Genomic DNA, 54693 nt, shown 5'->3' with positions numbered 1-54693 from the left:
ATGCCCTATGACAGCGAGGAAGCCGCGATCGCCGAGGCGAACAACACGGTGTACGGGCTGGCGGCCTATATCCAGTCCGAGGATCTGGCCAAGGCCAGGGCGGTGGCGAGCCGGATGCGCGCCGGGACGGTCTATATCAACGCCCCGCCGACGAAGATTTCCGCCCCCTTCGGCGGCTTCAAGCAGTCCGGCAATGGCCGCGAATGGTCGCATTGGGGGCTGGATGAGTTCCTGGAGATCAAGGGCGTGGTTGGGTACGGGGCCTGAGGGGAGGTATCGATGCCGCTCGACGCCACCACCATCGCCACGCTGGAGGGCATTTCCACCGCCACCCTGACCACGGTGCTGCTGAAGAAAGGGCTGCGCAATGTCTGGCTGCGCGGCACAAAGCCGCTGAAGGCGGGGCAGACGCGCCTGGTCGGCCCGGCCTTCACCCTGCGCTTCGTGCCGGCGCGTGAGGATCTGGCGACCCCGGCCTCCTGGTCCTCGCCGATCTCCACCCGTGCCGCCATCGAGGCGATGCCGGAGGGCTGCATCGCCGTCGTCGATGCGATGGGCGTCACCGATGCCGGGATTTTCGGTGACATACTCTGCCGGCGCATGCGCCTACGCGGTGTCGCCGCGCTGGTGACGGACGGGGTGGTGCGCGATGCCGCCGGGGTGCTGGCGAGCGAGCTGCCGGTCTGGTGCGCCGGCATCGCCGCCCCGCCTTCCGTCGCCGGGCTTACCTTCGTCGGCTGGCAGGAGCCGGTGGGCTGCGGCGGCGTCGCGGTGTTCCCGAACGACGTCATCGTCGTGGATGATGACGGCGCGGTGGTGATCCCGCAGGCGCTGCTGGCGGAGGTGGTCGCCATCGCCGTCGAGCAGGAGCGCCAGGAAAGCTGGATCTATGCTCAGGTCGAGGCCGGGATGGCGCTGCCCGGGCTCTACCCGCCGAATGAGGAGAACAAGGCGCGCTATGAGGCGTTCAAGGCGGCGCAGGGGACGTAAAGCCAGCCCAGCACTGCCGGCGAGGGCGCAGGACGCCGCGCCGGCAGCCCTACATGACAAGTAGGCCATCTGGCCTCCTCCCATATCGCCCGAAAACGCCAAGAAGCCGCCTGCGGTTTTCCACCCGCCGCGAAAATGTCCGAATTTTTTTCAGGCTCCCTGAAAAAAATCCCTCACCGCCCCTGGCGCGGCCAAAAAACATATCGTTTTCAAACAGATAAAATATGCCGGCCGGGGCGCTCCCGGTCCCGTTCCGGGCCTTATTTGTCCCGGGTCTTCACCGCCCCTCCACAGCCTTATCCACAATGTTATCCCGGACGCTGTGGATAAATCATTGCCATTCCTTAGGAAATTCCCGGTAGGGTTGATGTAGGCGGTCTCACTTTAAAAAATTAACTAAAAACTTAGACTTGCATGTCTATATTTTTTTGCATACCCGTAAAGCACGGATTTGCAGTTTCGATAAAGAACCCATATCGTTATCAAAACATAATGGCTGCTGGCAAAAGCTGCCAGACTATGAGCCGGACCGAGAAGGACAAGGAAAGATGGCACGCAGACCCAGCTATGAGCGGCGGCCGACTCAAAAGGAGCGCCGGGATATTGTCGAACAGGCCCCCACCGTTCGGGACGTGATCGAAGCGTTCGGCGGGGTGAAGGATGTGGCGGATACGGTGGGCATCGCCCATCCGTCGGTCTGCCAATGGGTGCGTGAAAACCGCATTCCGCCAGGCCGGGTGAGCGAGCTGGCGAAACATTACCGCGTCACCCGCACCGCCTTGTCGCGTTTCGTGGCGTTGCGCTGAGGGGTTAAGAGACCCGCCAAAAGCTGCTTTTTGGGGATTCGACCGCACCCTGCTGCCTTGCCAAAGCGGCTTAATCCTCGGTCACGCGCCGCCGGCCCGGCACGGTGATCTCGCCGCTGCCGGGTTTTGGCGGTTGCGGGCGCTCACCGCCGCGCGCCCGCCAGGCCTGCAGGCGCCAGACATAGGCCAGCACCTCGGCGCAGGCGCGGTAGAGGGCCACCGGCACATGCTCGTCCGGCTCCACATAGCGATAGACCGCGCGCGCCAGCGGCGGGGCCTGCACCAGCGGGATGCCGAAGGCGCGGGCCCGGGAGATGATCTCCTCCGCCTGCAGCCCCGCGCCTTTCGCCAGCAGCAAGGGCGCCCGGTCCGCGCCCTTCTGGTAGCGTATGGCGCAGGCATAATGGGTCGGGTTGGTGACGATGACGCTGGCCTCGGGGATGCGCTGCATCTGCCGGGCGCGGGCCATCTTGCGGGCGAGCCGGCGCTGCTGGGATTTCACATGCGGATTGCCGGCGACATCCTTCATCTCCTCGCGCATCTCGCTGTCGGACATGCGCAGGCTACGCCGGTGCAGCCAGATCTGTAAGGCCAGATCCCCCGCCCCCAGCGCCAGCACCGCCAGGCCCGAGGCGCCCAGCACCTGCAGCACCAGCAGCAGCACGGTCTCAGGGTCCGGCCGCAGCGGCCCGGCGAGGGCCGCGAACTCGTCGTGATGCAGCAGGATCATCAGCCCCCCTGCCCCGCCGATCACCGCGACTTTCAGCAGATTCTTGGCGTTCTCGATCAGGCCGGTGGTGGAGAAGATCTGCGAGAGTCCGCGATCGGGCATCAACGCCGCGAAATCCGGCATGAGCGGGTTGAGGGTGAAGACGAAGCCGCCGGAGGCGAAGCTGGCCGCCACCGCCAGCAAAGCCAGCAACAGCAGCAGCGGCGCGATATCGTGCAGCATCGCCGCTTCCCAGCCGCTGGCAGCCCCCAGCGAGGCGGTGCCGGCCTGGGCCAGGCAGCCCGCCATGTCCGCCGCCAGCCGCCCGCCCAAGCCGCCCGCGGCGGTGAGCCCGGCGATGATGATGGCGATGATGATGGCGGCGCGCGGAAAATCCTGCGAGCGGCGGACATTGCCCTTCTCCTGCGCCTGGGCGAGGCGGCGCGCGGTTGGGGCGTGTTTCTTGTCTTCCGAGCCGCCCTCAGCCATGGATCAGCCCGCCCAGCGTCTGCATCCCGGCCTGCAGCATGAAGCGCAGCGCGTGGCCGATATAAAACACCGATTCCGTCATCACCCAGAGCCCGCCCAGGATCAGCAGCGGAAAGCCGATGGAGAGCAGGTTGAGCTGCGGCGCGAAGACGGTGGTGAGGCCAATGGTGAGATTGATGCAGAGTGCCACGGCGATCACCGGCAGCGAGAGCGCCACCGCGCTACCGATCAGCATGTTGCCCAGCTGCGCATAACCGCCCCAGACGCCGAGATTGGGCAGGCCGACCCCGTGATCGAAGGAATGAAACAGCGCGCTGAACAGCCATTCCACCCCGCCCGCCGCCATGAAGCCGACCAGCCCGGCCCAGCTCATGATGTCATAGAGCACCGGCGTGTCGCCGCTGGCGCCCAGCATCTGCAATTCCGCGAAGCTGAGGCTCATCGACAGCCCGGCGATCTCGCCGACACTGGCGATGGCCTGGACGATCAGCTGCATCACCATGCCGATGGCGGCGCCGAAGGCAATCTGGGTGAGGCCGAGGCCGATCGCGGTGAACGGGTCCGCCGGGTAGGGCGGCAGATGCGGCAGCCAGCCGGCCATGGCCAGGGCAAAGGCGGCGGCGATGATCGCCTTCACCATCGCCGGCATCATCGCCGAGCTGAGCAGCGGGGCGGTAAGCATCAGCCCGGTCAGGCGCAGGAAGGGCCAGAGGAACTGGCCCAGCCACTGCATCACCAGCGCCTGGCTCAGCGCCATCTCAGCCCCAGCTCAGCCGCACCAGCTGCGGCGCATGCGCGATCCAGCCGGTGGCGAAGCGCTCCAGCAGCGGCAATATGCCGAAGGCGCCGGTGAGGCTGAGCCCAATCATCGCCAGCAGCTTGGGCATCAGCGAGAGGGTGGCATCCTCAAGCTGGGTCGCGGCCTGGAGGTAGCCGATGACAAAGCCCATCGCCAGGATGATGCCGATCACCGGCAGCAGCACCATCAGCTCGGTGGCCAGCGCCTGGTGCAACAGACGCAGATAAAGCGGCGCCATCAATGGCCCGGCACCGCGAAACTGTTGGCCAGCGTGCCGAGGATCAGCACCCAGCCATGGATGGAGACGAACATCAGCAGCTTCAGCGGCAGCGAGATCAGCGTCGGCGAGACCATGATCATGCCGAGCGACATCAGCACCGAGGCGACGGCGAGGTCGATCAGCACGAAGGGGATATAGATCAGAAAGCCGATCTGAAACGCCGTCTCCAGCTCCGAGGTGGCGAAGGCCGGGACCAGCACGGTGAAGGGCACGGATTGCGGGCTGGCATAATGGTTGCCGGAGAGATCGACGAAGAGATGCAGCGGCTCGGCGCGGGTCTGGCCGAGCATGAAGGCCTGCAAGGGCGGCTGCGCCGCCTGCACCGCCTGCTCGAAGGTGAGTTTGCCGTCCAGATAGGGCTGCAGGGCGTCCGTTTGTTCCTGCTGGATCACCCCGCGCATCACGAACACGGTGAGCGCCAGAGAGAGCGCGATCAGCACCATGTTCGGCGGCGTGGTCTGCAGCCCCAGCGCCTGGCGCAGGATGGAGAGCACGATGATGATGCGGGTGAAGGCCGTCATCAGCAGAATGATGCCGGGCAGGAAGGCGAGCGCTGTGATGACCAGCAGCGCCTGAATGTCGAGCGAGTAGGTGGCACCCTGCTTGCCATTGACCGACTGCACCAAGGCCAGGCCGGAGGCCGGGGTCGCGGCCGACGTGGCAGCATGGGCGAGGGCGACGCCGCCGATGGCCAGCAGCATGAGTCCGGCGAGGAGCGGCTTAAGCCTCATCATCGTCTCGATCATCTGGCCGATCCAGCCGGCCGATGCGCGTCACCCCGTCCCGGCCGATGCCGATGAGAAAACGCTGCCCCTCGATCTCCGCCACCGCCAGCATATTGCGCCCGCCCAGCGACCGCACATGGCTGAGATTGATCTTCTGCGCGGCACTTGCACGCTGGCCGAAGCGCCCGCGCTGCAACGCCCGCGCCACCCACCAGGCCAGGCCCAGCAGAGCGAAGATCACCAGCAGCGAGGTGAGCGAGGAGGCCCAGAGCGAGGCAGGCGGCATCAAAAACTAATCCTGCACCACGAGATTGGTGATGAAGGCGGCGGTGAAGGGGGCGGTTTGCGCGTAATGGCGGCTCTGCAGCGCGGCATTCACCACATCCAGGCTCTGCTGCTCGATCTGCTGGCGCACCGCCGGGTCGCTCAGCGTCTTCGCCGATTGGCGCATCAGGATGCCGATGAGCTGGGAACGGATGATCGGCTCGATGGTGGAGAAATTCGCCAGCTGGTCTTCCTTGCCGGTCTGGAATTGCAGCGTCACATCGACGAAATCCGCCGGCGGGTCGCCCGCCTGGTCGGGGATGCTGACGACGAGATCCGCCAGCTGCGCGAAGAAAATCGGGGAGGGTTTGGGCGGACTCGCGGCGTGCTTGCCGGGCTTGGCGGTCAGGGTCAGGTAGGCATAGGCGCCACCCCCGCCCAGCGCCAGCAGCACGACCGCGCCGAGCGCGATGAAGACCGCCTTTTTCATGCCCCCACCGCCGTCATCAGCGAGGAGAACATGCTGCGGGCGACGCTGATCACCTGCGCCGAGGCCTGGTAGGCCTGCTCGTAATTGCTCAGCAGCACCGCCTGCTGGTCGGAATTCACCCCGCTCTGCGTCTGCAGATTGGCGGTGGCGCTGGTGACGAGATCGGCATTGTCAGTGGCGCTGGTCTGTGCCGCCTGGGCGCCGACGCCGAGATTGGCGCTGAGATCGACCACGCTCTGCTCCAGCGTGCCGGAAGAGGTGGTGCCGGCGGCGGTGAAGAGGGCGGCCATGCGGGTGGCGTTGGAGCCGCTCTGGGCGCCGCCCGGGGTCAGGCTCAGCGTGTCGCCGGCGGCCGGGGTGCCGGTGATCGGCAATTGCCAGTAGCTGCCCGCGGCGGCGCTGCTGGACGGGTAGGCCACCGCAATGCTGCCGCCCGCCGCGCTGGAGAAGCTGCCCGAGGCGATCACGGTATTCGGCGCGCTGGCGGTGGCGATGCTGTAGGCGGTGGACGAGGTGAAGGTGACGATGAGGCTCTGCCCGTAATCCGCCGCCGGCACGAGGGCGGCGTTGCTGTTGGGCGTGGTCACCACCGTATCGGTGCCCGGGGTGATGCTGCCGGCATTGTTGTCGACGATGGCGCCGCTGGCTTGCAGCGTGCCCGCACTGGCCACGTATGGGTCGGCGGCGGCGATGTCCTGCGGGGTGGTGGCGGTTACCGCGATGGCGCTGGCGGCATCCGGGGCGGGGTTCAGCGTCCAGCTATCGCCGGTGGCGGGGGTGCCGGTGACGGCCAGCGTCATGCCCGCCACGCTGGGCGGGGTGCCGGTGACGCTGAGGCTCTGGCCGGTGGCCTGGTTCACAGCGCTCCAGCCGCTGCTGCTATAGGTGAGGGTGAAGGGGCCGCCATTGGTGGGCAAGGCGGCGGCATTCAGCGCGCTGACGCTCACCGTGGCGGCGCCGCTATTGCTTTGCGATGCGGTGGCGGTGGCGGCGGGCACGCTGAACAGCGCCCCGCCCTGGGCGCCGCTGCTGGTCAGCCCTTGCGCCTGGGCGGTGTTCATGGCGCTGGCGAACACGCTGGCCAGCGCGTTCAGCCCCTGTTGCGCCTGGGCACCGGCCTGGTAGCTGTAAAGCGCGCCGCCGATCGCGCCATCCTCCTCGCCGGCGGTGAGGGTGGTGCCGTCATTGCCGACCAGTACGGTCGGCCCGCCTTTCGCCGTGGTGCCAAGGCTCAAGGCTTTCGCCCCGGCCTGGGTGAGCAGCATGGTGCCGCCGGCACTCACCACCACCCCGCCATCCGCCTGCGCGGTGACGGTGACGCCGACCAGGCTGGAGAGCGAATTCAACGCCGCCTGCTGCTGGTCGAGCAGGCTGGACTCATTCGGCGCGCCCTGCAGGGATTTATTGATCGCGGCGAGCTGGGTGAGCAGCCCGTTGGCGCTGGTGACATCGGTGCTCAGCGTCGCGCTCGACTGCGCCATCACGCTCTGGATCGAGCCGCCGGCACTCTGGAAGGCGCTGGTGACACCGCCCGCGGCCGAGAGCACGGTGGCGGCCTGGGCATCGCTGGTCGGCTCCGAGGCCAAGGTGGAGAGATCGCCGAACAAGGTGCTCATCGCGCTCTGCACATTACCATTGCCGGTGAGCGCGTTGGAGAGCGCGGTGAGCTGGGTGGAGAGCAGGCTGGAGGCGCCGGCGCCAGTATTGGCGGTGCGCAGCTGCTGGGCGGCGAAGGCGCTGCTGGCGCGCGTCACGTTGGGGGCGAGCACGCCCGCCCCGGCCTGGCCGGCACCGGCCATGGCCTCGGCGGCGCTGACACTCTCCACCGCATAGCCGGCGGTGCTGGCATTGGTGAGGTTGTTGGAGACCGTCTCGATCCCGGCCTCGAACAAAGCCAGCCCGGAGGCGGCGGTGGACAAAGCGCTGCTGATGCCGCTCATGGGGAGGCTACCTTCTGCGTTGCGGTGACGCCCAGCGCATCAAGCACCTGCGCCATCATCGGGGATTGGGAAATGCTGACGATTTTCGCCGCGTAATGGCTGTCGGTCGCGTAGCCGCCCTGCTGCAGGGCGGTGGCGAAGCCATCCACACTGTCCTGCCCGGCCGCGCCGGGAAACACATCCTGCACGCGGCGGACATAATCCTGCACGCTGGCGCTGGGAGTGGCGTAATCCTTGAAGGCGGCGCTGGTTTGGGTCAGCACGCCATCCACCATCTCGCTGGTGGCGCGGGTGGTGGCGGCATCGCCCGGGGCGGCTTTCATGCCGAAGAGATTATGGCCGGGGGCAGCCGCGCCCCAGCCGGTTTCCAGCGCCGCCTGCGCGAGAATGCCGACCGGCGGCACCCCCAGAGTCTGCGCCGCCTGCTCCACCGCCGGCCAGATCTGCTTGGCGAAGCTCTTGGCCTGGCCGATGAGATCGGAGGCCGCGCCAGACTCGGCCTCCGCCTGCGGGGCCGCCAGCGGGCTTTCGCTGACCGGCGCCATGCTTGCCCCCGGCGCCGCGCTCAGCAGCGACTCCAGCGCGCCGGGGGGCAGCTGCGAGAGGGCCGGGGTGGCGCTCTGCGGCAGCGCGCTGGCCTCGCCATATTGGCGCAACGCCGCCTGCACCATCTGCCCGTCCAGCCCGCCGAAATCATTCTGCGCGATATTCCACAGGAACATGCTCTGAAATTCAGAACCGCCGGGGCCGAGGCTGGATGCATCCATGCCGGTCTCGTTCATCGAGGACAGCACCTGGTACCACAGCATGCCGGTCATTTTCTCGACCTGCTGGGTGATCGCCTGGCGCGAGGGCGGGGCATGGCCGGTGGGCGGGATCAGGCTCATCTCAGATCACCTTGATCCGGCCCTTGATCGCCCCGGCCTCTTTCAGCGCCTCGATGATGGCGATGAGATCCTGCGGGCTGGCCCCCACCGCATTCAGCGCCGCCGCCACCTGCTGCAAGGTTGCCGCATGCGGCAGCATGATCACCTGCGCCTTGGATTGCTTGGCGCTGACCGCGGTGTTGCGCACGCCAACCGTGGTGCCGTTGGAGAACGGCCCAGGCTGGCTCACGGCATTCTGCGTCTGGATGCTCACCGTGAGGTCGCCATGGCTGACCACGGCGGGGCCGAGAGTCACACCTTGATTCATCACGATGGTGCCGCTCTGCGCATCGACGATGATCAGCGGCTCGGGCTGCGGCGCGGTGATCGGCAGGGCGAGCAGATCCGCCATGAAGCCGACCGGGCTGGCGCCGGCGGCGGCGGTGACATCCACCTCGCCCGGCGAGACCGCATTGGCGGTGTTGGGGCCGAAGGCGCGGTTGATGGTATCGGCGATGCGCTGCGCGGTCTGGAAGCTGGGATCATCCACCAGCAGCGCGGACATGCCGTTGACGGCGAAGTTCGCGGGAATGCTGCTGGCCAGGATGGCCCCGCCCGGCAGCGTGCCGGTAGTGGGCACATTCACTTTCGTGCTGGTGCCGCCTGCACCCGCGGCAAAACCGGAGACCAGCAGCGGGCCCTGCGCCTGGGCGTAGATATTGCCGTTGCCGCCGCGCAGCGGGGTGGGCAGCAGCACGCCGCCGGCGAGCGAGGCGGCATTGCCGACGGCGGAGACAGTCACATCGATCTTCTGGCCCTGATGCGCGAAGGCCGGCACTTCGGCGGTGACCATCACCGAGGCGACATCCTGCGGCATCATCGTGCTGACATTGTTCATCGCCACACCCATGTTGCGCAGCATGTTGAGGATCGCCTGCTGGGTGTAGGGCACCTGGGTGGTCTGGTCGCCGGTGCCGGGCAAGCCGACGACGAGGCCATAGCCGAAGAGCTGGTTCGGCGGCGCGCCCTGCACGCTGACCAGCTCGCCGATCGTCGTCTGCGCCCACGCCACCGGAGCCAACGCCAAAAGCCCAAGCAGGAGCAAAAACTTTTTCAAAACGGCGAAACCTTGGAGAGGACGCGCTGCAGCCAGGGCACGGTATGCGCATCATTGATCGGCCCGTTGCCGACATATTGCACATTCATGTTGGCGATATTGTCCGAGGAGATGGTGGCGTTGGCGGCGATGTCGTCCGGGCTGGCATAGCCGGTGACGACGATGCTGGTGACGTTGCCGTTGATGTTGACATTGGTGCGGCCCTGGATGGCCAGCGTGCCGTTCGGGTCCACGCCGGTCACCACCGCCTCGACCGCGCCGGTGATGTCGTTGGCGGCAACATCCGAGCCGGTGCCGGTATATTGCTGATCCGAGCTGGCGCCGATGGAAGGCGAGAGGCTGCCGCCATTGATATGGCCGAAACTCATCGGGATGCCCATGAAATTGGTCATCGAATCATTGATGCTGCCCTTGCGGGTCAGCCCGGCATTGTCGCTGTTGCTGGCGGTGGAGCTGGTGACGATGTCGATGGTGATCAGATCGCCGATCTTCCAGTCCCGGCGCGGCGCGTAGAGCGAGCCGGCGGTGCCGCCGGAAAATACCGAGCCGTTCACCGATTCCGGCTGGGGCTGCACATCCACCGGAAACGGGGCGGGCTTGACCAGCTGCGTCTGCGTCGGCGGGTGGGTGGCGCAGCCGGCCAGCAGCGCCAGCAGCGCCAGAGGCAGCCTAGGATTCATGCGCCCTGCGCGGCGTTGGCCAGATAGCCAAGCTCGGAGCCGACGGAGGTGGCGACCTGGGTGCCGAGCTGGTAGGTGCGCTCGGCCGAGATCATGCTCACCATCTGCTGCACGACATCGACATTCGAGCTTTCCAGATAATCCTGGTTGATCGAGCCGAGCCCGTTGGTCTGCGGCGCGCCGACGGTGGGGGCTCCCGAAGAAGTGGTCTGGGCGTAGAGATTATTGCCCAGCGGCTGCAGCCCCTGGGCATTGATGAAGTTGGCGAGCTGGATCTGCCCGACCTGGGTGGAGGTGCTGGAATTCGCCTCCGTCACCGAGACCGTGCCATCCGTGCCGACGGTGACCGAGGTGGCGTTGGAGGGAATGGTGATCGCCGGGATCAGCTGGTCGCCATTGGCGGTGACCAGCTGGCCGCTCTGGTTGACCTGGAAGGAGCCATCGCGCGTGTAGGCGGTCTGGCCGGAGGGCAGCTGCACCTGGAAATAACCGGCGCCGTTGATCGCCATATCATACGGGTTGCTGGTGCTGGTCAGCGTGCCCTGGGTTTCGATCTGCTTGATCGAGGCCACCTTCACGCCAGTGCCCAGCTCCAGCCCGGAGGGGTATTGCGTCTGCCCGGTGGCATCGGCACCCGGCTGGGTCTGGTTCTGGTAGAGCAGCGTCTGGAATTCCGGCGTTTCGGATTTGTAGGCGGTGGTGTTCGCGTTCGCCAGATTATCGGCGATCGTGTCCATCATCGTCTGGCTGGCTTCGAGCCCGCTGGCGACAGTGTCGAGGGTCGGGTTCATGCTCTTATCCTTGCGCGAGGAGGGTGTTCAGATCGCTGCTCGCACTGCTCTGGCTTTTCGTCAGCTGTGCCTGCAACTCATAGGATTTGCTGTCATCGATCATCTGCATCATCGCCATCGTCGGATCGACATTGCTGCCGTTGAGATAGCCCTGATGCAAAGCGCCATCGGCGGAGGGCACCAGCGGGGCGCCGGGCTGCGCCTGGTAGAGGGAGTTGCCAAGCGGGGTGAGGCTGCCGCTCGGGCTCGCGACCATGGCGATCTGCCCGAAGGCCTGCGCCAGCGACCCGCCGGAGCCGGCGACGACACCGGAGATGGTGCCATCCGCGCCGATCTTGATGCTGGAGAGCTGCGGCAGGCTGATCGGCGTGCCGCCCAGGCCCAGCACCGGGTTGCCGGAACTGTCGGTGAGCAGGCCGGCATTGGAGATGGAAAGCGCGCCGTCGCGGGTCAGCGCTGTGCCGTTGGCGGTCTGCACCGTCAGCCAGCTATCGCCGGAGAGGCCGACATCGAGATCATCCCCGGTATGGGTCATGCTGCCCTGTTTGAGGTCGGGCCCCGGCAGGGTGGCGACCACCGCCCCGCCCGGCGGCGCGTTCGCCCCCGTGTAGGTCGCGGTTTCCGCCTGCGCCTGCACCGCCGCGTAGCCTGGCGTGTTGGCGTTGGCGATGTTGGCCGAGACCGCCTGCAGCTGCGCGTCGATATCCTCAAGCCCGGACATCGCGGTGAAGAGCGAACTGGTCTGCATCGCGGCCTCTCTAACCTACCGTCAGATCTGCACGAGGCGCTGGGCGTCCTGCTGCTCGGTCTGCAGCACGGAGGTATCGGCCTGGTAGGCCTGCTGATACTGGATCAGCGAGACCAGGAGCGAGGAGGTGGAGGCGTTGGAGGCTTCCAGATAGCCGCCCTCGACCGTGCCGGACTGGCCGTTGCCGGGCGCGTTCACCACCGCCACACCGGAGCTGTTGGTGCTGGCGTAGAGATTGCCTGAGACATCCTGCAGCCCTTCCGGATTGATGAAATTGGCCAGCGCCAGGGTGCCGTTGGTGATGGTCTGGCCGTTGGAATAGGTGGAGACCAGCTGGCCGGAGGAATTGACCGAGCTGCCGCTATAGGTGCCCGCGGCGTAGCCGTCATTGGTCAGCCCGGCCACGGCGAAATTCTGCGCCGCCAGGCTGGTGCCGGCGAAGTTGAAGCTCAGCGCGGAATTGGCGGCGCCATTGCCCCAGTTCACATTCAGCGTCGCCGGGCTGCCGCTGGCCAGGGTGCCATCGGTGTTGAAGTTCAGCGTGGTGAGCTGCTGCGCGCTGCCGACATTGGTGCCGGCCGAGGTCACCGGCTGGGCATAGACCGTCCAGCTCGGCGTGGCGCCGCCCGTGGCCTGGTTCTGCACCATATAGAGCTTCACCGTATTGGCGTTACCCAGCGAATCGTAGGCGACGGTGGAGGTGCTCTCGCTGTAGGTGGTGGCATCCGCCGCGTTGAAGGCGGTGGTGGCGGGGATCTGTGTGTCGCCGGAATTCAGGTCGAGATCAACACCGAGATTGGCGCTGGCGGTGGCCTTCATGGCGCCGGTGGAAACTGTCAGCGCGCTGAGCGTGCCGGAGGTGGCGGCCCCGGTATAGCCCATCACCGAAGACCCGGTGAGGGTTTGCAGCGTGCCGTCGCTGCTGAGCTTGAAGGCGCCATCGCGGGTATATTGCTGGGTGCCGTTATTGGAGACGACGAAATAGCCATTGCCCTGAATCGCCGCATCCAGCCCGTTGCCGGTGCTGGTCAGGCCGCCCTGGGAGATGTTGGTATCCATGCCCTCCGTCGCCGCACCATAGCCGGGAACGCCGGTTTCGCCGGTCGGGTAGACATCCTCGAACAAGGAGGTCTGGCTCTTGAACGCCGTGGTGCTGGCATTGGCGAGATCGTTGGAGACGGTGTTGAGCCCGGTCTGGGCGGCATCGAGGCCGGAAAGGGCGGTCTGCAAGGACATCAGGAAGCTCCGAGAACGGTGGAAACGGAGGACACAGCCAGCGGCGTGGTGCTGCCAGCGACATTCAGGGTCGGCGAGGAGGAAGAGAGATTCACACCCTCGACCGTGTAGACCGCGTAGGTTGTCGCCTGCACCGCATTGTTCGTGCTGTCATGCGCGGAAATGCTGTAGGTATATTGCTTGCCGGCACTCCCGCCGGTCCAGTGGAAGCTCTGCTGACCGGCCCCCAGCGCGCCCAGATCCATGGTGCCGGCGACCGAACCATTGGCGTTCAGGATGGTGGCGGTAACGTCGCTCGCGGCACTCGGCAAAGTGAAGGCGCCGGTGGCGCTGCCGGATGAATTGGCGGTGATGGTATCGCCCGGCACCGCCACCTGCTTGCCGACCAGATCCGCCGCCTGGCCCATCTGGCTGGCGGCGGTGGCGCTTTGCAGCGTGCTCACCTGAGTATTGAGCTTGTTCACCCCATCGACGGTGGCGATCTGCGCGAATTCCGAGGCCATCTGCGTCGGGTCGGCCGGGTTCATCGGGCTTTGATATTGCAATTGCGCTGTCAGCAGCTTGAGAAAATCATTCTGCGTCAGCGCGCCGGCGGCCGAGCCGGAGCCAGAGGAGGCGCTGGTGCTGGCGGTGGTCGAGGCTGCGACGGAGGCGGCGTTGACGCTGCCGGTGGCGCTGGTGGCGAGCGAGGTCATGGTCAGGACACCTGAAAGGATTGGATCATCTGCTGGTCGATCCGGCTGGCCTGCTCCAGCACCGCCACCGAGGCGGAATAGCTGTTGGAGCTGTCGATCATGTTGACCATCTCCTGGGCACGATCGACATTCGAGCCGGTGACATAGCCTTGCGCATTCGCGTAGGGGCTGGAGGGATCGTAGGTCTGGTGCGGGGCGGCGGCACTCTGGTCGACACCCAGAACGCTCACCCCCAGCGCGGCGCCGCTGCCCGCATCCACCACAGGTGCGGCCTCAAACACCGGCTCCTCGGCGCGGTAAGGCTGCGCGCCGGGCGCGGTGGCGGTATCGGCATTGGCGAGGTTGGAGGCCACCGCCGACATGCGCAGATTCTGGGCATCCAGCGCGGAGCCGACGATGCTGAAAATTCCGGTCATGCGCGCTCTCCTTTAAAGCTCAAGTGCCGTTGGGGTTGGGCCGCAACGCGGTGATCAGATCGGCCGTGGATTGGTGCAGGAAGGTCGAAGCGCCCTGCATCATCTCGCCATTCTGCGCATCCTCGACGCGCTCGGCATCGAGATCGACATCATTGCCGTTGAGGCCGACCGTGGCATCGGCGCGGTACTGCGCCTGCGGCGTGGCCCCGGGGCTCTCCAGCTGCTGCGCCAGCGAGGCGGTGAAATCCACGTCCGCCGCCTTGAATCCGGGCGTGTCCGCGTTCGCGATATTATTCGCGATCAAATTCTGGCGATCCTGCGCGACATTCAGGACGGCGCCGTAGAAGGAGAGAAATCCGGGCTGCATCTCGCCCGAAACCTTCACGAAATGTTAGAATTTAGCAAGACAAAAAGCGGTGACAAATGCCGTATTCCACAGAAATCTATTTGGTGTGTTCACAAAGCATTTTGGCCTACCTACACGAGACACAAAACATAATATCATTTATTCGACAAAACAGCCTCAAAAAACTAATAAATCTACAAACCAAATGTAGGCTGAATGATTTGTGTGGATATGGCCTACATTAATCTGTGAAGTCGGCAGATAATCCTTGCCCTGGGCACGCGGCTAAATTATCCAACAGACCGTTATCTAACGATTCAGTTAGTTTTGGGTAAGGATCGTTATCCATGAGCATCGGTGCCATTCTGCCTGTTACCGCCGGCCTCGCCACGGCCGGCGCCTCACAGCCCGCGACGGGGGCGGATGGCAGCTTTCTCGACCTCGCCAATGCGGCGCTGCAGGAGGTTTCGGGCGCGCAGGTGCAGGCCGGCACCGCTGAGGCCAGCTATGCCGCGGGGGTGCCCGGCGCCAGCCTGGCGCAGGCGCTGGTGGCCAGCGACAAGGCGGAGACCGCCTGGAGTGCCACCGTCGCGGTGCGCAACGAAGCCGTCTCGGCCTACCAATCGATCATGAATATGCAGTTCTGAGCCGATGGCCGATTGGCGCACGCAGCTCGTTCGGGTGCGTACCCAGGCCGCGCAGGCGCCGCGCCTGCTGCTGGCGGGCGGGGCTGTCATCGCCGCCTCGGCGGCGCTGGTCGGCTGGCTGGAATTCTCCTCGCCGCCCTACGCGGTGCTGGAAGAAGGCTTGAGCCCGGCCGAAGGCGGCAAGGTGATCGCGACGCTGCAGAAGCTCGGCATACCCTATCAATTGCGCGAGGCCGGGGATGTGATCCTGGTGCCGGCCCCGCAGCTGGCGCAGGCCCGGCTGCAGCTCGGCGCCGCCCAGGTGCCGGGCGATGATGTGAATAATGCCTGGACGCAGGTGGAAAACGCGCCGATGACCGCCTCCGACCAGGCGCAGCAGGCGATGGGCAATCAGGCGCTGGAACTCTCGCTGCAGCATTCCATCGAAGGGCTGCAGGGCGTGCGCGCGGCGCAGGTCTTTCTGGCGATCCCGGCGCAGACGCCGTTCCTGGCCGACCAGCCGAAACCCTCCGCCTCGGTGGTGATCGACGCCGCGCCCGCCGCCGCGCAGGCGCAGGGTGTGGCGATCGCCGGGCTGGTCGCCGGCGCGGTGCCGGGGATGACGCCGGAGCAGATCACGGTCGAGACCACCGCCGGCGCCACGGTGTTTCCGCAGACCGGGGCGGCCGGCAACGCCGCCCAGCTCGCCACCACTGGCGATATCGAGGCGCAGGCCGCGGCGCGCGTCGCGGATATTCTAACCCCGCTGGTCGGCGCTGGGAATTTTCGCACCGGCATCGGCGCGGATGTGGATTTCACCCAGGTCCGCACGCATCAGACGCTCTATGGTCCCGGCCATCTGGTGCAGCATGCGGTGCAGGACAGCTCCCAGCAGAGCGGCGCCACCCAGGCCGCCGCCATCGGCATTCCCGGCGCGCTCTCCAACCAGCCGCCGGCCGCCACCACCGCCAATCCGGCGCCGGTGCCAACCCAAGCCGGCGGCGCCCCGGCAACCAGCCCCGCCAGCACCGCCAGCGCCCAAGGCGCGCAAAGCCCGCAGCAGGTCAGCAGCCAGCAGGACCAGACCTACCAGAACGATGTCAGCGACAGCGACATCACCCATCCGGATTGGGCGGTGAAGGGCATCGCGGTCTCGGTGGTGCTCAACCAGGCGGCGCTGGGCCAGCTTTCCACCGCGCAGGTGAAGAGCGCCATCGCCAGCGCCTTCTCCTATCCCGCCGTCAGCGTGAATGTGCTGGCCGCGCCCTTCCATGCGCAGCCGATCGGCAGCGGCGCGGTGCTGGGAGAGTCCAGCGGTGCGCTCACCCATGCGGCGCTGGAGCTGCTGGCGGCCTTGTTCGTGCTGTTCGGCCTGGCGCTGCCGCTCTCGCGCCGGCTGAAGAGTGTGGATCTGAAAGCCATCCTCACCCCGCCGCTACCGCCACCGCCGCCAGCACCGCCGCCGGTGCTGCGGCCGGAGATGATCACCCCGGCGGTGAATTTCACCCCGCTGCGTGAACAGGTGGCGCAGAACCCGCGCGGGGTCGCCAGCCTGCTGCAAAGCTGGGCCGATGATGCGGAGGGGAAGGAGCGATGAGCGTTACCGCCTCCAAACCTACCGTTAAACTGGCTCCGATGCCGCCGGCGGATCCGCTGAGCGGCGTCGAGCGTGTGGCGGTGGTGCTGCAGGAGCTGGGCGAAGAGGCCGCGGCACTGGTGCTGCGCGAGATGGACGACGCGCTGGTGACCAAGATCTCCACCGCGATGACGGCGATGCGCAACGTGCCCTTTGGCCTGCGCAACCAGGTGATGCAGCGTTTCGTCGCGGATATGGGCGAGCAGGGCCTGAGCGGCCCGGCGCTGAAATTCCTGCACCGCACGCTGATCAACGCCTTCGGCGAAGCGCAGGCGCGTGAGATTTTGCGTAGGCTGGCCCGCCAGAACGCCACCCGCGCCTTCCAGCTGCCGGCGCAATGCGACCCGCAGACCCTGGCGGTGCAGATGGCGAATGAACGGCCGCAGACCATCGCTTTGCTGCTGGCGCATATTCCGCAGGAAATCGCCGCCGAGATGCTCACCTTCCTGCCCGAGGAGCTGGCGGCGGAGGCGCTGTATCGCTTCTCCATCCTGGATGTGGTCTCGCCCAACGCGGTGCTGGAATTGCAGCAGATGGTCGATGAGATGATGCAGGCGGCGGCCTCCGGCGGCAAGCGCGTCGCCAATCTCGGCGGGCCGAAGCTGGCGGCGGAAATCCTCAACCAGCTGCAGGCGGATAAGATGCAGCAGGTGCTGGGCGGCATCGAGGCGCATGACAGCCCGACGGCGGAAAAGATCCGCGAGAATTTGTTCACCTTCCCGGATCTGGTGCGCCTGCCGGATGCGGCGTTGCGGATGCTGTTGCGCGAGATCTCGCCGGAGCTGCTGGCCCCGGCGCTGCGGCTGGCGGATACGGAGCTGAAGGAGCGCTTCTTCGCCAATATCTCGGCGCGCCAGCGCGAGGTGCTGAACGAGGAGCTGACCGGCGGCCCCGGCCTGCGCCGCGCCGATGTGCTGGCGGCGCAAGCGGAAATCGTCGCGGTGGCGCTGCGGCTGGCGGAAGAAGGCAAGATCGCAGTGCGCGCCAGCGAGGAGCTGCTCTGATGCAGGCGCTCCCGCCCAGCAACGCGATGCCGGCCGAGAGCGGCTATAATATGCAGAGCGCTGGCATCCAGAGCGTCTCCCCGCAGAACGCCACTTCCTACATGCAGAGCGCGCCGGCCGACGCCGCGCAAAATGCCGGTGGCGCGTCCGATGACTGGAGCAGCGCCTTGCAGACGGCCCAGCAAAGCAGCACGCCGCCTGCCCCGCAGCCTGCCGCCGAGAGACGTGACGTCACACAGAGCCGCGACAGCGCGCCGCCGACCGACCAGCCCGCCACCGGCCAGACGCCCGCCAACCCCACCGACTCGACGACGACTCACGCCGCCACCGCCAGCGCCAGCGACGCCAGCCAGAGCGCTGGCCCGCATAAGCATGAGGATGGCAGCGACAATAACGGCCTCGGCGCGCTCGCCGCTTTGGTGCTGGGGGTGGCGAGCGGCCAGAGCCAGCCCGCCGCCCCACCCAGCAAGACCGAGAGCAAGGCGGACAGCAAGGCCGCCAGCAGCGCCGCCGGCAAGAGCGAAGTCAGCGCGCCCGCAACCGGCAACGCCGCCAGCAGCGGGACCGCCAAATCCAGCCCCACCCTCACCGCCGACGCGCCCGCCGACGCGCCCCCCGCCAACGATCAGGCCCCGACACCGCCCGCAGTGGCCACCGCGAAGGATGCCGCGCAGGACGTGGCCCAGCCCAGCGTCAGCGCCCCGCAACCCACCCCGCGCGCGGCCAGCGCCCCCGCTTCCGCCACCGCCTCCACCAGCGCCGCCGCCCCTGCCCCGGCGGCCAGCGCCGCACCCGCCGCCGCCCTTGCCGTCACCCCCAGTGTGAAAGGCAAAGACAGCGCCCTGCCCGGCACCGCCAGCCTGCCCACCGCCAGCGCCACCAGCACCACCGCCCCGCTGCCAGCCGCCCTGGCCATGGCCGCCCCCGGCACCGCACAGGCCAATGCCACCACCACCCAGGCCGCCACCACCACGCCCATCACCGCCAGCACCGGGCTGGAGGCGACCTCGCTCGCCCCGGCCGCCCTCGCCGCGACGGTCTCGGCTTTGCACCAGCACGGCCAGTCCCAGGCGACGCTGCGGCTCGACCCGCCGGATCTCGGCCAGCTCACCATCAATCTCGGCCTCAGCGCCACCGGGCAGCTCAACGTCACCTTCATCCCCAGCACCGCCCATGCCGCGCAGGCGCTGCATAACGGCATGGACGGGTTCCGCCAGGCGGTGGGCAATGCCGGGCTCAGCCTCGGCCAGGCGGATGTGAGTTCCGGCGGCCAGGGCCAGCAGGCCCCCGCCCAGCCGCAAGTCCAGCGCCCGGCGCAGAGCGCCAGCGCCGCGCCGGCCCCCGCTCCTGTGACCACCGATACCGGGGTGCGCGCCTATGCTTGACGCCCCCAGCGCCTTGCTGCGCGACCCAACCGACATCAAACCGCTGGACCTGCTCAACCATGTCCGCGCCCCGGGGCTGCGGCCGGGGCTGATGGAGACGCTCTCGGCGCGCTTCATGCGCCAGATCGCGCTGGCTTTGTTCAAGACCACCCGCAGCCCGGTCTCGCTGCTCTCCAGCAAAACCGGCATCGCCCCGCATGAGGCGGTGCTGGAGCGGCTGCCGGATGTGCTGCTGGCCGGCCATGCGGATCTCGCCCCCTTGCGCGGGCGCGCGCTGCTGGCGCTGGACGGGGCGCTGCTGGGCGCCATCGTCGATGGCATGTGCGGCGCCTCCATCCCCTCCAGCGCCCCGGCGCATGATCTTTCGGCGATGGAGCTGCGCATCGGCCGGCAGCTGATCGAGGCGGTGTATAAATCCGCCTCCGACTCCCTCGCCCCGCTCGGCATCGCGCCGCTGCTCGCCTCCAGCTACGAGACCGCGCATGCGATGCTGGGCGTCGCCGAGGCGCAGGATTGGATGATCGAGATCACCGGCCAGTTCGAAACCGCGCTCGGCCAGGGGCGCATCACCATCGCCCTGCCCTTCGCCCCGCTGGATGCGCTGGAGCAGAAGCTGCTGGCGCAGAGTGGCGCGAATGCCCGCAACGCCGCCGATGAGGGCTGGGCCGCGCGCCTGGCCGCCAGCAGCGAGGCGGTGAAGCTGCCGCTCTGTTTCGAAATCGCCCGCGGGCATCTGCCGATGTCGCTGGTCAGCGCGCTGCGGCCGGGCGCGCTGCTGCCGCTCAGCCTGCTGCCGGAAGCCATCGCCGTCTCCGGCGGGGTGGATCTTTTCCGGGCCGAGTATGGCCAGTTCGAAGGCGCCATCGCCTGCCGGGTGAGCCCCGGCCAGGACCTCCAGAAGGGACAGACCATGACCGACACCCCCCCCGAGATCGCGCTTGAGCCACTGAGCCCGCTGCCCGGCCAGGGCCACGCGCTGGATGGCAGCAAGCTGCTCGACCGCGTGCAGGTGGCCATCGCCGTGGAGCTGGGCCGCGCGGCGCTCAGCGTGAAGGAGATGCGGGCCTTGCGCCAGGGCCAGGTGATCGCGCTGGACCAGCGCGTCGGCGAGCCGCTGGTGATTTACGCCAACGGGCTGAAGCTGGCGCATGGCGAGGTTGTCGCCATCGGCGATGGCGAGCGCTACGGCATCCGCATCACCGGCCTGGCCGGCGAGGCCGAAGCCGAGACCGAGCCGCAGCAAGAGGCGGCCGAATGACCAATAGCGATGTCGATGCCGGCGCCTGGATCGCCTTTGCGGAGCTGGCGGGGCCGATCCTGCTGCTGCTGCTGGTGATCGGCGTTGTCACCGGCGCGCTGCAGACCGCGACGCAGGTGAAGGAAGCCTCGGTGCCCTTCGTGTTGAAGCTGGCCGGGGTGGCGGTGCTCACCTCGCTCGCCGGGCCGATGATGCTGGGCGGGGTGGAGCATTACGCGTTGCATCTGTTCGGCGCGATTCCGGGGCTGGTGCATGGCTGAGGCCGCCGCCCTCTCCGGTTTTCCCAAGCTGAACGCGGCGCAGTTCGCGGGGCCGATCCTGGTCCTGCTGATCCTCGTCATGCTGGTGGTGCCGCTGCCGCCGGCGGCGATCTCGCTGCTCTTTGCCATCAATATCTCCGCCGGCCTGGTCATCCTGGGCGCCTCGCTCTACATCGCCTCGCCGGCTGAATTCTCGGCCTTCCCCTCGATCTTGCTGGCGACGACACTGATGCGCCTGGCGCTGAATGTCGCCACCGCGCGCGCCATTCTGCTCAACGGCGCCAGCGGGCCGGGCGCGGCGGGGCATGTGATCGAGGCCTTCGGGCAATTCGCCGTGGGCGGCAACTATGTCGTCGGCGGCATCATCTTTGTGATTTTGATCATCATCAATTTCGTGGTGGTGACCAAGGGCGCCTCGCGCGTCGCGGAAGTCTCGGCCCGCTTCATGCTGGACAGCCTGCCGGGCCGGCAGATGGCGATCGACGCCGAGATCAATGCTGGCGTGCTCACCCCGCAGGCGGCGGAGCGCCGGCGCGACATGCTGCGCCGGGAGGCGGATTTTTTCGGGGCCATGGATGGCGCCTCGAAATTCGTGCGCGGCGACGTGATCGCGGCGATGATCATTCTGGCGATCAACATGATCGGCGGGCTGATCATCGGCACGCTGCAGGCCGGGCTGCCTTTGGGCGATGCCGCGCGCACCTACACGCTGCTGACGGTAGGCGATGGCTTGGCGGCACAGATCCCGTCTCTGACCATCTCGGTGGCGGCGGGTCTGGTGGTGACGCGGGTTGCCACCGGCGAGGATATCGGCGCGCAGATCAAATCCCAGCTCTGGAAATATCCGCAGGCGCTGGCGCTGGCCGCGGCGATCACCATCGCCATCGGGCTGATGCCGGACATGGCGCATCTGCCCTTCTTCGCGCTGGGTGGGGCGCTGGGCTTCGCCGCCTGGCGGGCCGCGCGCCAGGCGCGCGAGGCGTTGGCCCAGCCGGAAGCCGCCGGGGCCGCCAAGGGTGCCAAAGCCGAAGCCAAGCCGGACGCGCTGGCGGATGTCACCGGCGTCGATCCGCTGGGCATGAGCATCGGCTTTGCCCTGGCGCCTTTGGTGGCGGCTGGCGAAGGCAAGCTGCTCGGCCGCCTCACCGCGGTGCGCCAGCGCTATGGCCGCGCCATGGGATTTTTGATCCCCGCCGTGCATATCAGGGATTCCTCGGACCTGCCGCCGAATGCCTACCGCTTCACATTGCGCGGGGCAGCGATTGGCGGCGGCGAGGCCTGGCCCAATCAATGGCTGGCGATCGAAGGCAATCTGGTCATCGACAGGCTGAAAATCGGCCGGCATGTGAAAGACCCCGCCTTCGGCCAGCCGGCGGTGTGGATTCCGCAAACCGCCATCGCCCAGGCCGAGGAGCTTGGCTACACGGTGGTGGATGCCTCCTCCGCCATCGCCACGCATTTCGCCGAGGTGCTAAAGCGCTACGGCGCCGAGCTGCTGGGCCGCCCGCAGGTGGAAGGCTTGCTCACCAAACTCGCTGAAACCACGCCGCGCCTGGCCGAAGACCTACGCGCCGCGATGGCCGCCGGGCTGGTGCGCCAGGTGCTGCAGGGGCTGCTGGCGGAAGAGGTGCCGGTGCGCGATTTCGAGCGCATCGCCGAGGCGATGGTGGAATCCGCCGATACCGGCATCAAGGATCCGGAGCGGCTGCTGGCTGCCGTGCGCATGCGCCTCGGCCGCTTCATCGTCGCCCAGGCCGCCGGGCAGGAGAGCGTGCTGAAAGTCGCGGTGCTGCCGCAGCGGCTGGAGGAGCTGGTTTCGAAATCGCTGCGTGCCGGCAAGGACACAGCCGCCGCCGGCGAGATTGAGCCGGAAAGTGCCGCGCATCTGCGCCAGGCCGCCGAGGCCGCGAATGCCGCGATGAAGGCGAAAGGGCTGCGTCCGGTGCTGGTGACGCAAGCCCCGCTGCGCCGCGCCGTGGCGCGGGTGATCGCCGGAACGCTGCCGGTGCTCTCGCTGGATGAAATTCCACCCAGCATGCCGATGCAGGTGGTGCAGGTGGCCGAGCCGGGCGCCGCCCATGGCTGAGATCTGCGCCGCCGACATGCCAACCTACGGCAACTGGATCAAGCGCACCGCCTTGCTGCTGAAATCCCGCATGCCCTGGGCGGAGCTGGATGATCTGCTGCAATGGGGTGCGGTCGGCCTGCTGGAGGCGCATGGCCGGTTCGAGGACGCCTACGGCGTCACCTTCCAGACCTACGCGATGCGGCGCATCAAGGGCGCGATGCTGGACGGGCTGCGCCGTTCGAAAAGCTTCCGTTTCACGCAAGGCACGGATGAGACGATGATCGATCTGCATGCCGAGGAAAACGGCATGCTGCCGGAAGATCCGCTGAGCCTGATGCTGCAGAGCGAGCGCCAGGGTGTGCTGGTGGAAGCGCTGCGCGAGCTGGAGCCTGAGGAATATCAGATGCTGGCGCTGCATTTTTTTGAAGAGTTGAATAACCGCGAAATTGCCCTGGTGCTGGATGTCAGCGACAGCTACGCCTCCAAGCTGCGCGCCCGGGCGCTGGCGCGGCTCTCTACCCTGGTGCGCGCCAAGCTTGAAGGAGTTCCCGCCACATGACCAGCGTTCTCGGCCTCATCTGCGGAATTCTCGTTGTCGTGCTCGGCGCGGTCTCGGATAACGACCCGCTCTCCTCGCTGTTCAGCCTCACCGCCTGCATCATCGTGCTGGGCGGTACGCTGGCGGCGTTGATGGTGCAGTTCGGGGTAGGCGGTCTGCTGAAAGGCATCAAGGGCGCGGGCTGGCTGGTGAAACCGCCGAAGGTGGATCTGCATGAATTCGTCGTGCGCATCACCGAATGGGCCGCCTTGTCACGCCAACAGGGCACGCTGGCGCTGGAACCCTTCATCGAGCAGCAGAAAGACCCGCTGCAGGCCAAGGCTTTGCAGCTGATCGTCGATAACACCCCGGCGCCGGCCTTGCGCGAGAAGCTGACGGTGATGGTGGAAACACTCGGCGCGGCCGAGCATCTACCGGCAAAATTCTGGGAATCCGCCGGCGGGTTTTCGCCGACCATCGGGGTGATGGGCGCGGTGCTGGGGCTGATCCATGTGATGATGGAGCTGAACCATCCGGAACTGCTGGGTGCTGGCATCGCCACCGCCTTCATCGCCACCGTGTATGGCGTGGGCACCGCGAATCTGTTCTACCTCCCGATGGGCGCGCGCCTGGCCGCCATCGCCGAGGAGACCGAACATGCCCGCTTCATCCTCGTCGATGGTTTCGTCATGCTGGCCCAGCAGAAGCCAGCCTCGGTGATCCGCGACGAACTGCTCACAGTCATCCCCGGCAAGCCGAAGGACATCGCCCCCGCCGCCGCCGCCGCCGAGGCTGAGACGCCCGCGGCCGAGATGGAAGCCGCCTGATGTCCCACGCGCCCGCCCCGCGCCGGAAAAAACGCAAGGAGAGCCATGGCAATCATGAGCGCTGGGTGATCTCCTACGCGGATTTCATCACGCTGCTGCTGGCGTTTTTCGTGGTGCTCTATGCGTCCTCGGTGCGTGACAAGCACAAGATGGACGAGGAAGCGCAAAGCTTCCTGAAGGCCTTCCACGCCCCGCCGGGCATGATCAAAGCCGAAAGCTCGGCGGATCGCGGCGTGATGAATCACCAGCCCTCGCCTGTGCCCAAACCGGTGGAATCGCCGGCCTCCGCCAACACGCCGGTGCAGAAGCAGATGATCCATCAGCTGACGCAGGATATGCTGCAATTGCAGAATGCCCAGAACCAGCTCTCGAAAATGCTGCAGCCGATGATCGGCGCGCATCAGGTCGGCATGCAGAGTGACCCGCTGACGCTGACCATCCGGCTGAATGATTCCGTGCTGTTCTCCTCCGGCCAGTCGACGCTGACCCCCTCCGCGCAGACGCTGCTGAAACAGATTGCCGCGAGCCTGACCAGCCTGCCGCCGAAATTCAAGATTTTCGTTGGCGGCTACACGGATAATCAGCCGATTCATGATGCGCAATTCTCCTCTAACTGGGCACTCTCGGCGGCGCGCGCGGTGAGCGTGGTGGAGCTGTTCCAGAATGCCGGCATCGGCGGCGAGCAACTGGCGGCGCAGGGCTTTGGCGAGTTCGATCCCATCGCCAGCAACGACAATGCCGATGGGCGCGAGCAGAACCGGCGTGTCGTTATCGTCATTCACGCGCCGGACCCCGGCAGCAAGGCCGCGCCGGCGGCGGCGAAGTAGGGCAGGATCATGGCAAAAGCGAAGAAATCTTCAGGAAAATCCTGCGGCCTGCCGTTGAAGCCGGGGCTCGTCGTCATCGCCATCATGTGTCTGCGCGCCGCCGCCACGCAGCCCTCCTGGTTCAGCCTTCCGTCCATCGCGGTGTGGCTGGCCGGGGCGCTGGCCACAGGCCTCGTCGCCTACGCGGTGCTGGCGCTGGCGCTGCCGGTGGGGGCCATCCTGCTCGCCTACATACGGCGCGGCCTCACACTCCTTAGCCGGCCGGCGGACGAAGGCTGATGGTATTCCGCCGCATCAACAGCAGCGTGCCTGCATCGCCGCCACCGCCCAACCCGGCGGCACAGGAGGCGGAGATTGACGCGCGCGTGCGCGCGGCGCTGGCACGGCTGCGGGACGAGGCGCAAGCGCAAGGCCTGGCCAAGGGCGAAGCCGAAGGCCGCGCTTCCTACACGGCGAAAACCCAGGCGCTGGACGACGCGGCGAAGGCGTTGCGCGCCGCCGCCGCGCAGCTCGCCGCCCCTCTGGCAAAGAAGGAAACCGAACTCGCCGAACTCGCCACCAATCTCGCGATGATCATCGCCCGGCATGTGATCGGCGTGGAAGCCATCGCCCGGCCGGAGGGTCTGGCCCGGCTGGTGGCGCAATTGCTGGAGGAAGCCGCCGCCGAGCGCGCCCCGCGGCAAAGCCTGGTGCTGACCCTTCATCCGGAAGATGCCAAGCCCGTACAGGATCTTCTCGATCTACAGACGGTCACGCTCCGCCATGACGCGGCAATTGAGCGCGGCGGCGCGCGCGTCGAGCTGCTCTGGCCCGATGGCGATCCGGTCAACCGCACCGAGTGGGATGCGACGCTGCCCAGCCGGCTCGCGGCGGTGGCGGCTTCGCTCGGCCTGCCGGAAACGGCTGCCCCAGCCGATGAGTTTGCCGAAGAGGAGGCATCATGAGCCTCAACATGGCGAATGTGCAGGCGCAGGCGCGCGCGCGGCTCGACGGTCTGGGTGGCGTCGCCCAGGCTCGACGCTATGGCCGTATTGTGCGCGCCAATGGCGAGATTTTGCATGTCAGCGGCGTCCGCGCGCCGGTGGGCGCGCGCTGTCTGATCGAAGGGGAGAGTGCCAGCCTACCGGCCGAGGTGGTCGGCTTCGAGGCTGACGGGCTGTTGGTGATGGCCGAACAGGGCACGCGCGGCATCGCCCGCGGCGCGCGGGTGCATGTGGATGCCACCGGCACCGCGCCTCTGGTTGGCGAGGCGTTGCTGGGCCGGGTGCTGGATGGGCACGGCGCGCCTTTGGACGGGCTGGCGCCGCCCGCGCTGACCGCCAGCTGGCCCTTGCGCGGGCGCCCGGTGAATCCGATGCATCGTGCCCGCATCGAAGAGGTTTTCGAATCCGGCGTGCGCGCCATCGATGCGCTGAACACGATGGGCCGGGGTATGCGCATCGGCCTGTTCGCGGGCTCGGGCGTTGGCAAGACCACTTTGCTCGGCATGATGGCGCGCAACGCCAAGGCCGATGTGGTGGTGGTGGCGATGATCGGCGAGCGCGGGCGCGAGATTCGCGAATTCATCGAGGATCATCTCGGCGCGGCGCGGTCGCGTTGCGTCGTCGTCGCCTCGCCGGCGGATGATACCGCGCTGGGGCGGGTGCATGGCGCCTACCGGGCGGCGGCAATGGCGGAATATTTCCGCGCGCAAGGGCAGAATGTGCTGCTGGTGGTGGACAGCCTGACGCGCCTGGCGATGGCGCTGCGTGAGATCGGCCTCGCTGCGGGCGAGCCGCCGGCGGTGAAGGGCTATCCGCCTTCGGCTTTTGGCGCGCTTTCCGCCTACGTGGAGCGGGCCGGCAATGGCGGCCCCGGCCAGGGCTCGATCACCGCGATCTACACTGTTCTCGTCGAAGGCGACGATCATGTCGGCGATCCGATCGCCGATACCGCCCGCGCGGTGCTGGATGGGCATATCGTGCTCTCGCGAAAACTCGTGGAATCGGCGATGTATCCGCCGATCGACATTTCCGCCTCGCTCTCGCGGGTGATGCCGGGGCTGATCGGTGAGGAGCATAAGGCGCTGGCCGCGCGCTACCGCGCGCTCTGGGCGCGGCGGGCGGAGAAACAGGACATCATCGATCTCGGCGCCTACGCGCCGGGGCGTGACAAGCTGCTGGACGAGGCGCTGAAGCGCGCCCCGGCGATGGAGGATGTGATCCGCCAGGGCGTCACCGAAGCCGCCACCTACCCGCAGAGCCTGGCCGCGCTGCGCACCGCGCTGATGGAGGCCAGCTCGTGAAATCCTCATTGCTGAGCAAGCTGGAAGTGCTGGCCGCGGCCGAGGAGGCGAAGCGCGCCGAGACGCTGCGCCGCGCCCAGGCCGCTTTGGCGCAGGCGCAAGGCCAGCAGCAGGTGCTGCATGCCTACCGCGCCCGGCTCGCCGCCAGCGTGCAGACCGGCCAGACCGTGAGTGCCGCGCAGATCCGCAGCGCCGGGCTGTTCGCCGAGGCGGGGTTGAGCGCGCTGGAGCAGGTCGGCCAGAGCGCCGTCCGCGCCGAGGCCAGCATCGCCACCGCCCGCGCGCAATTGCTGGAAGCCCAGGCGCAGCGCCGCAAATTGGCCAGTGCCACCGATACCGCCCGGCGCCGCGACGCGCTGGAAGCCGAAACCCGGGCCGAACGCGCCCTCCCCCTCGCCCGCCGCAAGGAGCGTTGAAAATGGATCTCTCTCTCTACACCAATTTCAGCAATTCGCTGGCCAAGCAGGAATCGCAGATCAGTCTGCTGCAGCAGGAAATCTCCACCGGCCTCGCGGTGCAAACGCCCGACCAGAACCCGGCCGCCTACGCCGCCGCCGCCATCGGCCAGGATCAGGTGGCCTCGCTCGCCAGCGACAACACCAATCAGGCCGCGATCCAGTCCCAGCTTGGCACCGTTTCGGATACCTACGGCTCCGTCAGCGCCTTGCTGAATTCCGTGCAATCGGTGGTCGAGCAAGCGCTGAACGCCACCACCAACCCGCAGGACATGGCCTCCCTCGCCACCCAGGTGCAGGTGGACCAGCAGCAGATGCTCTCGCTCGCCAACACGCAAGGCACCAGCGGCTCCTACGTGTTCGCCGGCACGCGCGGCTCCATCGAGCCCTTCCAGCGCGACCCGACCACCGGCCAGATCATCTATCTCGGCGATGGCGGCAGCAGCCAGGCTTCGATTTCGCCCAGCGCCCAGGCCTCGGCGGTGACCAATGGCGAGGTCTTCGTCTCCGGCCTGTCGGGTGATGGCACCGCCAGCATCGCCGCCGCCAGCAGCAATACCGGCACCGCCACGCTGATCTCCGAAGGGGTGGCCAACAGCGCCCAGGCCAGCGCCTTCCAGCAGGGCAGCGGCAACATCACCATCGCCTTCGCGCAAGGCACCAGCGGCATGACCTACAGCGCCACGGATGCCAGCGGCAATGTGGTGGCCAGCGGCACCGTCTCCAGCGCGGCTGACAGCACCACCAGCATCCAGGTCGCCGGCTCCAGCTACCAGATCCAGGGCAACCCCGCGGCTGGCGACAGCTTCACCCTCTCCCCCTCGCGCCCGCAAAGCGTGTTCACGCTGCTGCAGAATCTCGTCAGCACACTGAGCACCGCGGGCAGTGGCGCCGCCGGGGCGGCGCAGACGCGCCAGGCGCTGAACCAGAGCCTGGCCGGGCTGGCGCAATACCAGTCCGACGTGCTCACCGCCCAGGCGCAGACCGGCGTGACGCTGCAGGCGGTGCAGACCGCCAGCACCAGCAACGCCACCGCCTCCGCCACCATCCAGACCGCGGACAACGCGGCAACGGCGGTGGATATGCCGACGGCCTTGACCAATCTGGACCAGAGCATGACGGCGATGGAGGCGGCGATGAAAAGCTTCGCCGCCGTGCAGGGCCTCAGCCTGTTTCAGTATCTCTAAGGATTTCCCAGCGTGTCTGATGTGATCTTCATCGTCGGCTATTATCGCAGCGGCACCTCCGGCCTCTCGGGCGCGCTCACCAAGCTCGGTGTCGAGATCCAGAGCGAAGCCGCCGCCAATGAGCATAATCCGCTGGGCTTCTACGAGGTTCCGGAGCTGATCCAGTTCGATGTGGAGCTGATGAACAGCCTCGGCATGCAATGGGGCGATGTCGCGGCGTTGCCGGAAGGCTGGCATACGCGCCCGGAGCTGGCGCGCTTCACCGCCCGACTGGACCAGATTTTGCGCCGCCGCTTTCCGCCCGCGACCAAGCTTTGGGGCATCAAGCATCCGCATCTCTGCCATTTGCTGCCGCTTTACGAAAACGCCGTGCGCCAGGCCGGGCACACCCCGCATGTGGTGCATATTTTCCGCGACCCCGCGACCTCCGCCGCCAGCCAGCTGCTGAAGAACGGGCTGTCGCGCGCGCATGCGCTGCTGCTCTGGCTGGGCTACGCCACCGCGGCGGAGCGCAATGCCCGGCATCTGAAGCGCAGCTGGCTGACTTATGGCCATTTGCTGGCGCACCCCGAGGCCTGCTTCCGGCAGCTGGAGGCGGATCTCGGCCTGCCGCTGACCAGGCTGCGCCCGGATGGCATGGCGCAGGCGAAAGCCTATCTCACCGGCGAGCTGAACCGCAGCAAGGCGCTGCCGGCGGAAGGGCTGTACCCGCCGCTGGAGCGGCTGGTGGCGCGGCTGTGGGAGGCGATCGAGGCTGGCGATCACAGCCCGGCCTTGTGGGATGAAATCGGCACCCAGACCGCCGAAATCGCCAGCTTCCTGGCGGAAATCCGCGATAGCCGGCTGCGCGCCCTGCCCGGCCTTGGCGGCCCGGTGGAGCTGCCGGCGGCCAATGCCCCCGCCCCGGCGGCGGCGCTGCGCCCGCCCGAGCGGCTGGACGATGCCGCCCAGGCCCGTCTGGCGCGCCTCTGCGCCGAACAGACCATCCTGCCGCGCATCGCCGTGGTCATCGCCGCCCCCGGCGGGCGGGCCAGCGCCATCGGCGAGACGCTGGCGACGCTGCAAGGCCAATGGCGCCAGGCGGATCTGATCCGGCTGGTCTCGGTCGATCCGGCAACGGTGGAAGGCATCGAGACCATCGAGGCCCCGGCCGCCCCGGGCGGGGTGAGTGCCACGCTCTGCGCCACGCTGAACGCGCTGGCCGGCGACTATGATTATGTCGCGGCGCTGAATGCCGGCGACAGGCTCGACCCCGACGCGCTGCAGCGCTTCGCCCTGGAGGCATCGCGCACCGGGATGCCGGATCTGCTTTATTGCGACGAGATCGTGCCCAGCGCGGACGCCCCCTGGGTGCGCTACAAGCCGGGCTGGGATGTCACCCGGCTGCGCCAATCCGCCTATCTGGGGGACTGGGTCTGGTACAAGGGCGCCACACTGACGCGGCTTGGCGGGTTCGATAGCAGCCGCGCCGGGGCTGAGGAATATGATTACCAGCTGCGCCTGAGCGAGACCGCGCCGCGCGTCGTGCGCCTGCCCGAGGCGCTGTTCGTGCGCGACAATGCGGCACGGCGCGACGATATCGCGGTGGAGGATTTCGTCGCCGCCGCTGAAGCGGCGCTGGCCACCCATCTCACTCGGCTGGGCATGCCGGCCGCCATCGGCAAGCGGCAATTTGTCGGGCTGTTCCGGCATGAGCGGGAGGCCGCCGATCCCGGCACCGCCCTCCTGCTGCTGTGCGACGGCGCGGATGTCGCCAGCGTCAATCAACGCCTCACCGCGCTGCTGGAGCCGCCGGTGGCAAGGCTGCCGATCATCCTGGCCGCCTTCGCGCCGCGCCCGGACGTGGCGGATTATTTCGCGCAGATCGACGCGCAACGCGCCGGGCTGGGGCAGAGCGTGCGGGCGATCACCGCCACCGGCGCGGCCGCCTTCGCCGCCGCGCTGGCGCTGGTGGAGGCGCCGCATCTCGCCATTCTGGATGCCCGCGCCACCCCCACCACGCCGGACTGGCTGTCCGTGCTGCGCACCAAGCTGGCGGATCCAGGCGTGGCGATGGCCGGTGGCCGCACGCTGGTGCCCGGTGCCGGCGGCACCAGCCAGCCAATGCTGCAAGGGTCCATCGTCATCGGCGCGCCGGTGCGGCTTGGCCATGGTTACGCGCCGGACTCCGGGCGCATGGGGGCCTGGCTGCTGGTCGACCAGGAAGCCAGCGCCATCACCCCGCCCGGCCTGCTGGCCCGCACCGAGCTGCTGCGCGGCTGCGCCTTCAGCGCGCTTTCCGGCGATGCGTTCTGGATCGATCTCTGCGCCCAGCTGCGCGCTGGCGGCCAGCGTCTGGTCTGGACCCCGGATGCCAGCTTCGAGGCGGCAACGCCGATCTTCGAGATCGACCAGGAGGGGCGCTTTCGCGCCGGCAGCCCGGCTGCCGCCGCCCTGCCCTGGCGCGATGCCTACCACCACCCTGCCCTCTCGCTGCGCGAGGATCTGCTGGTGCCGGAAACCCGCACCGGCTTCATCGCCCCCACACCGGAGGATGCGACCTCGGTGCTGTTCACCGGCCCGGGGCTGGGGGCGGAGCCGATCCTCGCCGCCGCCCGCGCCTTGCGCGCCACCGCCCGGCTGGATGCCGGCTGGGGCCCGGAACCGGTGACCGCCGCCGAGCTTGGCCGGCGCGATGCCGCCAGCTGGGTGCGGGTGAACCCGGACGGCACCGCGCCTCTGGCCGATGCGCCCTACACCGCCTTGTTCTCGGCGCCGCTCCGGCCGGGGGCGGAGCTGGCGGCGCAGCGGGCCCAGGCGGTCTATGCCACCTCCCCGGCCCTGGTCGGCGCGCTGCGGGCTTTGGGCGCGCCCGCCCCGCAGCTCTGGCGCCCGGCCCTGCGCCGCGCCAACTGGGAGAGCCTGACCCTGGGCACCGGCATGAACACCCGCCCGCGCGTGCTCTGGTTCGACGAGGGCGATACCCCGTCCTGGTTCACGGCCCTGGTCAACGAGACCGCCGAGGAGGTGAGCTGGATCATCGTCGAGCAGCCAGGCGCGAGCTATGAGGGCGAGGTGACGCGCCTGCCCCGGCATCTGGACGAGGCGCTCTGGGCACGGGATCTGGCCGGGCTGGCCCCGCATGTGCTGCTGCGCCCGGCGGGCAAGGCGGCTTTGGGGGATTGCTATTTCACCCTGCTCGCCGCCGCCGCCGGGGCGCATCTGATCCTCGACCAGCGGCTGGACACCCCCGCCAGCCTGCCCGCCGAGCGTCTGGGCCAGGCGGCGTCGCTCTGGAAAAGCCGGCTGCTCTGCGCGGTGAAGGATCTGCGCGGCACGCTGGCCTCCGGCAAAGCCACGAGGGAGGCCGCGCTGGCGCTGCCTTCGGTGGAGGAGCTGCCCACGCCCTGGGCGCAGCCGCAGGCCCTGTTGGAGGCGGCGCAATGAAGCGGATTTTGCTCCTGGCCCTGGCCGGCCCCGCGCTTGGCGTGATGGCGCGACCCGCCCTTGCCGACAGCGCGCATGAAAACCCGGATGATGTGGTGGCGGCGGCGAAGCAGGCCGCCCTCGCCCTCGCCCCGCCAGGCGCGCAGGTCACCATCTCGCAAGCCAAGGCCGCCGCCTACATGCCGGCCTGCACCGCGCCGCTCAGCGTCGCCATCACCGGCAACGCGCCTTACCAGGAGGCGGCGGTGCACTGCCCCGCCCCGGTCTGGGTGCTGTATCTCACCGCCAATGTCGCCGCGCAGCAGCTGGTGGAGGTCGCGGCCCGGCCCATCGAAGCCGGGCAGACGCTGAGCGAAGATGATGTCAGCCTCGCCGAAAAACCCGTCAGCCTGTTCGCCGGCCGGCAGACCTTCGCCGGGGCGCAGCAGTTGATCGGCGCGCAGGCGCGGCTCTCGCTGCAGCCGGGGGCGGTGATCACCAGCGATGCGGTGGCGCAGCCGGTGGTGGTGAGCACCGGGCAGACGGTGGCGGTGCAGGTGAAGGATGGCGGCGTCGTGGTCAGCGTCAATGCCGTGGCGGACCAGACCGGGCGCATCGGCGATACCATCCTGATGACCAACCCTGGCTCCGGCCGGCGCTTCTCCGCGCTGCTGACCGCGAGCGGACCGGTTGTGGATCTCGGCTCGTGAACAGCCTACATCATGTAGGCTGTTCACACCGGCGCGACGCGTTTGCCGGGTTTGCAGGCATTGATTCAAAAAAAATCCCGCCAGCCTACATTTTTTTGGTAGGTTCCAGGAAATCTTCGCAACCTCGTGGCGATAATAGCGTACGGCAACCGCAACCATGGAGGTATTTATGTCGGCCGTAGGTTCCATTGTGACGAATACCGGCGCGCTCACCGCGCTGAATTCGCTGACCAACACCACCAGCACCACCAATAATCTCGAAAACCAGCTCTCCACCGGTCTGTCGATCAATTCTCCGGCCGACAATCCCGCGGGCTACATCACCGCGCAGGGCTTCACCTCGCAGATCAACGGCCTGACCCAGGCTGTCTCCAACGCCAACCAGGGTGTGTCCCTGCTGCAGACCGCCGATGGCGCGCTGACCCAGCAGGTCGGCATCGTGCAGCAGCTGAACACGATCGCCGTGCAGGCCGCCAACGGCACCCAGACCTCGGCGGAATCGCAGTCCCTGCAGTCCGAAACCAGCCAACTGGTCAGCCAGGTTTCCACCATCGCCGGGCAGACCCAGTTCAACGATGTCAATCTGCTCAACGGCACCTTCCAGGGCGTGCAGCTGCAGGTCGGCGCGAATGAAGGCCAGACGATGAGCCTGTCCATCGGCAGCACGATGGCGAGCGCGATTGGCATGTACGCGACCAAGGCTGATACCACCAATACCTACAAGTCCGGCGCGTCCTCCGCGAGCGGTGCTGTGACCAGCGGTGCGACCCCAGGCGCCTTCAAGGCGGGCACGCTGAGCATCACCGGCGCCAACGGCACCACGAAGAGCATCACCGTTGGCTCCGCCACCGCCACCGCCGGCGCCGCGACGAAGGAATCCGCCGCCAGCATCGCGGCTGCGGTCAACAACCAGTCCGCCTCTACCGGCGTGCAGGCGCAGGCAACCAACAGCATCACGTTGAAGGCCGATGGTGGCACCGGCAACTACGCCTTCAAGATCGGCGCCACCACCGGCAGCGGCACGTCTTCCGCCGTCGGCAACAGCGTGACCGTGAATGCCTCAAGCCTCTCCGAGCTGGTCTCGCAGATCAATGGCGGCACCACCTCCAACGGCATCTCCGCGACGCTGAACTCCGCCGGCAGCGCGGTGACCCTGACCCAGGCGAACGGCCAGAACATCTCCATCAGCAGCGCCGCCACCACCGGCAAGTCGCTGACCACCACGACCTCGACCGCCGCCAATGCCGTCGTCATCGGCGGCTCCGCCACGGGCGCTGTGACCAGCGCGCTGGCCCAGGGCCAGGTGCAGTTGCAATCCTCCGGCGCCTTCTCGACCTCGGGCACCGCCAGCATCGGCGAGAGCAGCAACTCCACGCTGAACTCGCTGGCTGACATCAATGTCAGCACCACTGCCGGCGCCAACAGCGCGATGAACGTCATCAAATACGCGCTGGCCGGTCTGAACAACCAGGGTGGTCAGCTCGGCGCGGTGCAGCAGAGCCTCACCGCCAACATCAACAACATGAACACCACCAGCACCAATCTGAACTCGGCGCTGGGCGTGGTGCAGGATGCCAACATCCCGAGCGTCAGCACCAAGCTGACGGAAGCGCAGATCCAGGCGCAGTCCGGCGTGGCCGCGCTGAAATCCTCCACCCAGCTGCAACAGGCTTATGTGAGCCTGCTGCCGTAATCCAAACGGGCTGGCCGGTAACCCCGGCCAGCCGCCTTCCTTCCCTCACATCCGAGAAGCGGTCCCGGCCCCATGACCTCGTCAATCTCCTCGCTCAGTTCAGCAACCATCCAGACGCAGGTGGCGAGCTATGAAAAGACGCTGGAGCTGCCGGTCACCGCGCTGAAAAACGAAATCACCACCGACAAGGCGGAAATTTCCGCCTGGGGGTCGATCCAGAGTTCGGTTTCCACTCTGTCGAGCGCCCTCTCCGGCATCAAGGATGTCGCCAGCATCAATAACCGCACCGCCACCAGCGCGCAGACCACCATCGCCACCGCCAGCGCCACCAACAGTGCCGCCACCGGCACCTACACGCTCTCCAACATCAAGCTCGCCACCGGGCAATCCATCTATTCCGCGCTGCAAGGCTCGGCCGGTGCTAAGCTCTCCGGCGGCGCGGGCTCGATGACCTTCACGATGAAAGGCGGCGCCACCGAAACCGTCGCGGTCAGCTCCGCCAGCATGACGCTGACCGGCATCGCCGCCGCTATCAACAAGCAGGCGGGCGGGGTGAAGGCCAACATCGTCACCGCCGCCTCCGGCACCCGGCTGGTGCTGCAGAGCAGCGCCACCGGCAGCGCCGGGGCCTTCTCCGTTACCGGCACCGGCGCGCTCTCGCGCTTCGCCTACAGCGCCGCGTCCCCTGGCAGCGAAACGCTGACGCAGAGTGCCAAGGATGCAAGCCTGTCGCTGAACGGCGTGCCGATCACCAGCGCCAGCAACACCCTCAGCAACGCGGTCAACGGGCTGACGGTGAAACTCGCCGCCTCCGGCAGCACCAGCATCAGCGTCGCCTCCTCGCCCTCCAGCCTGTCCACCGCACTCTCGCAGGTCTCCACCGATCTCAACAAGGCGATCTCGACCATCGCCGGCCAGATCAAATATGTCTCCTCCGCCTCGGCGGCGAAAGCCAGCGCCGCCAGCGCCTCGGCCTCGACAAAGAGCGGCCCGCTGCTTGGCAATTTCACCGCGACCGATCTTTCCAGCCAGTTGATGAGTTCGGTCAGCGAGGCCCAGGCCAGCGGCATCAGCGCCGCCTCGATCGGCCTGAAGGTCGGCACCTCGGGCGCCATCAGCTTCGATTCCACCAGCTTCGCCAGCGCCTACGCGAAGAATCCGAAAGCAGTGCAGACGCTGGTTTCGCAGATCTACACCAGCCTTTCCACCGTGACCAAGGCGGCGATCGGCTCCGGCTCAGCCTCCACCGGCACCATCGGCGCGGCCACCAGCGGCTTGACCACCACCGATAATTCGATCACCACCCAGATTACCCAGATGACCAAGATCGATACCGCACTGATCAATAATTTGCTGAACCAATATGCCACGGCGGAAAGCTCGCAGACCAGCGCCTCGATCTCGCAGGCCTACCTTTCCGTGTTCCTGAGCAGCAACAGCTCGAGCTCCGGTTAATCGATAGGACATGTCCATGAGCAGCTCCACCACCTACCGCACCAGCATGTTCGATGGTCCCGCCGCGATGGATTGGCTCGCCCCCGGTTGGCGCGCGCTGCGCCTCTATGGCAAGCGCGCCCGCCAGGCGATCGAGGCCGGCGATGGCCCGACCAAGATCGACATGATCATGCGCGCGCAAACCCTGCTTGGCACCATGTCCGGCATCGCCCAGTCCGGCGAGGAGGCAACGCTGGGGGCAGCACTACAGACCATCTATACCGCGCTGATGTTCTGCCTGCTGCGCGCCAACGCGCAAAACAACGCCGCCGCCTTGGAGGATTATGATCGCGCGCTGGCGCAGCTGGACCGTGACATGCGCAGCAATCTGCCGACACAGGATGCGGCATGACCAACTCGATCGGCTCCCTGCCCGGCCCGTCCGGTCCCGCCTACGCGCAACAGGCGAACAGCACCGGCGCTGCCGGCGGCGCGAGCGCCAGCCCCCAGGGCGCTGAGACGGACGCCGTCACCCTCAGCGACGCCGCCGCCGGTGCCGGGCATCTGGTGAGCGCGGCCCAGGCCAGCGACGGGGTGGACGAGGCGGCGGTGGCGCAGATCAAAAACGCGCTGGCCGCCGGCACCTACAGCGTCGAGCCGGAGGATCTGGCGAAGGCGATCGCCACCGTGCTGAAGGGCACACGCTGATGGAAACCCCGCCCTTCCCGGATGCCGGACGGCTGGAGGCCATCGCCGGCACGCTCGCGGATGCGCTGGGGGTGGTGCGGGATTTGAACGAGCGGCTGAACCGGCTGGACCGGCTGATGCTGAGCGGCCAGCCGCACGAGATCCAGAGCGAAGCCGGCGAGATCGAGCAGCGCATGCAGGAGGCGCAGCCGGTCTTCTCCGCCATCACCGCGGCGATGACGCAGATGCAGGCCCGCTCCTTCGACGACGCCGCCGCCCGGCTGCGCGAGAACGAGGCCCTGCCCGCCGCGCGCCTGGCCGAGGAGCTGCGCGCCGCCCTGGCGCAATTCTCCCGCAAATCCGGCAGCGCCTCGCGCCGCGCCAGCCAGCTGCATCGCGGCCTCAACCTGTCGCTGCGGGCGCTGCAGAGCCTGGGCATGCATGAAAGTGGCCGGCTGATCGCCGAGGCCTGATTTATCCACAAGAGGCTTGATAAGCTTGTGGATATCTATGTGGATTGCAGTGCAACAGCCGGGATAAGCCCCGCGCCCGCCACGGCGGCGCAATAATCGGCACGCTCGCGACAGCGATCCATCAACTCTTTGATTTAAAACACAAAAACATCGGCCAAGCAAATCGCTCTGGTCTCAAAACCCCCAACCAAGCCCTTGATTCCACACCATAAGGCGGCGGTGGAAAACTCAAAGGCGCCGCAGATGCGCCAACATCGTTCCGGCATCGGAGACGCTGACCCCCACCCCGTCCGGATCGTCGCGAAATCCCGGCTCGGCGAACAAAGCGGTGATCGCGCCATCCTCCACCAGCATGGAATAGCGCCAGCTGCGCAGCCCCATGCCGTGGCGCCGGCGGTCCACCAGCATGCCCATCAGCCGGGTGAAATCCGCGTTGCCGTCGGGCAGCATGCGCAGTTTTTCGATGTTGCGGCTCTTCGCCCAGTTGAACATCACGAAGGCGTCGTTGACCGAGAGGCAAACCACCTCATCCACACCCAAGGCGCGGAATTCGTCATAGCCCTGCTCATAGCCCGGCAAATGGCTGTCCGAACAAGAGGGGGTGAAGGCGCCCGGCAGCGCGAACAGCACCACGCGCTTGCCGGCGAACACATCCTGGCTGCCGATCTCTTTCCACTCATACGGGTTGGGGCCGCCCAGGGCCGCGTTGCGCACGCGGGTGTGGAACCGGGTCTCGGGCACACGGGTCGGGTTCATCCACGCCTCCTGTTTTTTGTGCGGCGGGGCGCCCCGTCCGGTATCCTCAGCCGTGGGTGGTGGTTTGCACGTCCACGCTGGCCTTGATGGCGTTGGAATAAGGGCAGATCCCGTGCGTCACGTCCACCAGTTTGCGCGCCTCATCCGCGGCGAGGCCGGGCAGCTTCACATCCAGCGCGGCGGTGATGCCAAAGCCGCCTTCCGAACGCGGGCCGATGCCGATGGTGGCGGTGACTTCCGTGCCCTCGGGGAGCTTGTTCTTGGTCTGGCCGGCGGCGACGCGCATCGCGCCCAGGAAGCAGGCGGAATAGCCCAGCGCGAAGAGTTTTTCCGGGTTGGCGCCGTCGCCGCCCGGGCCACCCAGCTCCTTGGGCACGCTCAGCTGCAGCGCCATGGTGCCATCGGCCAGGCTGGTCTTGCCATCGCGCCCGCCGCCGGTTGCGGTGGCTGTGGTTTTGTATTTCGCGTCAACGCTCATGGTCTGATCCTTTCAATTTAAGTTATTTACGATTTAATCGTGTACGATTTATCTACAGCCCATGATCCACCCCGTCAAGCGAATTGAGTCGTGCGCGATTTATTTTTCCGGCGCGGCGGGGAGCAGCCTGCCATAGACCAGCCCGAGAAAGGCCAGCAGCGTCGCCGTGCTGCCGAGATCGAGCCGGAACAAGGCGGCCTCCTGCGCCGGGCTGAAGCCGAGCAGCCCCGCGCCATAGACAGGTGAGAGCGCCAGATGTGCCGCCATCGGCAGCCCGATCAGCCCCCAGCGCCAGAGTGTCTCACTGGGCCGCAAGGAAAGGCCAGCGATGACGATGCAGGGCAGCAGCAGCAATTCCACGCCCGAGGCCGGGCCGATCAGCTTTGCGCACCAGAGCGTGTTGAGCGTGCCAAAAAGCGGCAGCGCGATGCGCCCGGCCAGGCCGTTACGCCGGGCCAAAGCCGGGATGGCGAGAAAGACCGGGCTGGCGGCCATGGTGATGAACAGCCAGGCGCCAGGCCGGCCGATCAGCGCCATCGCGTAAAGCGGATAAAACGGCCCATTCGCCCCGACCACGAAGGCGACCAGATTGACCGTCGCGGCCAATGGATCCGGATGGTCGAGATGGGCGCGCAGGCGGGCGGAGAGGGTCATCCGCTTCATACGCAGGCGCGCCGGGATGGGATCAGGCGATGAGAACGGTGACACCCGGCAAGGCGCGAAACGGCGCCAGCTGCGCGGCGCTGGCGCGGGCATCGGTGATCAGCGTCCAGCTTGCCGGCAGCGGCGTCCAGCTCGGCGAGATGGCGCGGCCGAGCTTATCGGCATCGGCCAGCACGTAAACCTCCTGGCCCTGCGCCACCATCAACTCCTTCAGCGCGGATTGCGCGTCCGTTGCCTCGCAGATTCCGCGCCCGGCGACGACGCCATCCGCCCCCAGAAAGGTGCGCCGGGCGGTGAGGCGGCGCAGCGCGTGCTCGGCGGCGGGGCCGACGGTGCCGAGGCTGATCTGGCGCAGCTGCCCGCCGAGCACGCTCAGCTCCACGCCCGGCTTGCCAGCCAAAGCGTTGAGGGCGGTGAGGCCATTGGTGATGACATGCAGCCCTTGCATCCCGGCCAGTTCGGCGGCCAGGGCGCCGGTGGTGGTGCCGGCATCCAGCAGCAGGGTTTCGCCTTGTTGCACGAAGCTGGCGGCAAGCCGGGCGATGGCGCGTTTCTGCTCCATATTCACCCCGGCGCGGACCTGCAAAGATTGTTCGGGCACGGCGGCGCCGCCATAGGTGCGCAGCACCTGGCCGCCGGCCGCGAGGCGGGCGAGATCGCGCCGGATGGTGGAGGCGGAAACCCCCAGCTCAGCGCTCAGCGCCTCGACATCGAGGGCACCGGCGCGCAGCCGGGCGAGAATGGTCTGGCGGCGCTGGCCGGCGAGTCTCAAAAGCGTCCCTCCCTCATCCCCCTGGCGTAGCCTGGGGTCGAAGCCCCGGCAAGCGCCAAACCCCCGCACCTAAAGTGGCAGAAGTTTTTGGGGGTGTGGGGGCTTTTTTCAAAAAGCCCCCACGAAGGCCGGGGGGTTGGCAACGTCGTTGCCACCGCCCCAGACGTTTTCGCCGCTTTTTTGAAAAAAAGCGGCACCAAAAAACTTTTGCTGTTTAGCGCGCCGCCAGGTCGATGGCGGCGCGGATCGCTTCCAGCATCGAGCGCTCATCGACGATGCCCGTGCCGGCAATGTCGAAGGCGGTGCCGTGATCGACCGAGGTGCGGATCACCGGCAGGCCGACCGTGATATTCACCCCAGCCTCCAGCCCCAGCACCTTCACCGGGCCGTGGCCCTGGTCGTGATACATCGCCACCACCATGTCGAAATCCCCGCGCCCGGCGCGGAAGAACAAAGTGTCCGCCGGCAGCGGGCCTTCCACGTCCCAGCCCTTGGCGCGGCAGGCCTCCACGGCGGGGACGATTTTCTGCTCCTCCTCGCCATAACCGAACAGCCCGTTCTCACCCGCATGCGGGTTGATGCCGCACACACCGATCTTCTTGCGCGGCAGCTTGGCTTTCTCCAGCACCTCGTAGCCACGGGTAATCACCCGCTCCACCAGCCCCGGCTCGATCTTCTTGATCGCATCGATGATGCCGATATGGGTGGTGACATGAATCACGCGCAGCTTCGGCGCGGTCAGCATCATCGAAACTTCCGGCGTGTTGGTCAGCGCCGCCAGCATCTCGGTATGGCCGGGATATTTATGCCCGCCCGCATGCAAGGCTTCCTTGTTCAGCGGCGCGGTACAGATCGCCTGCACCTTGCCCGCCATCGCCAGCCCGGTCGCGGTTTTGATGAACTGATAGGCGGCATCGCCCGCCACCGGGGAGAGCTTGCCCCAGGGCATGTCGGCCGGGATCAGCCCGAGATCGATGCAATCCACGCTGCCCGGGGCAAAGAGGGCCTTGTCCTCCTCACCCGGGGCCAGCCTGTTCACCTTCAGCGCGGCGCCGACGATCCTGCCGGCCACCTCCAGCCGCGCCGCATCGCCGATGACCAGCGGCCGGCACTTCGCCAGCAGGTCCGGATGGGTGAAGCTCTTCATGATGATTTCCGGGCCGACGCCGGCGGCGTCCCCCATGGTGATGGCGATCACGGGCTTAGACATAAAGAGGCATCCTTTTCAGGCGTTACGATAAGAAGCGTGCAGCAGCGCGGGCCGGCGCAGCACGGCGCGGCAACGGACCATGGTCTCCGGCTGCCCGAAGGCGCCGGCCTTGGTGATCACCGCCAGGCCGTGCGGCCCGCTGGCGCCCCCCTCGGTGACCGAGAGCGGCACCCCGGGTTCGATCTCGCCGACCAGCCGCAGCCCGGCGGCGCCAAACGCCACCAGCACGGCCCGCGCGGTCTCGCCGCCGGTGGAAAACAGCCCGCCAATGCGTGCCGCGAAGGGGGCGACCAGCCGCGCCAGAGCGTGGCAAAGCAGCAGCCCCTCGCCGACATTCACCTGCTCTTCAAGGCCGAGCTGCACCGCGACATCCTGGCCGGCATCCAAGGCCGCCGCCAGCGCCGCCTGCGCCGCCCGCCAGCCTTCGCTGCCCTCGCCCCCGCGCAGAATTTGCGGGGCGATCGGCAGGTTGAGCACGCTCTCATCCTCGATCAGCCACGCCACCTGCTGGTGGGAGACGCCGGACATGCTGCCGACGACGAACAAAATCGGCCCTTCGACCGGCGCCATTGCGGCCTCCTCCACCGCGCCGCTCAAGCCCAGGGCCAGCGGCAGCTGCCGGGCCAGCCCGGCGGCACCGGCCCACAAGGCCGGCCGGCCCAAGCCAGCGGCGGCCTGCGCGATGGCGCCCAGATCCTCATCGCTCTCCGCATCGCAAACCACGGCATCATGGCTCTCGGCGGCGCGGGCCAGGGCGGCGCGGAGCGCCTGGGGGCCGGCGCGCACGCTCTCCAGCCCGACCACATCGGTCCTCAGCCCGGCCTCTTCCAGCAGGCTCGGCATATGGGCGCGCCCGGTAATGCCTTCGCGCTTCCAGACCTCGGTCTCTTCCACCTTCACACCGTGCAGATATTGCTGGCCGCCGCGCGTCTGCCGGCCGGTGGCCGGAAAGGCGGGGGCGATCAGGGCGAAGGCCTGCGGCGCGAAGCCGCGCTGCGCCGCCAGGGCGGCGGCCAGCTCGGCGCCGATATTGCCGCGCAGGGTCGAGTCGAATTTCTTGAACCAGAGCTGGCCGGCCGCGCCGAGATCGGCCAGCAGCGCGCTGGTCCGCGCCGCGGCCTCATGCGGGGCCAGGCGGCGCGTATCCGCATCGAGCGACAGCACCTCCGCCGCTGGCGCGGCGGCGGCGGTCTCGCCCAGCGTCACCAGCGTCTTCAACCCGGCGGCGACGCAGGGAATGGCGCAATCCGCCGCGCCAGAAAGATCGTCCGCGACGATCAGCAATTTGCGGCGGGGCTTCGTCGCCATGAGGGTGGGGGATTGCACGAAACGCCCTTCATACTTTGGAATTTGATGAATTCGCGCAGAAATAAACGTTAATAGAGCAAAACTCAATCAATAATTTGCGCGAAATGCGCAAAAATGGGCAAACGATAACCGCCGCACGCCAAGTCCGGCTCAACGCAATGAGAGGTCGAGCATCCGCCCATCGAACAGCCGGTCGCGCGAAGCGCGCAGATGCGCAGCCATCAACGTGCGCGCCGCCTCCGGCTGGCGGGATCTGATCGCCTCGGCGATGCGCCGATGCTCCTCCAGCACGTAATCCAACCCTTGTTTCGGCCCCATCAGCGAGATGCCGTGAATATGCATCCCCACCGCGATATGCGGCTGCAGCGCCTGCAGCGACTGGTGGTAGTAATGATTGTTGGAGGCCTCGGCGATGGCGAGATGGAAGGCGAAATCCACATCGTCGCGATGCTGCCCCTGGCGGGTGGCCTGCGCCATCGTCTCCAGCGCCGCCTCGATCTTCGCCATGGCGCTCTGGTTATAGCGCAGCGCGGCGAAGCTGGCGGCTTCCGGCTCCAGCGTCAGCCGGTATTCATAGCAGCGCTGAATATCGGCGATATTCTCCACCGGCGCGAAGCCCAGCGGCGGCTGCACGGCGGGCGGGCGCACAAAGCTGCCGGCCCCCTGGCGGGAGACGATGAATTTTTCCTGCTTGAGCCGCGCCAAAGCGGTGCGCACCACCGGCCGCGAGACATCGAATTGGCTGGCGAGCTGATGCTCACTCGGCAGGCGGCTATGGGGCGCGTAGGCGCCGTTCTGAATGCCCGAGAGAATGCTGTGATAGACCTGGTCAGCCAGACCCGAGGTCTGGCTCTCTTGCGGCTTCATCGCGGCTTCGGGTTTTTCCAACACGCTGCGGTCCTAACAAATGTTAGCGCTATCGGCAAACCATCCGCCACGCCTCAGCCCCCCAGCGCGCCCTGGGTGTTGACGTAGACGGCATAGAGGCTGGTGCTGGCCGCGATGAACAGCCGGTTGCGATGCCGGCCGCCAAAGCAGAGATTGGCCGCGCGCTCCGGCAGATGGATATGGCCGATCGCCTCGCCCGCCGGGTTATAAATCCGCACCCCGTCCAGCCCCTCGCCCATGCCCCAGCCGCACCAGAGATTGCCGTCCACATCCACCCGGAATCCGTCCGGCCGCTCGCCTTCCTTACAGGCGATGAAGATACGGCCTTTGGTCAGCGTCCTGCCATCGGCGGCCAGCTCATAAACTCGCATCCGCCTGGGCGCGATACCGGTTTCCGCGACGTAAAGCAGTTTTTCATCCGGCGAGAAGGCCAGGCCGTTCGGGCCCTCGATATCGTCGGCGGCAACGCTCAGTTCACCGGTCTGGCCGTCGATCCGGTAGAGATAGGTCGGCAGTTCCGGCGCGGCTTTCTCGCCCTCATAGAAGCCGCGAATGCCAAAGGTCGGATCGGAAAACCAGATCGAGCCGTCGGATTTGACCACGATATCGTTGGGCGAGTTCAGGCGCTTGCCCTGGAAGCTGTCCGCCAGCACGGTGGTGCTGCCATCATGCTCCAGCCGCATCACCCGCCGGTGCAGATGCTCGCACCACACCACCCTTCCCTCGCGGTCGCGGGTGGCGCCGTTGGTGAAGTCGGACGGGCGGCGGAATTCGTCCACGCTCCCGGTCGTCTCATGCCAGCGCAGCACCCTGTTATTCGGAATATCCGACCAGAGCAGATAACGCCCGGCCGGCACCCAGACCGGCCCCTCCCCCCAGCGCGTCCCGGTATAAAGCCGCTCCACCGCCGCCGCATCCAGCCGGTAGCGGGCGAAGGATTGATCCAGGATCTCGAAAGCGGGATCGGGATAACGGGTCTGGCCGGGCCAGCGGGGATCGGTCTGCGTCAAACTCAACTCTCCAGGCAAGAGCGAGATGGGTTTACACCCACTCGCTCTACTCATGTTTTGGCAAGCAATTTCATGCATTTAGGGTGACGCTGCCGCGTCACCCTAAATGCATATTGCTCTATAGGCGGCGGCGCGCCTGGCTTCTACCTCGCCCTCCACCAGCCATTTCCGGGTCGGGAAGCCAGAGATGATCGCCGAGAGCACCGCGCCGGCAATGATGAACACGCTCATCGCCACCGGCAAGCCCCAGCTCGCCTTGAAGCGCGCGATCAACCCGGCACCGATGCGATGCCGGCGCCGCTTGCCCGCGCCCGCATGTTCAAACCCCTTCAGCCCTTCACGAACAGGCGCTGCGCCAGCACCTCGCCATTCAGGAAGGCCATCACATTGCGCACGCTCATCAGCGAGACCTCACGCCGCGCCTCCGGCGTCACCCCGCCGCAATGCGAGGAGACGATGACATTCTCCAGCCCCCAGAGCGGGTTGTCGGCGGCGGGCGGCTCCTGGGCGAAGCTGTCCAGCCCGGCCCCGGCGATGCGCCCGCCGGTCAGCGCCGCCCGCAAGGCCGGCTCGTCCACCACCTCGCCGCGGGCGGTGTTGATCAGGAAGGCGCTGGGCTTCATCAGCGCCAGCGTCTGCGCATTGATCAGCCCGCGCGTGGCCTCGGTCAGCGGGCAATGCAGGCTGACAATATCGCTCTGGCGCAGCAGGCTCTCCAGGCTGTCGGTCCGCTCGATGCCCTCGCCCAGCGATCCGGCCGGGGCGTAGGGGTCGTAGCACAGCACCGAAAGCCCCAGCGCGCGCGCCATGCCGGCCACCAGCCGGCCGATCATCCCCGCCCCGATCAGCCCCAGCACGCTGCCGCGCAGCTCGCGGCCCTTGTAGAATGTTTTGTCCCAGCCGCCCTGGCGCACGAAAGCATCCTGGTTGCGCATATCCTTGGCCAGACCCAGCATCAGCGCGATCGTATGCTCGGCGACGGAATGGGCATTGGCGCCGACCGCGGCGATCACCGGGATGTTCAGCGCGCCGGCGGCGGCGACGTCGATATCATTGGTGCCGGCACCATGTTTGGCGATGATCTTGAGCTTGGGCGAGGCCCGCATGATCTCGGCATCGAGCCTGTCCACCAGCCGCACCACCACCGCATCGGCCTGGGTTTGCGCGAGCAGGGCGATCACCTCGTCCTTGCCAGGATAAGGCTGGGTGGAGACGCTCTTGATCCCGGCCTGCGCCAGCAGCGCCTCACCCTCCGGCGCCAGCGCACCGCCCAATGTCACGACAGTCAAACCCAAGGCATCTCTCCTCAAACGAAATAGGGGGCCGCACGCGACGCCCCCCGTTTCAGCCCGCCGGTCTCAGACCGCGATCGGCTTCACCTTGCCCAGCAGGAAGGCATAGATCAGGATCCCCACCAGACCGATCAGCGCGGAGGCGAACAGAGCCGCGTTGAAGGAGCCGGTGCTGGCGACGATGAAGCCGGTGACGATCGGCCCGACGACACCGCCGAAATTCGACACCATGTTCTGCAACCCCGCCAGCGTGCTGGTCATGCTGCGCGGCGCCACGTCAGCCGGCAGCGCCCAGACCTGCGAGGCGGAGATGGTGGTGCCGGCCTTGGCCAGGCAGAGCAAGGCGACGATGGCGACGACATTATGCGTCAGCGGCGCCAGGCCGATGGACATGGCCAGAACCAGACCGAAGATCAGGAAGAATTTGCGCACGGCGGTGAGGCTGTAGCGGCCGGATTCCAGCGCCCGGTCCGAGGCCCAGCCGGCGGCGACCTCGATCAGCATGCCCACCAGCAGCGGCAGCATGGCGACGAAGCCCATCTTCAGCATCGTCATGTGCTCCTGCTTCACCAGATAGGTCGGCAGCCAGGTGATGAAGAAGTAGGAGATGTAGTTGATGGTGAAAAAGCCCAGGCACATCGCCCAGACATTGCGGTGGCGCAGCAGCGCGTACCAGGGCAGCGGCGCCTTGCCTTCAGTGGCATGCTGGGCCTGGCCCTCGCGGATATAGGCCAGCTCAGCCGCGTTCACGCCGGGATGCTGCTCCGGCGTCTCCCGGAAGAAGCCGAACCAGGCGACGCTCCAGACCACGCCCATGGCGCCGATGATCAGGAAGGTCATGCGCCAGCCATAGGCGGCGATCAGCCAGACGATCAGCGGCATCGCCACCGCGCCGCCGAATTTGGAGGCGCTGTCGAACAGCCCGGCGATGGTGGCGCGCTCGCGCAGCGGGAACCATTTCGCGGTGATGCCGGCATTGCTCGGATAGGCCCCGGCCTCGCCGATGCCCAGGCCCAGCCGCATCGCGAACAGCGAGGCAAAGCCGCTCACCATGCTGGTGGCGGAGGTGGCGACCGACCAGAGCAGCACGGCGAAGCCCAGCCCCTTTTTCTGCCCGAACTTGTCGCTGAACCAGCCGGCCGGCATCTGCATCAGCGCGTAGGACCAGAAAAAGGCGGACAGCACGATGCCCATCATGTCGACCGGGATCGACAGCGTCTTGATCAGCGTCGGCGCGGCGGCGGCGAGCACGGTGCGGTCGATATAATTGATCGCGATGGCGAACCACATGAACGTGGCCACGCCCCAGCGGACGCGCGAGGCGCGCTGATCCGGATTGCGCGCGGGCGCGCGCTGGCCGACATTCAAAGCGGCGGCGCCGGCCTCAGAGCGGGCGGGGTCTAGATCCATAGGACAGGTTCCCTTGTTGAAGCGCCGCATTGCCGCGCAGCGCAAGACTTGTTGTAAATTTGTAACTTGCCCCATAATGGCCGCCGAAAGAATCGTCAAGCCTGCATCGCGATGCGAACAAGCTAAATCCAAAGCAAGCCGACCCTCTCCGCCCCACCACCCAGACTTGACGCTGCCTGAACCCGCCGCTAGGGAATGAACAAATTTACAACAAGTGACGTCCAGCTTTGCCCTCCAGGGATTGACGGCCCGGCCCACCAGGCAGAGCCTGGGGCGCGCTTGCCACCGCAAAGGGATTGTTTGAGATGAAGCTTCAACCTGTCGCGCTGCACGCACCGATCGAGCTGCTGCAGCCCGCCGAAATCGCCTTCGGCGCCGGCGCCCTGGCGCGGCTGGCGCGCTTCGCGGCCCGGCACGGCCTCACCCGCACTTTGGTGGTGGCTGATGCCTTCAATGCTACCCGCATCAATCTGCTCGGCCTGGAAGGCGAGATCGCGGTGTTTGGCGAGGTGAAGCCCGAGCCGGACGTGCCCAACCTCAACGCCGCGCTGAAGCTGGCGGAAGACTTCAAGCCGGATTTCGTCATCGGCTTCGGCGGCGGCAGCGCCATGGATCTGGCCAAGCTGGTCGCGGTGCTGCCCGGCAGCGGCCAGAGCCTCCATGATGTCGTCGGCCCGGACAAAGCCCCCGCCCGCAAGGTGAAGCTCGCGCAGATCAGCACCACGTCGGGCACCGGCAGCGAGGCCGGCATCCGCGCGCTGGTGACGGACCCGGCCACCCGCAACAAGCTGGCGGTGCAGAGTGCCAACATGCTGGCCGACCTCGCCATCATCGATCCCGAGCTGACGATGAGCGTGCCCGCCGCCATCACCGCCGCCACCGGCGTCGATGCGCTGGCCCATTGCGTGGAAGCCTATACCAGCCGCAAGGCGCACCCGCTGATCGACACCTATGCGCTCACCGGCGCCCAGCTGGTCGGCCGCTATCTGCCCCGCGCCGTCGCCGATGGGTCGGACAAAGAGGCCCGCGCCGGCCTGGCTCTGGCCTCGCTCTATGGCGGTTTCTGCCTTGGCCCGGTGAACACCACCGCGGGCCATGCCGTCGCCTACCCGCTGGGCAGCCGCCATAATCTGCCGCATGGCCTGGCCTGCGCGCTGATCTTCCCGCATACGCTGGCCTTCAACGCCCCCGCCTGCCCGGACAAGACCAACGCCGTGCTGGAGGCCCTCGGCCTGCCCGCCAGCACCGACCCGGAGACGATCCGCCAGAGCACCAGGGAATGGTGCGCGAAGCTCGGCATGGATATGCGCCTCTCCGCCAACCGCGTGCCGGAGGATGATCTGGCGGCGATGGCGCAGGAAGCCCACGCCATCCGCCGCCTGCTGGACAACAACCCCCGCGATATGAGTGTCGCCGATATCCTCAGCCTCTATCGCACTGCCTTCTGACCTCAAGGGAGATGATACCCACAATGGCCACCCCAACCAAACCGCGCGGCGTATTCTGCGCGGCGCTGACCCCCGTCCATGACGATCTGAGCCCCAACCATGCGGCCTTCACCAAGCATTGCCAGGCGCTGCTGAATGACGGGCTGACCGGCATTGCGCTGCTCGGCACCACCGGCGAAGCCAACTCCTTCTCCACCGCCGAGCGCCAGGGCCTGCTGGAAGCCGCACTGAAGGCCGGCATCGCGCCGGAAAAGCTGCTGCCGGGCACCGGTGTCACCGCCCTCACCGAGACGGTGGCGCTCACCCGCCACGCCCTCTCCGTCGGCGTCACCAATGTCGTGATGCTGCCGCCTTTCTACTACAAGAACGTCACCGATGAGGGGCTGTTCGCCTCTTATGCCGAGGTCGCAGAGCGCGTTGGCGATTCCCGCCTTGGCATCGTGCTCTACCACATCCCGCAATTCTCCACCGTGCCCATCCCGCATGACGTGATCGAGCGGTTGATGACGCGCTATCCGGGCACCTTCGTCGGCATCAAGGATTCCGCCGGCGACATCAAAAACATGCTGGCCATGGTCGAGCGCTTCCCGGATTTCTCCGTGCTCGCCGGCGCCGACCCGCTGATGCTCCCGCTGCTGCAGCAGGGCGGCGCGGGGGCGATCACCGCCACCACCAACCTGGTCGGCGCGGATCTGGCTTTCGTCTACAAGCATTTCAACGATCCCAGCCGCAAGGATCAGGTCGAGGCCGCGCAGGCCCGCGTCGTCGCCGGCCGCAACCGCGCCTCCACCTACGCGCAGATGGCCTCGCTGAAGGCGCTCGTCGCCGAGCGCCATGGCGACCAGGGCTGGCTGAATATGCGCCCGCCTCTGGTGAAGCTGACCGAGGAAGAACGCGCCGCGCTGCTGGCGAGCTAAAAAAGTTTTTTGGTGCAGCTTTTTTTCAAAAAAGCTGCACCAACGCTCGGGGCTTTGGCACAGGCAGTGCCAAGGCCCCGAACTTTTTGAAGCCCTTTTTGAAAAAGGGCTTCACCCCAAAAACTTTTGCGACTTATTGTCCGAGGATTGCCGCGTAGGCCTCAGGCGTATCGACATCCTGCAGCACGCCGGGCGCAGTTACCGTAATCCGCTGCAATCTTTCAGGCTGCGCCAGCAGGCGTTTCGCCCCTTGGTCGCCGTGCAGCCCCATCATCGCGCCAAAATGCGCCCTGCCCCACAGCACCGGATTGCCTGGCCGCCCTTCAAACACCGGCTGCACAATATCCAACGGCGACGCGAACGCCCCCGCCAGCTCCCGCAGCACCGCACTCGGCACAAAGGGCATGTCGCCCAGACAAACCACCGCCCCGGCACAATCCTCCGGCACCGCCGCAATCCCGGCCCGCAGACTCGCCGCCATGCCCTCCTCATGCTCAGCCGCATGCACGCATTTCACCGGCAAGCCATCGGCCTCACCCGCCACCCGCGCCGCCTCATGCCCGGTCACCAGCAGCACCGGCCCAATCTGCGCCGCCACCGCGCGCTCCAGCACCGTGCGCAAAATGCTCTGTCCTGAAGCCAGCGCCAGCAGCAGCTTATTTTCCGCCCCCATCCGCCGCGACGCCCCGGCCGCCAGCACCAGCACGGCAAAGCGCATCAGGCCAGCGCCATCCGCCGGCTCGCCCGCAGCGAGGCCAGCAACACCAGAGCCGCCACCACCCCCATCGCCCCGGCGGCGACGAAGGCCGGCGTGTAGCTGCCGGTCTGCTGGCGGATCAGCCCGGCGCCGAACGCCGCCGTCGCTGCCCCCAGCTGATGCCCGGCCAGCACCCAGCCGAACACGATCGGCGCATCCTGCTCGCCAAAGGCCTGGTTGCAAAGCTTCGCCGTCGGCGGCACCGTGGCGATCCAGTCCAGCCCGTAAAACACCGCGAAAATGGTGAGATTGACCGTATCGAAGGACAGAAACGGCAGCGCCATCAGCGAGAGCCCGCGCAGCCCGTAATAGACGATCAGCAGCGCCCGGCTGTCATGCCGGTCGGTCAGCCAGCCCGAGGCGGTGGTGCCGATCAGATCGAACACCCCCATCATCGACAGCAAGCCCGCCGCCGCCACCGGCGCCACCCCATGGTCGCCGCAAAACGCGATCATATGCGTGCCGATCAGCCCGTTGGTGGTCAGCCCGCAGACGAAGAAGGTGCCGAACAGCAGCCAGAAAATCGGCCGCTTCGCCGCCATCGCCAGCACGCTGAAGGCCAGCCCCACCGTGCGCCGCCGCGCGGGCTTCGCCGGCGCGGTGCCGTCAATTTCGCCAAAACGCTGGGTGCCGATATCGCCCGGATGCTCCGGCAGCACCAAAGCCACGATCGGCACCAGCACCAGGCAGGCCAGGCTCACCGTCAGCACCACCGGCCGCCAGGTATATTGCGCCGAAAGCCAGGCCAGGAAGGGCAGGAACACCAGCGCCCCGGTGGCGGTGCTGGCACTCAACAGCCCCATCACCAGCCCCTGGCGGGTCGCGAACCACCGGTTCACCACCGCCGCCCCCAGCACCGAGGCCACCGCCCCAGTGCCGATCCCTGAAAACACGCCCCAGGAGAGAATATATTCCAGCGGGGTGCGCATCCACAGGCTGGCGAACGTCGCCGCCGCCATCAGCCCCAGCCCGCCCAGCATGGTGCGCCTGATGCCGAAACTCTGCATCAACGCCGCCGCGAACGGCCCGACCAGCCCGTACAGGAAAATTCCGATGGCCGCACCCAGCGAAATCGTCGCCCGGTCCCAGCCAAATTGCAGTTGCAAAGGCAGCAGCAAAACACCCGGCGTCGCCCGCACCCCGGCTGAGACCAGCAGTGACAGGAAGGTCACGGCCACCACCGCGAAAATATGCGCCTTCGCCGAAAGCAGCCCGGCGCGATGCAGCAACCGGCTCATGCGCTCAGCCCCCCGCTCAGCGCCACCAGCCGGGCCAGCCCGGCCTGCATCCGCGCCCACTCCGCCGCGCCATAGCTGCCCAGCAGCCGCGCCTGCGCCCCGCGCCAGGCGTCCGTCGCGGCCCGCAACGCCGCCTCCCCCGCCGGCGTCAGCGCCACATGCTTGGCCCGGCCGGCAGCATCGCTCAGCGCCACCCAGCCGCGCTGCTCCAGCGGTTTCAGCGCGCGGTACAGCGTGGTGCGGTCCATCACCAGCTTTTCCGCCAGCCGCATCAGCTCCGGCTGCCCCTCGCGGGCGATATGGCGCAGCACGGAAAACTGCACGATGGACATGAAGCTCCCCGCCAGCGCCTCGTCATAAAGCCGGGTGACGGCGCGCGAGGCCTTGCGCAAAGCGGTGCAGGCGCAGATCGGGTCGAGGATCAGCTCGTCGGTATGATGCATATGCATCAATTATCATATTCGCCCGCCGCGTCAATTTTTTTCACCGGACATAAAAAAGGCGGCGGGCCCTGGAGGGAGCCTCGCCGCCTGCACCGCATGCGCGTGATTACGCGGAGCGGTAGAGCTTGGTCATCACGAATTCGCGGTGGCCCAGCGCCTCGGCCGCCGTCAGCCGCCCATTCGCCACCCGCCCGATCATCCCGATCAACGCATCGCCCGCCTGGTCGATGGTCATCTCCCGGCGCAGAATCCCCGACACATCGAGATCCACATGCTCGGACATGGTGCGCACCGTGCGCGGATTGCCGGTAATCTTGATGACAGGCACGATGGGATTGCCGATCACATTGCCCTGCCCGGTCGGGAAGGTATGGATCACGTAACCACCCGCCGCCATCAGCGTGATGCATTCCGCCGCCGCCGAGGAGGTGTCCATATAATACAGCCCCGGCCCTTTCGCCGGGGCTTCCGCCGGCTGCAGCGCGTCGATGAATTTGCACTCATGGCCGATCTTTTCCAGATTGCCGAGCGCCTTTTCCTCGATGGTGGTGAGGCCGCCGAGAATATTGCCCTTGGTCGGCTGGCTGTCGGAGAGATCGTCGGTCTTGTGCGCCTCGATCACCTCCTCCTGGTAGGCCTTCCACATCTTGTACCATTTCTCCTCGATCTCCGGGGAGATGGCCCGCTTGCGCGCCAGATGCTCCGCCCCGGTGATCTCCGAGGTTTCGCCGAACACGCCGTAAATCCCTTGCGGGATCAGCTTGTCATACATGTTGCCGACGGTCGGGCAGGAGGCGAGGCCCGTGGTGGTGTCGCTCTCGCCGCATTTGGTGGAGACCCACAGATCCTTCACCTCCACCGGCTCGCGCTGCAATTCCGAGGCCCATTGCACGAATTCCTTGGCCTTGCGGGAGACGGCGGCGATGGTGTTGATATCGCCATGCTGCTCGATCCAGTAGCCTTCCACCGGCTTGCCGGTCTTGGCGATGCCATCGACCACCACCTTGGTCCAGGACGGCTCGATGCCGACCACGATCACCGCGGCGACATTCGGGTTGCTGCCGGTGCCGATCAGCGTGCGGAAATGCACGGCCAGATCCTCGCCAAACTGCAAACGCCCATAAGCGTGCGGAATCGCCAGCGTGCCTTTGATGTTGTTCGCCACCGCTTCGCAGACGGCGTTGGAGAGATCATCCAGCGGCAGGATCACGACATGGTTGCGCACGCCCACGCGGCCATTCTCACGGCGCCAGCCGGTCAGTTTCATTTCGCTCATCACAATATTCCTTACCAGCGCTTGGTCTTCAGATTCTGCGTATGCACATGCCCGCCCTTCTTGGCCGGACCGATCATCTTGCCGATATCCTCGCCATATTTGATCGCGGTATCGCCGGCGCTGAGATCCTTCAGCGCCACCTTGTGCCCGATCGGCACATCGTCGATCGCGGTCAGACGAAAGGAGGAATTATCCAGCGTCACCACGCACAGCATATCCGTGCCGGCCTTCAGATCCTCCACCACCACAACGCCGACATTATCCTCCGGATTGTGAACCAGTAACTGCGGTATGCTCATCAGCCTGTTTCCTCTTTTTTGGTAATTCTTCTATCTTATATAAGACTCAGCCTGTCAAGCCTTTGGCGCGCCGCCGCCAGCGCGCACCGGCCCTGCGCCGCCGGAATAATTGTATCTTTATACATATAGCTTTATCCTGCGCCCCTGACCTCATCTTGACGGACCCCATGGCGACACTCCCGGCGAAGGCCGAACAAAGCACCTCCTTCCAGCCGCTCTACGCGCAGGTCTACGCGCTGATGACCGAGCGCATCGGCTCCGGCCAATGGCAGCCCGGCGCGCTGCTGCCCAACGAGTTCCAGCTCGCCGCCGAATTCAAGGTCAGCCAGGGCACGGTGCGCAAGGCGCTGATGGCGCTGGAAGCGAACAAGCTGATCGTCCGCCGCCAGGGCCACGGCACCTATGTGGCCCGGCACACCGCCCAGCAGGCCTTGTTCCAGTTCTTCCGCATCGTCGATCTCGACGGCACCCGCCTCACCCCGGCCAGCCGCGCCTTCGCGCAGAAAAGCGCCAAGGCGACGCGCGCCCAGACGCAGGCGCTGGGGCTGAAACCCGGCGCCGCCCTGCACAGCATCACCCGTGTGCGCTCCTTCGAGGAGGATGCGGCGATTTTCGAAACCATCATGGTGCCGGCGGCGTTGATGCCGGGGCTCTCGGTGATCCTGAACCAGGAAATGCCGGAGGAAATGTATGTGATCTACCAGCAGCATTTCGGCATCACCATCACCCGCGCGGATGAAACATTGGCGGCGGTGGCGGCCGACGCGCAGGATGCGGCGCATCTGCAGGTGCCGGAGGGCACACCGCTGCTGGAAATCACCCGCATCGCCTCGGACCTCAACGGCAAGAAGGTGGAGCTGCGCGTCAGCCGCTGCAAAACCAGCGCCTACCGTTACGCGGCGGAGATCACCTGAGGCCGACGCCCCCTAAACCCCGGCCAGCTCTTTCCGGCGCCGTTCCAGCTCCTCGCTATAGCGGCGCAGCGCATATTGCTCCGAGAGCACGCCGATGACCTTGCGGCTCGCCGCATTCTCCAGCACCACCAGCGCATCCGCCTGCGCGCGCTCAAACAGCGCCAGCGCCTCCTTCACGCTCATCCCCGGCAGCAGATACGCATCGCGGTGATGCAGAAACCCCTCCAGCCCCGCCCCGTCCAGATTGGCCGCATGCAGCTCCGCCGGCAGCACGATGCCGCTATATTTGCCTTGCGCATCCAACACCACCAGCCGCTTCACCTCGCCGGGGGCGGCCTCCCGGCGCAGCACCTCCGGCTCCGCCTCATGCACCATCCGCACATCGCCGCTGCGCATCAGCCGGCCCACCGTGAGGCTGGCGATCCAGCCAATATCCGCGCCGCTGCGGATCGGCGTGCCGCGCAGATGGA

General features: G+C 67.0%; 61 protein-coding genes (2 of these 61 only partly in view). 28 read left to right on the top strand and 33 right to left on the bottom strand.

Translation table 11 applies throughout. The features are described 5' to 3' along the window. From T331_RS0110095 to T331_RS19910, 3 genes are all read left to right on the top strand, one after another. Positions 1-267, top strand: the 3' end of a protein-coding gene (locus tag T331_RS0110095) for an aldehyde dehydrogenase family protein (protein ID WP_026439924.1). It extends 1161 nt beyond the left edge of the window; 267 of the gene's 1428 nt are visible here — the last part of the coding sequence; its start codon lies off the left edge, out of view; the stop codon is at positions 265-267. Between the two features lie 12 nt (positions 268-279). Then, a complete protein-coding gene (locus tag T331_RS0110090; RefSeq protein WP_026439923.1) occupies positions 280-990 on the top strand; it encodes a ribonuclease activity regulator RraA in 711 nt (236 codons plus the stop codon). A gap of 548 nt (positions 991-1538) precedes the next feature. After that, a complete protein-coding gene (locus T331_RS19910) occupies positions 1539-1796 on the top strand; it encodes a Cro/CI family transcriptional regulator (protein WP_008495584.1) in 258 nt (85 codons plus the stop codon). Between the two features lie 70 nt (positions 1797-1866). On the opposite strand, the gene T331_RS0110080 is transcribed toward T331_RS19910, so the two are convergent. Genes T331_RS0110080 through T331_RS0110005 form a run of 16 tightly spaced genes read right to left on the bottom strand, consistent with a single transcriptional unit; the run spans position 1867 to position 14426 of the window. Beyond that, positions 1867-2994, bottom strand: coding sequence for an EscU/YscU/HrcU family type III secretion system export apparatus switch protein (locus tag T331_RS0110080; protein ID WP_026439922.1), 1128 nt, complete (start codon positions 2992-2994; stop codon positions 1867-1869). Continuing rightward, complete coding sequence (locus T331_RS0110075) at positions 2987-3751, bottom strand: flagellar biosynthetic protein FliR (RefSeq protein WP_026439921.1); 765 nt, start codon at positions 3749-3751, stop codon at positions 2987-2989. Before T331_RS0110075 ends, T331_RS0110080 begins: the two co-directional genes overlap by 8 nt. Position 3752: 1 nt before the next feature. Further along, positions 3753-4031 carry a flagellar biosynthetic protein FliQ gene (locus T331_RS18045; RefSeq protein ID WP_035179806.1) on the bottom strand — a complete coding sequence of 93 codons (279 nt, stop codon included), beginning with the start codon at positions 4029-4031 and terminating at the stop codon, positions 3753-3755. After that, a complete protein-coding gene (fliP, locus tag T331_RS0110065) occupies positions 4031-4819 on the bottom strand; it encodes a flagellar type III secretion system pore protein FliP (RefSeq protein ID WP_244876931.1) in 789 nt (262 codons plus the stop codon). Before fliP ends, T331_RS18045 begins: the two co-directional genes overlap by 1 nt. After that, positions 4794-5084 carry a flagellar biosynthetic protein FliO gene (locus tag T331_RS0110060; RefSeq protein ID WP_008495578.1) on the bottom strand — a complete coding sequence of 97 codons (291 nt, stop codon included), beginning with the start codon at positions 5082-5084 and terminating at the stop codon, positions 4794-4796. Before T331_RS0110060 ends, fliP begins: the two co-directional genes overlap by 26 nt. A gap of 6 nt (positions 5085-5090) precedes the next feature. Further along, a complete protein-coding gene (locus tag T331_RS0110055; RefSeq protein WP_026439919.1) occupies positions 5091-5552 on the bottom strand; it encodes a flagellar basal body-associated FliL family protein in 462 nt (153 codons plus the stop codon). Continuing rightward, complete coding sequence (locus tag T331_RS0110050; protein WP_026439918.1) at positions 5549-7492, bottom strand: FlgK family flagellar hook-associated protein; 1944 nt, start codon at positions 7490-7492, stop codon at positions 5549-5551. Before T331_RS0110050 ends, T331_RS0110055 begins: the two co-directional genes overlap by 4 nt. After that, entirely contained in the window at positions 7489-8379 is an 891-nt protein-coding gene (locus tag T331_RS18040) for a glycoside hydrolase family 73 protein (RefSeq protein ID WP_051622307.1), read from the bottom strand. The genes T331_RS0110050 and T331_RS18040 overlap by 4 nt, the downstream gene beginning before the upstream one ends. A 1-nt stretch (position 8380) precedes the next feature. After that, on the bottom strand, positions 8381-9430 hold the full coding sequence (locus T331_RS0110040; protein ID WP_244876933.1) for a flagellar basal body P-ring protein FlgI: 1050 nt from the start codon (positions 9428-9430) through the stop codon (positions 8381-8383). 41 nt (positions 9431-9471) lie between these two features. Continuing rightward, positions 9472-10155: a flagellar basal body L-ring protein FlgH gene (locus T331_RS18035; RefSeq protein ID WP_051622306.1), complete on the bottom strand. Its 684-nt coding sequence runs from the start codon at positions 10153-10155 to the stop codon at positions 9472-9474. Continuing rightward, a complete protein-coding gene (gene flgG / locus T331_RS0110030; protein WP_026439916.1) occupies positions 10152-10946 on the bottom strand; it encodes a flagellar basal-body rod protein FlgG in 795 nt (264 codons plus the stop codon). Before flgG ends, T331_RS18035 begins: the two co-directional genes overlap by 4 nt. A gap of 4 nt (positions 10947-10950) precedes the next feature. Continuing rightward, positions 10951-11694, bottom strand: a complete 744-nt coding sequence (locus T331_RS18030) for a flagellar hook-basal body complex protein (protein WP_008495570.1) — start codon at positions 11692-11694, stop codon at positions 10951-10953. Positions 11695-11715: 21 nt separating this feature from the next. After that, positions 11716-12930: a flagellar hook protein FlgE gene (locus tag T331_RS0110020; protein WP_026439915.1), complete on the bottom strand. Its 1215-nt coding sequence runs from the start codon at positions 12928-12930 to the stop codon at positions 11716-11718. Beyond that, on the bottom strand, positions 12930-13625 hold the full coding sequence (locus T331_RS0110015; RefSeq protein WP_035179804.1) for a flagellar hook assembly protein FlgD: 696 nt from the start codon (positions 13623-13625) through the stop codon (positions 12930-12932). The genes T331_RS0110020 and T331_RS0110015 overlap by 1 nt, the downstream gene beginning before the upstream one ends. Positions 13626-13627: 2 nt before the next feature. Then, positions 13628-14041 carry a flagellar basal body rod protein FlgC gene (flgC, locus tag T331_RS0110010; protein ID WP_026439913.1) on the bottom strand — a complete coding sequence of 138 codons (414 nt, stop codon included), beginning with the start codon at positions 14039-14041 and terminating at the stop codon, positions 13628-13630. Positions 14042-14060: 19 nt separating this feature from the next. Next, positions 14061-14426 carry a flagellar basal body rod protein FlgB gene (locus T331_RS0110005; RefSeq protein WP_051622305.1) on the bottom strand — a complete coding sequence of 122 codons (366 nt, stop codon included), beginning with the start codon at positions 14424-14426 and terminating at the stop codon, positions 14061-14063. Between the two features lie 308 nt (positions 14427-14734). On the opposite strand from T331_RS0110005, the gene fliE reads away from it, so the two are divergent. From fliE to T331_RS0109890, 22 genes are all read left to right on the top strand, one after another. Beyond that, entirely contained in the window at positions 14735-15034 is a 300-nt protein-coding gene (gene fliE / locus T331_RS18025) for a flagellar hook-basal body complex protein FliE (RefSeq protein WP_051622304.1), read from the top strand. Between the two features lie 4 nt (positions 15035-15038). Continuing rightward, positions 15039-16610: a flagellar M-ring protein FliF C-terminal domain-containing protein gene (locus T331_RS0109995; protein ID WP_026439911.1), complete on the top strand. Its 1572-nt coding sequence runs from the start codon at positions 15039-15041 to the stop codon at positions 16608-16610. Further along, on the top strand, positions 16607-17653 hold the full coding sequence (locus T331_RS0109990) for a flagellar motor switch protein FliG (protein WP_234731641.1): 1047 nt from the start codon (positions 16607-16609) through the stop codon (positions 17651-17653). Before T331_RS0109995 ends, T331_RS0109990 begins: the two co-directional genes overlap by 4 nt. Beyond that, a complete protein-coding gene (locus T331_RS0109985; protein WP_026439910.1) occupies positions 17653-19038 on the top strand; it encodes a flagellar hook-length control protein FliK in 1386 nt (461 codons plus the stop codon). Before T331_RS0109990 ends, T331_RS0109985 begins: the two co-directional genes overlap by 1 nt. Beyond that, positions 19031-20296 (top strand): FliM/FliN family flagellar motor switch protein, encoded by a 1266-nt coding sequence (locus T331_RS0109980; RefSeq protein ID WP_008495559.1) that lies wholly within the window; start codon positions 19031-19033, stop codon positions 20294-20296. Before T331_RS0109985 ends, T331_RS0109980 begins: the two co-directional genes overlap by 8 nt. Further along, the gene (locus T331_RS18020) at positions 20293-20556 is read left to right on the top strand and encodes a flagellar biosynthetic protein FliQ (RefSeq protein ID WP_008495558.1); all 264 of its coding nucleotides are present in this window, start codon (positions 20293-20295) and stop codon (positions 20554-20556) included. The genes T331_RS0109980 and T331_RS18020 overlap by 4 nt, the downstream gene beginning before the upstream one ends. Beyond that, positions 20549-22642, top strand: a complete 2094-nt coding sequence (locus T331_RS0109970; RefSeq protein WP_026439908.1) for a flagellar biosynthesis protein FlhA — start codon at positions 20549-20551, stop codon at positions 22640-22642. The genes T331_RS18020 and T331_RS0109970 overlap by 8 nt, the downstream gene beginning before the upstream one ends. Then, positions 22635-23183, top strand: coding sequence for a sigma-70 family RNA polymerase sigma factor (locus T331_RS0109965; protein WP_008495556.1), 549 nt, complete (start codon positions 22635-22637; stop codon positions 23181-23183). Before T331_RS0109970 ends, T331_RS0109965 begins: the two co-directional genes overlap by 8 nt. Continuing rightward, complete coding sequence (locus T331_RS18015; RefSeq protein WP_051622303.1) at positions 23180-23989, top strand: MotA/TolQ/ExbB proton channel family protein; 810 nt, start codon at positions 23180-23182, stop codon at positions 23987-23989. Before T331_RS0109965 ends, T331_RS18015 begins: the two co-directional genes overlap by 4 nt. Continuing rightward, positions 23989-24816, top strand: a complete 828-nt coding sequence (locus T331_RS0109955; RefSeq protein WP_035179802.1) for a flagellar motor protein MotB — start codon at positions 23989-23991, stop codon at positions 24814-24816. The genes T331_RS18015 and T331_RS0109955 overlap by 1 nt, the downstream gene beginning before the upstream one ends. A gap of 9 nt (positions 24817-24825) precedes the next feature. After that, on the top strand, positions 24826-25095 hold the full coding sequence (locus T331_RS0109945) for a hypothetical protein (protein WP_155992678.1): 270 nt from the start codon (positions 24826-24828) through the stop codon (positions 25093-25095). Then, positions 25095-25760, top strand: a complete 666-nt coding sequence (locus tag T331_RS0109940) for a FliH/SctL family protein (RefSeq protein ID WP_026439905.1) — start codon at positions 25095-25097, stop codon at positions 25758-25760. Before T331_RS0109945 ends, T331_RS0109940 begins: the two co-directional genes overlap by 1 nt. Next, positions 25757-27100: a FliI/YscN family ATPase gene (locus tag T331_RS0109935; protein ID WP_026439904.1), complete on the top strand. Its 1344-nt coding sequence runs from the start codon at positions 25757-25759 to the stop codon at positions 27098-27100. Before T331_RS0109940 ends, T331_RS0109935 begins: the two co-directional genes overlap by 4 nt. Then, positions 27097-27516: a hypothetical protein gene (locus T331_RS0109930; RefSeq protein ID WP_008495549.1), complete on the top strand. Its 420-nt coding sequence runs from the start codon at positions 27097-27099 to the stop codon at positions 27514-27516. The genes T331_RS0109935 and T331_RS0109930 overlap by 4 nt, the downstream gene beginning before the upstream one ends. A 2-nt stretch (positions 27517-27518) precedes the next feature. Continuing rightward, on the top strand, positions 27519-28742 hold the full coding sequence (flgL, locus tag T331_RS0109925; RefSeq protein ID WP_026439903.1) for a flagellar hook-associated protein FlgL: 1224 nt from the start codon (positions 27519-27521) through the stop codon (positions 28740-28742). A 12-nt stretch (positions 28743-28754) separates the two neighbouring features. Further along, complete coding sequence (locus T331_RS0109920; protein ID WP_155992677.1) at positions 28755-32168, top strand: hypothetical protein; 3414 nt, start codon at positions 28755-28757, stop codon at positions 32166-32168. Beyond that, a complete protein-coding gene (flgA, locus tag T331_RS0109915) occupies positions 32165-32857 on the top strand; it encodes a flagellar basal body P-ring formation chaperone FlgA (RefSeq protein WP_026439901.1) in 693 nt (230 codons plus the stop codon). Before T331_RS0109920 ends, flgA begins: the two co-directional genes overlap by 4 nt. A gap of 169 nt (positions 32858-33026) precedes the next feature. Next, a complete protein-coding gene (locus T331_RS0109910) occupies positions 33027-34550 on the top strand; it encodes a flagellin N-terminal helical domain-containing protein (protein ID WP_026439900.1) in 1524 nt (507 codons plus the stop codon). 72 nt (positions 34551-34622) lie between these two features. Continuing rightward, positions 34623-36005 (top strand): flagellar filament capping protein FliD, encoded by a 1383-nt coding sequence (fliD, locus tag T331_RS0109905; RefSeq protein WP_026439899.1) that lies wholly within the window; start codon positions 34623-34625, stop codon positions 36003-36005. Between the two features lie 16 nt (positions 36006-36021). After that, positions 36022-36396 carry a flagellar protein FliS gene (locus T331_RS0109900; protein WP_026439898.1) on the top strand — a complete coding sequence of 125 codons (375 nt, stop codon included), beginning with the start codon at positions 36022-36024 and terminating at the stop codon, positions 36394-36396. Further along, positions 36393-36692, top strand: a complete 300-nt coding sequence (flgM, locus tag T331_RS18010) for a flagellar biosynthesis anti-sigma factor FlgM (RefSeq protein WP_035179800.1) — start codon at positions 36393-36395, stop codon at positions 36690-36692. The genes T331_RS0109900 and flgM overlap by 4 nt, the downstream gene beginning before the upstream one ends. Continuing rightward, positions 36692-37144 (top strand): hypothetical protein, encoded by a 453-nt coding sequence (locus T331_RS0109890; protein ID WP_008495536.1) that lies wholly within the window; start codon positions 36692-36694, stop codon positions 37142-37144. Before flgM ends, T331_RS0109890 begins: the two co-directional genes overlap by 1 nt. A gap of 228 nt (positions 37145-37372) precedes the next feature. On the opposite strand, the gene T331_RS0109880 is transcribed toward T331_RS0109890, so the two are convergent. From T331_RS0109880 to T331_RS0109830, 11 genes are all read right to left on the bottom strand, one after another. After that, positions 37373-37900: a peroxiredoxin gene (locus tag T331_RS0109880; RefSeq protein ID WP_008495535.1), complete on the bottom strand. Its 528-nt coding sequence runs from the start codon at positions 37898-37900 to the stop codon at positions 37373-37375. Positions 37901-37946: 46 nt separating this feature from the next. Beyond that, entirely contained in the window at positions 37947-38378 is a 432-nt protein-coding gene (locus tag T331_RS0109875) for an organic hydroperoxide resistance protein (protein ID WP_026439897.1), read from the bottom strand. Positions 38379-38477: 99 nt separating this feature from the next. Beyond that, the gene (locus tag T331_RS0109870) at positions 38478-39041 is read right to left on the bottom strand and encodes a hypothetical protein (protein WP_026439896.1); all 564 of its coding nucleotides are present in this window, start codon (positions 39039-39041) and stop codon (positions 38478-38480) included. Positions 39042-39063: 22 nt separating this feature from the next. Further along, the gene (locus T331_RS0109865; RefSeq protein ID WP_008495532.1) at positions 39064-39813 is read right to left on the bottom strand and encodes a DeoR/GlpR family DNA-binding transcription regulator; all 750 of its coding nucleotides are present in this window, start codon (positions 39811-39813) and stop codon (positions 39064-39066) included. Positions 39814-40027: 214 nt separating this feature from the next. Beyond that, entirely contained in the window at positions 40028-41023 is a 996-nt protein-coding gene (gene pdxA / locus T331_RS0109860; RefSeq protein ID WP_026439895.1) for a 4-hydroxythreonine-4-phosphate dehydrogenase PdxA, read from the bottom strand. 15 nt (positions 41024-41038) lie between these two features. After that, positions 41039-42331, bottom strand: a complete 1293-nt coding sequence (locus T331_RS18005; RefSeq protein WP_051622301.1) for a four-carbon acid sugar kinase family protein — start codon at positions 42329-42331, stop codon at positions 41039-41041. A gap of 150 nt (positions 42332-42481) precedes the next feature. Further along, positions 42482-43222, bottom strand: a complete 741-nt coding sequence (locus T331_RS0109850) for a FadR/GntR family transcriptional regulator (RefSeq protein WP_234731521.1) — start codon at positions 43220-43222, stop codon at positions 42482-42484. 50 nt (positions 43223-43272) lie between these two features. Beyond that, complete coding sequence (locus T331_RS0109845) at positions 43273-44229, bottom strand: SMP-30/gluconolactonase/LRE family protein (RefSeq protein WP_026439894.1); 957 nt, start codon at positions 44227-44229, stop codon at positions 43273-43275. Between the two features lie 102 nt (positions 44230-44331). Beyond that, positions 44332-44502: a hypothetical protein gene (locus T331_RS19905; protein WP_155992676.1), complete on the bottom strand. Its 171-nt coding sequence runs from the start codon at positions 44500-44502 to the stop codon at positions 44332-44334. Positions 44503-44558: 56 nt separating this feature from the next. Next, entirely contained in the window at positions 44559-45524 is a 966-nt protein-coding gene (locus T331_RS0109835) for a hydroxyacid dehydrogenase (RefSeq protein WP_035179798.1), read from the bottom strand. 63 nt (positions 45525-45587) lie between these two features. After that, positions 45588-46931 (bottom strand): MFS transporter, encoded by a 1344-nt coding sequence (locus tag T331_RS0109830; RefSeq protein WP_026439892.1) that lies wholly within the window; start codon positions 46929-46931, stop codon positions 45588-45590. 305 nt (positions 46932-47236) lie between these two features. Between T331_RS0109830 and T331_RS0109825 the strand changes: the two genes are divergently transcribed. Further along, positions 47237-48379: an iron-containing alcohol dehydrogenase gene (locus tag T331_RS0109825; protein WP_026439891.1), complete on the top strand. Its 1143-nt coding sequence runs from the start codon at positions 47237-47239 to the stop codon at positions 48377-48379. Positions 48380-48402: 23 nt separating this feature from the next. Next, positions 48403-49296, top strand: coding sequence for a dihydrodipicolinate synthase family protein (locus T331_RS0109820; RefSeq protein ID WP_026439890.1), 894 nt, complete (start codon positions 48403-48405; stop codon positions 49294-49296). A gap of 133 nt (positions 49297-49429) precedes the next feature. Here T331_RS0109820 and T331_RS0109815 read toward each other — a convergent pair whose 3' ends face one another. The 5 genes from T331_RS0109815 to T331_RS0109795 all read right to left on the bottom strand — a co-directional run bounded on the left by T331_RS0109815 (position 49430) and on the right by T331_RS0109795 (position 53309). Then, positions 49430-50014: a nucleotidyltransferase family protein gene (locus T331_RS0109815; protein ID WP_026439889.1), complete on the bottom strand. Its 585-nt coding sequence runs from the start codon at positions 50012-50014 to the stop codon at positions 49430-49432. Continuing rightward, complete coding sequence (locus tag T331_RS0109810) at positions 50014-51291, bottom strand: MFS transporter (protein WP_026439888.1); 1278 nt, start codon at positions 51289-51291, stop codon at positions 50014-50016. Before T331_RS0109810 ends, T331_RS0109815 begins: the two co-directional genes overlap by 1 nt. Then, positions 51288-51734 (bottom strand): MarR family winged helix-turn-helix transcriptional regulator, encoded by a 447-nt coding sequence (locus T331_RS18000; protein ID WP_211248706.1) that lies wholly within the window; start codon positions 51732-51734, stop codon positions 51288-51290. Before T331_RS18000 ends, T331_RS0109810 begins: the two co-directional genes overlap by 4 nt. Positions 51735-51840: 106 nt before the next feature. Next, positions 51841-53010, bottom strand: coding sequence for a UxaA family hydrolase (locus T331_RS0109800; protein ID WP_008495518.1), 1170 nt, complete (start codon positions 53008-53010; stop codon positions 51841-51843). Positions 53011-53021: 11 nt separating this feature from the next. Then, the gene (locus T331_RS0109795) at positions 53022-53309 is read right to left on the bottom strand and encodes a UxaA family hydrolase (RefSeq protein WP_008495517.1); all 288 of its coding nucleotides are present in this window, start codon (positions 53307-53309) and stop codon (positions 53022-53024) included. 167 nt (positions 53310-53476) lie between these two features. Between T331_RS0109795 and T331_RS0109790 the strand changes: the two genes are divergently transcribed. Next, on the top strand, positions 53477-54223 hold the full coding sequence (locus T331_RS0109790; RefSeq protein WP_026439887.1) for a GntR family transcriptional regulator: 747 nt from the start codon (positions 53477-53479) through the stop codon (positions 54221-54223). A 12-nt stretch (positions 54224-54235) separates the two neighbouring features. Here T331_RS0109790 and T331_RS0109785 read toward each other — a convergent pair whose 3' ends face one another. Next, positions 54236-54693: the end of a chloride channel protein gene (locus T331_RS0109785; RefSeq protein WP_026439886.1), read on the bottom strand. It continues 1327 nt past the right edge of the window; only the last 458 of its 1785 coding nucleotides appear in the window; the start codon falls outside the window, past its right edge; its stop codon occupies positions 54236-54238.

Source organism: Acidocella facilis ATCC 35904, from assembly GCF_000687875.1.
GTDB lineage: Bacteria > Pseudomonadota > Alphaproteobacteria > Acetobacterales > Acetobacteraceae > Acidocella > Acidocella facilis.
The sequence above is the reverse complement of the archived record's forward strand: the minus strand, read 5'-3'. Positions and strand labels throughout refer to the sequence as shown.

Bases quoted from the DNA above. Each gene is read 5' to 3' on its own strand.
- T331_RS0109880 (WP_008495535.1), bottom strand. From the start codon at position 37,900: ATGAACCCGACCCGTGTGCCCGAGACCCGGTTCCACACCCGCGTGCGC.
- T331_RS0109795 (WP_008495517.1), bottom strand. From the start codon at position 53,309: ATGAGCATACCGCAGTTACTGGTTCACAATCCGGAGGATAATGTCGGC.
- T331_RS0109910 (WP_026439900.1), top strand. From the start codon at position 33,027: ATGTCGGCCGTAGGTTCCATTGTGACGAATACCGGCGCGCTCACCGCG.
- T331_RS18005 (WP_051622301.1), bottom strand. From the start codon at position 42,331: ATGGCGACGAAGCCCCGCCGCAAATTGCTGATCGTCGCGGACGATCTT.
- T331_RS0109870 (WP_026439896.1), bottom strand. From the start codon at position 39,041: ATGAAGCGGATGACCCTCTCCGCCCGCCTGCGCGCCCATCTCGACCAT.
- T331_RS0110015 (WP_035179804.1), bottom strand. From the start codon at position 13,625: ATGACCTCGCTCGCCACCAGCGCCACCGGCAGCGTCAACGCCGCCTCC.
- T331_RS0109875 (WP_026439897.1), bottom strand. From the start codon at position 38,378: ATGAGCGTTGACGCGAAATACAAAACCACAGCCACCGCAACCGGCGGC.
- T331_RS0109815 (WP_026439889.1), bottom strand. From the start codon at position 50,014: ATGCGCTTTGCCGTGCTGGTGCTGGCGGCCGGGGCGTCGCGGCGGATG.
- T331_RS0110080 (WP_026439922.1), bottom strand. From the start codon at position 2,994: ATGGCTGAGGGCGGCTCGGAAGACAAGAAACACGCCCCAACCGCGCGC.
- T331_RS18000 (WP_211248706.1), bottom strand. From the start codon at position 51,734: ATGCATCATACCGACGAGCTGATCCTCGACCCGATCTGCGCCTGCACC.
- T331_RS0109945 (WP_155992678.1), top strand. From the start codon at position 24,826: ATGGCAAAAGCGAAGAAATCTTCAGGAAAATCCTGCGGCCTGCCGTTG.
- T331_RS0109985 (WP_026439910.1), top strand. From the start codon at position 17,653: ATGCAGGCGCTCCCGCCCAGCAACGCGATGCCGGCCGAGAGCGGCTAT.
- flgA (WP_026439901.1), top strand. From the start codon at position 32,165: ATGAAGCGGATTTTGCTCCTGGCCCTGGCCGGCCCCGCGCTTGGCGTG.
- flgC (WP_026439913.1), bottom strand. From the start codon at position 14,041: ATGACCGGAATTTTCAGCATCGTCGGCTCCGCGCTGGATGCCCAGAAT.
- T331_RS0109955 (WP_035179802.1), top strand. From the start codon at position 23,989: ATGTCCCACGCGCCCGCCCCGCGCCGGAAAAAACGCAAGGAGAGCCAT.
- T331_RS0110090 (WP_026439923.1), top strand. From the start codon at position 280: ATGCCGCTCGACGCCACCACCATCGCCACGCTGGAGGGCATTTCCACC.
- T331_RS18045 (WP_035179806.1), bottom strand. From the start codon at position 4,031: ATGGCGCCGCTTTATCTGCGTCTGTTGCACCAGGCGCTGGCCACCGAG.
- T331_RS0110050 (WP_026439918.1), bottom strand. From the start codon at position 7,492: ATGAGCGGCATCAGCAGCGCTTTGTCCACCGCCGCCTCCGGGCTGGCT.
- T331_RS18040 (WP_051622307.1), bottom strand. From the start codon at position 8,379: ATGAGCCTGATCCCGCCCACCGGCCATGCCCCGCCCTCGCGCCAGGCG.
- T331_RS0109940 (WP_026439905.1), top strand. From the start codon at position 25,095: ATGGTATTCCGCCGCATCAACAGCAGCGTGCCTGCATCGCCGCCACCG.
- fliE (WP_051622304.1), top strand. From the start codon at position 14,735: ATGAGCATCGGTGCCATTCTGCCTGTTACCGCCGGCCTCGCCACGGCC.
- T331_RS18035 (WP_051622306.1), bottom strand. From the start codon at position 10,155: ATGAATCCTAGGCTGCCTCTGGCGCTGCTGGCGCTGCTGGCCGGCTGC.
- T331_RS0110060 (WP_008495578.1), bottom strand. From the start codon at position 5,084: ATGCCGCCTGCCTCGCTCTGGGCCTCCTCGCTCACCTCGCTGCTGGTG.
- T331_RS0109970 (WP_026439908.1), top strand. From the start codon at position 20,549: ATGGCTGAGGCCGCCGCCCTCTCCGGTTTTCCCAAGCTGAACGCGGCG.
- T331_RS0109980 (WP_008495559.1), top strand. From the start codon at position 19,031: ATGCTTGACGCCCCCAGCGCCTTGCTGCGCGACCCAACCGACATCAAA.
- flgM (WP_035179800.1), top strand. From the start codon at position 36,393: ATGACCAACTCGATCGGCTCCCTGCCCGGCCCGTCCGGTCCCGCCTAC.
- T331_RS0109825 (WP_026439891.1), top strand. From the start codon at position 47,237: ATGAAGCTTCAACCTGTCGCGCTGCACGCACCGATCGAGCTGCTGCAG.
- flgL (WP_026439903.1), top strand. From the start codon at position 27,519: ATGGATCTCTCTCTCTACACCAATTTCAGCAATTCGCTGGCCAAGCAG.
- flgG (WP_026439916.1), bottom strand. From the start codon at position 10,946: ATGAACCCGACCCTCGACACTGTCGCCAGCGGGCTCGAAGCCAGCCAG.
- T331_RS0109830 (WP_026439892.1), bottom strand. From the start codon at position 46,931: ATGGATCTAGACCCCGCCCGCTCTGAGGCCGGCGCCGCCGCTTTGAAT.
- T331_RS0109995 (WP_026439911.1), top strand. From the start codon at position 15,039: ATGGCCGATTGGCGCACGCAGCTCGTTCGGGTGCGTACCCAGGCCGCG.
- T331_RS19910 (WP_008495584.1), top strand. From the start codon at position 1,539: ATGGCACGCAGACCCAGCTATGAGCGGCGGCCGACTCAAAAGGAGCGC.
- pdxA (WP_026439895.1), bottom strand. From the start codon at position 41,023: ATGTCTAAGCCCGTGATCGCCATCACCATGGGGGACGCCGCCGGCGTC.
- fliP (WP_244876931.1), bottom strand. From the start codon at position 4,819: ATGATCGAGACGATGATGAGGCTTAAGCCGCTCCTCGCCGGACTCATG.
- T331_RS0110055 (WP_026439919.1), bottom strand. From the start codon at position 5,552: ATGAAAAAGGCGGTCTTCATCGCGCTCGGCGCGGTCGTGCTGCTGGCG.
- T331_RS0109800 (WP_008495518.1), bottom strand. From the start codon at position 53,010: ATGAGCGAAATGAAACTGACCGGCTGGCGCCGTGAGAATGGCCGCGTG.
- T331_RS0109935 (WP_026439904.1), top strand. From the start codon at position 25,757: ATGAGCCTCAACATGGCGAATGTGCAGGCGCAGGCGCGCGCGCGGCTC.
- T331_RS18020 (WP_008495558.1), top strand. From the start codon at position 20,293: ATGACCAATAGCGATGTCGATGCCGGCGCCTGGATCGCCTTTGCGGAG.
- T331_RS18030 (WP_008495570.1), bottom strand. From the start codon at position 11,694: ATGCAGACCAGTTCGCTCTTCACCGCGATGTCCGGGCTTGAGGATATC.
- T331_RS0109965 (WP_008495556.1), top strand. From the start codon at position 22,635: ATGGCTGAGATCTGCGCCGCCGACATGCCAACCTACGGCAACTGGATC.
- T331_RS18015 (WP_051622303.1), top strand. From the start codon at position 23,180: ATGACCAGCGTTCTCGGCCTCATCTGCGGAATTCTCGTTGTCGTGCTC.
- fliD (WP_026439899.1), top strand. From the start codon at position 34,623: ATGACCTCGTCAATCTCCTCGCTCAGTTCAGCAACCATCCAGACGCAG.
- T331_RS0110020 (WP_026439915.1), bottom strand. From the start codon at position 12,930: ATGTCCTTGCAGACCGCCCTTTCCGGCCTCGATGCCGCCCAGACCGGG.
- T331_RS0109900 (WP_026439898.1), top strand. From the start codon at position 36,022: ATGAGCAGCTCCACCACCTACCGCACCAGCATGTTCGATGGTCCCGCC.
- T331_RS0109820 (WP_026439890.1), top strand. From the start codon at position 48,403: ATGGCCACCCCAACCAAACCGCGCGGCGTATTCTGCGCGGCGCTGACC.
- T331_RS0109890 (WP_008495536.1), top strand. From the start codon at position 36,692: ATGGAAACCCCGCCCTTCCCGGATGCCGGACGGCTGGAGGCCATCGCC.
- T331_RS0109990 (WP_234731641.1), top strand. From the start codon at position 16,607: ATGAGCGTTACCGCCTCCAAACCTACCGTTAAACTGGCTCCGATGCCG.
- T331_RS0109790 (WP_026439887.1), top strand. From the start codon at position 53,477: ATGGCGACACTCCCGGCGAAGGCCGAACAAAGCACCTCCTTCCAGCCG.
- T331_RS0110075 (WP_026439921.1), bottom strand. From the start codon at position 3,751: ATGGCGCTGAGCCAGGCGCTGGTGATGCAGTGGCTGGGCCAGTTCCTC.
- T331_RS0109810 (WP_026439888.1), bottom strand. From the start codon at position 51,291: ATGAGCCGGTTGCTGCATCGCGCCGGGCTGCTTTCGGCGAAGGCGCAT.